This is a genomic window from Paenibacillus konkukensis (assembly GCF_023523925.1).
GTDB lineage: Bacteria > Bacillota > Bacilli > Paenibacillales > NBRC-103111 > Paenibacillus_S > Paenibacillus_S doosanensis.
Window position 1 is genome coordinate 3,545,686 of record NZ_CP027059.1, and the last position, 57,671, is coordinate 3,603,356.

At 54.1% G+C, this 57,671-nt stretch carries 48 protein-coding genes and 1 pseudogene (1 of these 49 running past the window's edge); 15 read left to right on the forward strand and 34 right to left on the reverse strand.

Annotation, left to right across the window (positions count from 1 at the left end; all coding sequences use genetic code 11):
* Positions 1 to 137 precede the first annotated feature (137 nt).
* Together SK3146_RS15125 and SK3146_RS15130 are read left to right on the forward strand one after the other, a co-directional pair.
* Positions 138 to 500: a hypothetical protein gene (locus SK3146_RS15125; RefSeq protein ID WP_249865808.1), complete on the forward strand. Its 363-nt coding sequence runs from the start codon at positions 138 to 140 to the stop codon at positions 498 to 500.
* A gap of 57 nt (positions 501 to 557) precedes the next feature.
* The gene (locus tag SK3146_RS15130) at positions 558 to 1,283 is read left to right on the forward strand and encodes an MOSC domain-containing protein (RefSeq protein WP_249865809.1); all 726 of its coding nucleotides are present in this window, start codon (positions 558 to 560) and stop codon (positions 1,281 to 1,283) included.
* Here the strand turns inward: SK3146_RS15130 and SK3146_RS15135 are convergent.
* Positions 1,273 to 2,961, reverse strand: a complete 1,689-nt coding sequence (locus SK3146_RS15135; protein ID WP_249865810.1) for a methyl-accepting chemotaxis protein — start codon at positions 2,959 to 2,961, stop codon at positions 1,273 to 1,275. The genes SK3146_RS15130 and SK3146_RS15135 overlap by 11 nt on opposite strands.
* A gap of 185 nt (positions 2,962 to 3,146) precedes the next feature.
* Positions 3,147 to 3,950 (reverse strand): (2Fe-2S)-binding protein, encoded by an 804-nt coding sequence (locus SK3146_RS15140; RefSeq protein ID WP_249865811.1) that lies wholly within the window; start codon positions 3,948 to 3,950, stop codon positions 3,147 to 3,149.
* 521 nt (positions 3,951 to 4,471) lie between these two features.
* Here SK3146_RS15140 and SK3146_RS15145 point away from each other — a divergent pair.
* Positions 4,472 to 5,899 carry a transposase gene (locus SK3146_RS15145; protein WP_434006817.1) on the forward strand — a complete coding sequence of 476 codons (1,428 nt, stop codon included), beginning with the start codon at positions 4,472 to 4,474 and terminating at the stop codon, positions 5,897 to 5,899.
* 81 nt (positions 5,900 to 5,980) lie between these two features.
* Here the strand turns inward: SK3146_RS15145 and SK3146_RS15150 are convergent, their stop codons facing one another.
* The 5 genes from SK3146_RS15150 to SK3146_RS15170 all read right to left on the reverse strand — a co-directional run bounded on the left by SK3146_RS15150 (position 5,981) and on the right by SK3146_RS15170 (position 9,216).
* Positions 5,981 to 6,550 carry a peroxiredoxin gene (locus tag SK3146_RS15150; RefSeq protein ID WP_249865812.1) on the reverse strand — a complete coding sequence of 190 codons (570 nt, stop codon included), beginning with the start codon at positions 6,548 to 6,550 and terminating at the stop codon, positions 5,981 to 5,983.
* A 96-nt stretch (positions 6,551 to 6,646) separates the two neighbouring features.
* On the reverse strand, positions 6,647 to 6,889 hold the full coding sequence (locus SK3146_RS15155; protein ID WP_249865813.1) for a glutaredoxin family protein: 243 nt from the start codon (positions 6,887 to 6,889) through the stop codon (positions 6,647 to 6,649).
* Between the two features lie 60 nt (positions 6,890 to 6,949).
* Positions 6,950 to 7,882: an NAD(P)/FAD-dependent oxidoreductase gene (locus tag SK3146_RS15160; RefSeq protein ID WP_249865814.1), complete on the reverse strand. Its 933-nt coding sequence runs from the start codon at positions 7,880 to 7,882 to the stop codon at positions 6,950 to 6,952.
* 213 nt (positions 7,883 to 8,095) lie between these two features.
* A complete protein-coding gene (locus SK3146_RS15165; protein WP_249865815.1) occupies positions 8,096 to 8,842 on the reverse strand; it encodes a winged helix-turn-helix transcriptional regulator in 747 nt (248 codons plus the stop codon).
* Positions 8,821 to 9,216, reverse strand: a complete 396-nt coding sequence (locus tag SK3146_RS15170; protein ID WP_249865816.1) for a Fur family transcriptional regulator — start codon at positions 9,214 to 9,216, stop codon at positions 8,821 to 8,823. The genes SK3146_RS15165 and SK3146_RS15170 overlap by 22 nt, the downstream gene beginning before the upstream one ends.
* 428 nt (positions 9,217 to 9,644) lie before the next feature.
* On the opposite strand from SK3146_RS15170, the gene SK3146_RS15175 reads away from it, so the two are divergent.
* Positions 9,645 to 10,847: an MFS transporter gene (locus tag SK3146_RS15175; RefSeq protein WP_249865817.1), complete on the forward strand. Its 1,203-nt coding sequence runs from the start codon at positions 9,645 to 9,647 to the stop codon at positions 10,845 to 10,847.
* Positions 10,848 to 11,102: 255 nt separating this feature from the next.
* On the opposite strand, the gene SK3146_RS15180 is transcribed toward SK3146_RS15175, so the two are convergent.
* Positions 11,103 to 11,987 (reverse strand): LysR family transcriptional regulator, encoded by an 885-nt coding sequence (locus SK3146_RS15180; RefSeq protein WP_249865818.1) that lies wholly within the window; start codon positions 11,985 to 11,987, stop codon positions 11,103 to 11,105.
* A 130-nt stretch (positions 11,988 to 12,117) separates the two neighbouring features.
* Here SK3146_RS15180 and SK3146_RS15185 point away from each other — a divergent pair, with 130 nt between their 5' ends.
* Complete coding sequence (locus tag SK3146_RS15185) at positions 12,118 to 13,335, forward strand: MFS transporter (protein ID WP_249865819.1); 1,218 nt, start codon at positions 12,118 to 12,120, stop codon at positions 13,333 to 13,335.
* A gap of 142 nt (positions 13,336 to 13,477) precedes the next feature.
* On the opposite strand, the gene SK3146_RS15190 is transcribed toward SK3146_RS15185, so the two are convergent.
* Positions 13,478 to 13,831, reverse strand: a complete 354-nt coding sequence (locus SK3146_RS15190) for a winged helix-turn-helix transcriptional regulator (RefSeq protein ID WP_249865820.1) — start codon at positions 13,829 to 13,831, stop codon at positions 13,478 to 13,480.
* Between the two features lie 866 nt (positions 13,832 to 14,697).
* Here SK3146_RS15190 and hxlA point away from each other — a divergent pair.
* A complete protein-coding gene (hxlA, locus tag SK3146_RS15195) occupies positions 14,698 to 15,330 on the forward strand; it encodes a 3-hexulose-6-phosphate synthase (RefSeq protein WP_249865821.1) in 633 nt (210 codons plus the stop codon).
* A 5-nt stretch (positions 15,331 to 15,335) separates the two neighbouring features.
* On the forward strand, positions 15,336 to 15,893 hold the full coding sequence (hxlB, locus tag SK3146_RS15200; protein WP_249866307.1) for a 6-phospho-3-hexuloisomerase: 558 nt from the start codon (positions 15,336 to 15,338) through the stop codon (positions 15,891 to 15,893).
* Positions 15,894 to 16,119: 226 nt separating this feature from the next.
* Here the strand turns inward: hxlB and SK3146_RS15205 are convergent, their stop codons facing one another.
* The 4 genes from SK3146_RS15205 to SK3146_RS15220 all read right to left on the reverse strand — a co-directional run bounded on the left by SK3146_RS15205 (position 16,120) and on the right by SK3146_RS15220 (position 22,117).
* A complete protein-coding gene (locus SK3146_RS15205; RefSeq protein ID WP_249865822.1) occupies positions 16,120 to 18,174 on the reverse strand; it encodes a molybdopterin-containing oxidoreductase family protein in 2,055 nt (684 codons plus the stop codon).
* A 311-nt stretch (positions 18,175 to 18,485) separates the two neighbouring features.
* Positions 18,486 to 19,802 (reverse strand): MFS transporter, encoded by a 1,317-nt coding sequence (locus SK3146_RS15210; RefSeq protein ID WP_249865823.1) that lies wholly within the window; start codon positions 19,800 to 19,802, stop codon positions 18,486 to 18,488.
* A 146-nt stretch (positions 19,803 to 19,948) separates the two neighbouring features.
* Positions 19,949 to 20,827 (reverse strand): hypothetical protein, encoded by an 879-nt coding sequence (locus tag SK3146_RS15215; RefSeq protein WP_249865824.1) that lies wholly within the window; start codon positions 20,825 to 20,827, stop codon positions 19,949 to 19,951.
* 84 nt (positions 20,828 to 20,911) lie between these two features.
* Positions 20,912 to 22,117, reverse strand: a complete 1,206-nt coding sequence (locus SK3146_RS15220; RefSeq protein WP_249865825.1) for a hypothetical protein — start codon at positions 22,115 to 22,117, stop codon at positions 20,912 to 20,914.
* Between the two features lie 309 nt (positions 22,118 to 22,426).
* Between SK3146_RS15220 and SK3146_RS15225 the strand changes: the two genes are divergently transcribed.
* On the forward strand, positions 22,427 to 22,888 hold the full coding sequence (locus SK3146_RS15225) for a DUF2269 family protein (RefSeq protein ID WP_249865826.1): 462 nt from the start codon (positions 22,427 to 22,429) through the stop codon (positions 22,886 to 22,888).
* Between the two features lie 108 nt (positions 22,889 to 22,996).
* Here the strand turns inward: SK3146_RS15225 and SK3146_RS15230 are convergent, their stop codons facing one another.
* Positions 22,997 to 25,675 carry a YhgE/Pip domain-containing protein gene (locus SK3146_RS15230; protein ID WP_249865827.1) on the reverse strand — a complete coding sequence of 893 codons (2,679 nt, stop codon included), beginning with the start codon at positions 25,673 to 25,675 and terminating at the stop codon, positions 22,997 to 22,999.
* A 108-nt stretch (positions 25,676 to 25,783) separates the two neighbouring features.
* Positions 25,784 to 26,866: a Gfo/Idh/MocA family protein gene (locus tag SK3146_RS15235; RefSeq protein ID WP_249866308.1), complete on the reverse strand. Its 1,083-nt coding sequence runs from the start codon at positions 26,864 to 26,866 to the stop codon at positions 25,784 to 25,786.
* A gap of 205 nt (positions 26,867 to 27,071) precedes the next feature.
* Here SK3146_RS15235 and SK3146_RS15240 point away from each other — a divergent pair, with 205 nt between their 5' ends.
* Positions 27,072 to 28,289 carry an MFS transporter gene (locus SK3146_RS15240; RefSeq protein WP_249865828.1) on the forward strand — a complete coding sequence of 406 codons (1,218 nt, stop codon included), beginning with the start codon at positions 27,072 to 27,074 and terminating at the stop codon, positions 28,287 to 28,289.
* A 209-nt stretch (positions 28,290 to 28,498) separates the two neighbouring features.
* On the opposite strand, the gene SK3146_RS15245 is transcribed toward SK3146_RS15240, so the two are convergent.
* The 7 genes and pseudogenes from SK3146_RS15245 to SK3146_RS15275 all read right to left on the reverse strand — a co-directional run bounded on the left by SK3146_RS15245 (position 28,499) and on the right by SK3146_RS15275 (position 38,085).
* Complete coding sequence (locus SK3146_RS15245) at positions 28,499 to 29,320, reverse strand: metallophosphoesterase family protein (protein WP_249865829.1); 822 nt, start codon at positions 29,318 to 29,320, stop codon at positions 28,499 to 28,501.
* A gap of 313 nt (positions 29,321 to 29,633) precedes the next feature.
* On the reverse strand, positions 29,634 to 30,830 hold the full coding sequence (locus SK3146_RS15250) for an MFS transporter (protein ID WP_249865830.1): 1,197 nt from the start codon (positions 30,828 to 30,830) through the stop codon (positions 29,634 to 29,636).
* 21 nt (positions 30,831 to 30,851) lie between these two features.
* Complete coding sequence (locus SK3146_RS15255; RefSeq protein WP_249865831.1) at positions 30,852 to 31,286, reverse strand: MerR family transcriptional regulator; 435 nt, start codon at positions 31,284 to 31,286, stop codon at positions 30,852 to 30,854.
* Positions 31,287 to 31,461: 175 nt separating this feature from the next.
* Positions 31,462 to 33,030 (reverse strand): annotated as a pseudogene (locus SK3146_RS15260) (catalase).
* 164 nt (positions 33,031 to 33,194) lie between these two features.
* Positions 33,195 to 33,557, reverse strand: a complete 363-nt coding sequence (locus SK3146_RS15265) for a response regulator (RefSeq protein ID WP_249865832.1) — start codon at positions 33,555 to 33,557, stop codon at positions 33,195 to 33,197.
* A gap of 253 nt (positions 33,558 to 33,810) precedes the next feature.
* Complete coding sequence (locus SK3146_RS15270) at positions 33,811 to 36,900, reverse strand: hybrid sensor histidine kinase/response regulator (protein WP_249865833.1); 3,090 nt, start codon at positions 36,898 to 36,900, stop codon at positions 33,811 to 33,813.
* A 45-nt stretch (positions 36,901 to 36,945) separates the two neighbouring features.
* Entirely contained in the window at positions 36,946 to 38,085 is a 1,140-nt protein-coding gene (locus SK3146_RS15275) for a response regulator (protein ID WP_249865834.1), read from the reverse strand.
* Positions 38,086 to 38,314: 229 nt separating this feature from the next.
* Between SK3146_RS15275 and SK3146_RS15280 the strand changes: the two genes are divergently transcribed.
* Together SK3146_RS15280 and SK3146_RS15285 are read left to right on the forward strand one after the other, a co-directional pair.
* Positions 38,315 to 39,412 (forward strand): DUF4062 domain-containing protein, encoded by a 1,098-nt coding sequence (locus SK3146_RS15280; protein ID WP_249866309.1) that lies wholly within the window; start codon positions 38,315 to 38,317, stop codon positions 39,410 to 39,412.
* Positions 39,409 to 39,594 carry a hypothetical protein gene (locus SK3146_RS15285; protein ID WP_249865835.1) on the forward strand — a complete coding sequence of 62 codons (186 nt, stop codon included), beginning with the start codon at positions 39,409 to 39,411 and terminating at the stop codon, positions 39,592 to 39,594. The genes SK3146_RS15280 and SK3146_RS15285 overlap by 4 nt, the downstream gene beginning before the upstream one ends.
* An 87-nt stretch (positions 39,595 to 39,681) precedes the next feature.
* On the opposite strand, the gene SK3146_RS15290 is transcribed toward SK3146_RS15285, so the two are convergent.
* A complete protein-coding gene (locus SK3146_RS15290; protein WP_249866310.1) occupies positions 39,682 to 41,862 on the reverse strand; it encodes a PAS domain-containing protein in 2,181 nt (726 codons plus the stop codon).
* A gap of 90 nt (positions 41,863 to 41,952) precedes the next feature.
* On the reverse strand, positions 41,953 to 42,900 hold the full coding sequence (locus tag SK3146_RS15295) for a Gfo/Idh/MocA family protein (RefSeq protein ID WP_249865836.1): 948 nt from the start codon (positions 42,898 to 42,900) through the stop codon (positions 41,953 to 41,955).
* A 357-nt stretch (positions 42,901 to 43,257) separates the two neighbouring features.
* Here SK3146_RS15295 and SK3146_RS15300 point away from each other — a divergent pair, with 357 nt between their 5' ends.
* Entirely contained in the window at positions 43,258 to 43,827 is a 570-nt protein-coding gene (locus SK3146_RS15300) for a hypothetical protein (protein WP_249865837.1), read from the forward strand.
* Positions 43,828 to 44,024: 197 nt separating this feature from the next.
* On the opposite strand, the gene SK3146_RS15305 is transcribed toward SK3146_RS15300, so the two are convergent.
* From SK3146_RS15305 to SK3146_RS15320, 4 genes are all read right to left on the reverse strand, one after another.
* Positions 44,025 to 45,041, reverse strand: coding sequence for an aldo/keto reductase (locus SK3146_RS15305; protein ID WP_249865838.1), 1,017 nt, complete (start codon positions 45,039 to 45,041; stop codon positions 44,025 to 44,027).
* 248 nt (positions 45,042 to 45,289) lie between these two features.
* Positions 45,290 to 46,924, reverse strand: coding sequence for an anti-sigma factor domain-containing protein (locus tag SK3146_RS15310; protein ID WP_249865839.1), 1,635 nt, complete (start codon positions 46,922 to 46,924; stop codon positions 45,290 to 45,292).
* Positions 46,917 to 47,726, reverse strand: a complete 810-nt coding sequence (gene sigI / locus SK3146_RS15315; protein WP_249866311.1) for an RNA polymerase sigma factor SigI — start codon at positions 47,724 to 47,726, stop codon at positions 46,917 to 46,919. The genes SK3146_RS15310 and sigI overlap by 8 nt, the downstream gene beginning before the upstream one ends.
* Before the next feature lie 325 nt (positions 47,727 to 48,051).
* Positions 48,052 to 48,480: a hypothetical protein gene (locus SK3146_RS15320; protein WP_249865840.1), complete on the reverse strand. Its 429-nt coding sequence runs from the start codon at positions 48,478 to 48,480 to the stop codon at positions 48,052 to 48,054.
* A 500-nt stretch (positions 48,481 to 48,980) separates the two neighbouring features.
* Between SK3146_RS15320 and SK3146_RS15325 the strand changes: the two genes are divergently transcribed.
* Positions 48,981 to 49,193 carry a KTSC domain-containing protein gene (locus tag SK3146_RS15325; RefSeq protein WP_249865841.1) on the forward strand — a complete coding sequence of 71 codons (213 nt, stop codon included), beginning with the start codon at positions 48,981 to 48,983 and terminating at the stop codon, positions 49,191 to 49,193.
* Positions 49,194 to 49,582: 389 nt separating this feature from the next.
* Positions 49,583 to 51,544: a glycoside hydrolase family 15 protein gene (locus tag SK3146_RS15330; RefSeq protein WP_249865842.1), complete on the forward strand. Its 1,962-nt coding sequence runs from the start codon at positions 49,583 to 49,585 to the stop codon at positions 51,542 to 51,544.
* Positions 51,545 to 51,739: 195 nt separating this feature from the next.
* On the opposite strand, the gene SK3146_RS15335 is transcribed toward SK3146_RS15330, so the two are convergent.
* The 6 genes from SK3146_RS15335 to SK3146_RS15360 form a co-directional block, all read right to left on the reverse strand.
* The gene (locus tag SK3146_RS15335) at positions 51,740 to 53,296 is read right to left on the reverse strand and encodes an MDR family MFS transporter (protein ID WP_249865843.1); all 1,557 of its coding nucleotides are present in this window, start codon (positions 53,294 to 53,296) and stop codon (positions 51,740 to 51,742) included.
* Positions 53,277 to 54,005: a bactofilin gene (locus tag SK3146_RS15340; RefSeq protein WP_249865844.1), complete on the reverse strand. Its 729-nt coding sequence runs from the start codon at positions 54,003 to 54,005 to the stop codon at positions 53,277 to 53,279. Before SK3146_RS15340 ends, SK3146_RS15335 begins: the two co-directional genes overlap by 20 nt.
* Before the next feature lie 550 nt (positions 54,006 to 54,555).
* Positions 54,556 to 54,939, reverse strand: a complete 384-nt coding sequence (gcvH, locus tag SK3146_RS15345) for a glycine cleavage system protein GcvH (RefSeq protein ID WP_249865845.1) — start codon at positions 54,937 to 54,939, stop codon at positions 54,556 to 54,558.
* 97 nt (positions 54,940 to 55,036) lie between these two features.
* Positions 55,037 to 55,585, reverse strand: coding sequence for a peroxiredoxin (locus SK3146_RS15350; protein WP_249865846.1), 549 nt, complete (start codon positions 55,583 to 55,585; stop codon positions 55,037 to 55,039).
* 194 nt (positions 55,586 to 55,779) lie between these two features.
* Positions 55,780 to 56,859: a 3-isopropylmalate dehydrogenase gene (gene leuB / locus SK3146_RS15355; protein ID WP_249865847.1), complete on the reverse strand. Its 1,080-nt coding sequence runs from the start codon at positions 56,857 to 56,859 to the stop codon at positions 55,780 to 55,782.
* 264 nt (positions 56,860 to 57,123) lie between these two features.
* Entirely contained in the window at positions 57,124 to 57,351 is a 228-nt protein-coding gene (locus tag SK3146_RS15360; RefSeq protein ID WP_249865848.1) for a spore germination protein, read from the reverse strand.
* Positions 57,352 to 57,538: 187 nt separating this feature from the next.
* On the opposite strand from SK3146_RS15360, the gene SK3146_RS15365 reads away from it, so the two are divergent.
* On the forward strand, positions 57,539 to 57,671 hold the beginning of the coding sequence (locus SK3146_RS15365; protein WP_249865849.1) for an aminotransferase-like domain-containing protein. The gene runs 1,052 nt beyond the window's last position; only the first 133 of its 1,185 coding nucleotides appear in the window; the start codon lies at positions 57,539 to 57,541; its stop codon lies off the right edge, out of view.

Consider the following 57,671-nt stretch of genomic DNA (forward strand, 5'->3'; position numbering starts at 1 on the left):
ATCCAGCTTCAGCTGGATCGGCGTCTAACCTTTCCTCTGGGATCGTTCTATGGGTAGACATTACTTTCGGGGGAGCCCCCGGATATCCACAGGAAATTGCTGCGCATCATTTCCTAAACAACGATGAAACCGCGGCGTTGCAGCTGCTGGACGCCACAGCCCAGGATAACTTCATGTTTCTAAGTACCGCCTTCCTGGCGATGTACGATCTCTTGTCCCGCGCGGTGCGTCTCTATATTCATGAGCAGCCTGCCTCCCGGTCGGCGATTCAGCTGATGACGGACCAGGAGCTGCTTGCCTTGCTGCAATCCGGCGCCCGAACCTCGCCGCCTCTTGCCCGTCTGCTGCAGCTGCTCTTGTCCGAGCCTCATCGCATCGAGCCTTGCGGCGAGCATAGTCCGGGGGCCTTCCCACTCAGCGTGCGCAAAGTTACTGCAAGCAGCCGCTGCTGCGCGGCATACCGCTCAGCGAGTCGAATGCCGCGGCCAAGGAAACGATGAATGCGGTCCGCTCCTTGGCCGGCACATACTCATACTATTACAAAGAGGTGACGCATCTTGATCGTCGGAGAAATTAAATCGATTCACCGTTACCCTGTCAAATCGCTGGCCGGAGAGCAGCTGGATCAGGTCCGGGTCGAACGATACGGCCTGTACGGGGACCGCAGCCATGCTCTGATCCATCCGGATCGGACCGGTTGGGAGCGGTTCATTACCGCACGCGAAATTCCCGGACTCTTAGGCTACCGGGCCCGGTTCGAGGGCAGCGGATCGGAGCGTTCCTTCCCCGAAGTGGTCATTACCGGCAATGACGGTCAAGTATTCGGCTGGAACGAACAGTTCGTCCGGGCCGTCCACACCGAAAAGTATCGCAGCATCGCGCTGGAAACCCATTCTCCCGATGAAACCGGGCTGCTCGCCGTCGACACCTCGAGCATTCTGCTTGTTACGGAATCTTCGGTTAACGCCTTGGCCGAGCAATGGAAACAGCCGCTGGACGAACGCAGATTCCGCCCGAATCTCGTCATTTCGTTATACGAAGATATTCCCTACGCCGAATCGGCGTGGGTCGGGCGGAATCTCTCGATCGGGCCGGCAACCGTCCGGGTCGATATGCCCTGCGAGCGCTGCACGATGATTACGATTCATCCCGAAACGCTGGAGAAGGACAAATCGCTGCTCCGGCTTATCCATCAAGAGCGGCAGCTTATGTTCGGGGTTTATGCTTCGGTGCAAGGCACAGGAACGATTGCCGTCGGAGATCAAGTGAAGCTTACACCTTAAACCGGGCGATCGACTGCTGAAGCTGGGAGGCGAGCTCGGTCAGATGGCGTATCGAGCCCGTTACATGCCCCATCGAAGCCAGCTGTTCCTTCGTGGAAGCAAGAATATGCTGCGTACCGCCCGCATTCGCGGCGGCTACTTCGGCGATCGCATGAGCCGCCTCCGAGACATGGGCCGCTGCCCTTTCCATTCTGCCGGAAGCTTCGGTGACTTCCGACATCTCCCGGTCGATTTCCCCGATCGACTCGACAATAAAGCCGAACGCCGCGCCCGCATGATTCACATCCTGCAGCCCTGCATCGGTGACGCTGCGGCTCTCGGCCATAAGCAGCGCCGCGCTATGGGTCTTCTCGCGGATATCGGCGATCATCTCTACGATCGTTGCAGCCGAATGAGCGGATTGGGACGCAAGGCTGCGCACTTCCCCGGCTACGACGGCGAAGCCCCTTCCGTGCTCTCCCGCGCGGGCGGACTCGATGCCCGCATTCAATGCCAGCAGATTGGTTCTGCGCGCAATATCGGTTATAAGCTGAATCGCCCTCTCAATAGCCATCGACCTCTCCTGTAAGCCTGCGATGACTTCGTTCATCAAATTCATCGTATCGTGCACCGATGCCATCTGCTTCATCGCCGTCCTGATCGTATCGTCCCCCTGCAGAGCCGCTTCCTTCGCATGACCGACGATCACGGACACATGACGGGATTTATCCGAAATCTGCCCCGCCTGATGCGACATGACATCGATGACGCGCATGCTTTCTTCCACGCTGGCGTGCTGCTTCACAGACCCGGAGGCTACCTCTTGCACGGTAGCGGCGATTTTCTCCGAGGCTTCTCCGGTCTCAGCGGCGCTGGAATGGAGCCCGGCGGCATGGGAGGCGAATTGCTCGGCATGGCTTCCGACCTGCCGAATCAGCTCCCGCAGTTTATTCACCATCCCGTTGAACGAGGCGGCTAGCTCTCCGAATTCGCCTCCGGAGCGGATGACGATCTGTCCGGTCAAATCTCCTTCCCCTTCGGCGATGTCTTTCAGTTGACGGCTGACCAAAGCTAGCGGACGCGATATGCGGGCAGCCAAAATGATCCCGAACGTCAGAGCGATGAGAATCGCCGCGGCGCTGGCGGCGACGATCATCCGGCGCGTCGATTCCACAAGCCCGGCATTTGTCCGATAATCCTCGTTCATCAGCTGCTCTTGACGGTCGACGACCGTTTTCGACACATTCTTGATCTCGGAGCCGGTCGGCAGCACCTCGGCCCCGATCAGTCTCCTGGCTTCTTGCGGATCTGTCTTCAGCAGCTTCACCACTTGCTCCGCTTGCGCCTGCAATTTCTTGTTCAGCTCGGCGATTTCATTCGCCGATGCCCGTCCGTCCTCCGACAAGTTCCCCGACACTCGGCCGACCAGATCGTTCAAATCGGCGTTCGTCGATTGAAATCCCAGCAAATATTGGCTGTCGTTCACAACGAAATACGCGTTAAGAAAGTTCATCTGCTGGGCGGCGTCGAATTGGATCACATGAGCGTCAAAAGCGGCGCGGGCCTGCACCTCGACGAGGGCGGAATACGAATCGTTAACCGTCTGCAAATAGCGGTATGACATTCCTCCGATCACGGCAAGCAGCAAAGGCGCGATCAAAAAACCGATAATAATTTGTTTGCCAATGGACAATTTCATTGAAGCCCTCCAGTTACAAAAATGCATATGTTGACACGATTCGTCGCTTTCTCCCCTCATCTTACAATACGCCCTGTTAAAATGGTGTTAAGAATGAAAACAGCCCTTCCGAGCTTTTCGCTCGAAAGGGCTGCAACGGCTTGTCTCCGCTCGCCTTTAAATCCGTATTTTTCCAAAAATGAACCTTACCGCACCGCTTCCGCTTTGATCTTGTCGATCTTCTCCTGACGTTCCCGCTCCGACAAGCGAGGACAGGTGAAGCAATAACCGTGGCCGGTATCCGTTTTGTAAGCAAGGCAGCATACCGCCTTGATTCTCATCTGCTCGCCGGGCTTGCGCGGATTCTCCATCATCCGGAAGCGGATGTCGAACGGATTCTTGGGCCGGCCGAATACGGCCGGATCGAGTCCGCGCAGCAGCTGATCCAGATCATGGTTCAATCTCTCGCGCTGCTCCTCCGTCTCCGCCTCCTCCAGCCAGCGGTCCTTGACATAATGCAGCCGGGTGCCGATCACGCCCCACAGCTGTCCGGCGTTCAGACCGACGACGCCTGCTATACTCTCCAGCAGCGGCCGAATCTGCCGACCGTAGAAGGCTTCCATCGCCTCGACCGCCTGAGAACTGCGGTGAGCGGCAGCGTCGGGCAGCGACTCGCTCTCCCATTGTCTGACGCGAAACTCCATGCCTGCCCGCTGCTCCTTCACATAAAGCTGCAGCTCCACGTTGTCGAGCGACAAATCCGGCTTCGCATTATCATGCCATAGCGAATATTGAAACGCCGCGCAGACCGCTCCGAACCAGCTGGCAAAATACGTGCCCGCGACATCCGGCTCCAGCGCTTTGATCAGCGGCGCATAAGCCCGTATGAACGATTCGGCGCCCTCTGCGCCTGCAAGAGAAGACAACGACGCCCCGAACACCGTATCCGTCCTATCCTCCAAAGTTACCCCGAACTGCCCGGCATAATATGCTGCGTCAAATTGCGGCAACGCAATCCCTCCTTGCACCTTTTTATTTTTCGTATTCATTGTTGTATGAAGTATGATCAGGCTCCGCCAAGCAGGCCGGCCTAATCCAATCTTATGCTCAAAGGATTCTGTGTTTGATAACGAAAATCATTATCATTATAGAGACTGCCTTACCGCTTGTCAAACATTGCGGCTCCCGTTTATAAGCGCGATGCTTTCGTCGCGCCCTGCGGTCGATAGAGGTTTCCACTCGCTCTTGTTCACCGGGCTTTTAAAAGGGTGGTGAAAAAGTCCGCTGCGGCGTCCATTTGATCCTAAAATCGCTGTTAAAAACGGATTCTTTGGATTGTTTTTTCGTTTTTCTGTGGAGAGAATCCGTGTTCAAAGGCGAACGCTTACGCTTTTCCAGATTCAAATGGCCCCTCCGCTCTTTTTTCACCAAGCTTTTAAAAGCGTGGTGAAAAAGTGGCATTGTACAGTCATGACACAATAGAAATGGTAAAATAAATGGAACTGATCGATGAGAAATGAGGCCAAAACTTATGCTAGTTTCCAAACGCCAAGGCACCCAACCTCGACTATTTCAAATGGTCGAGATGGAGGCGCTTGTTCCCCAAAACCATCTTCTTCGTCAACTGGATCGTGTTATTGATTGGAGCATGATTCACGAACGTACACGTGCTCTGTATTCCGAAAATATGGGTCGTCCCGTGAGCGATCCTGAACTTCAGCTACGCTTGATGGTTCTTTGTTATCTGTTCAACCACAGTGAGCGTGCTCTGTACAATTTGCTGCCTATGCATGCGGGCTACTTGTGGTTTTGCGGCCTCGACTTTGAAGCCGTTCTGCATCCCGAAGAAGCCGAGCTGGCCTTGCCGGATCGGACCACTCTGGTGAAAACCCGAAAGTTTTGGCGGGACCATCAGGTGTTTGACGACCTGATGCGCGACATTGTTGACCAGTGCATCATCGCAGGACTCGTTAAGCCGCAAATGGATGCGGCCGTGGACGGAACACAAGTACGCGCGAATGCGTCCATTCACAGTTTGGCAGAAATCCAACTGGCCCCTGTCGAATCTATCGAGGCGTATTTAGTACGCCAAGCCAAGGAGGATACCGAAGACACGAAAACCGACAAGGAGGATGCCCCTAAACCTCCCTCTACGAGGAACGATCATTCGGAGGTAGAGGAACAGGCTGTTCACGAAGATTTTCATGGCAAAACCTTTTCCAACCGTACGCACCGTAGTACCAGCGACCCCGATGCCCGTTTGTATAAGAAAAGCAAAGGGCAGGAAGCTCATCTGCGTTATTTGGTGCATGATCTGATCGATGTTCACTCCGGCGTGATCCTGGACACCCGGGCTTCTTTAGCATCCGGTACAGCAGAAAGAGAAGTCAGCCTGAAGCAAGTGCAAGCGATTCGATTTCGTCATCCTCATCTCCAAATCCGAACGCTTTCGGCAGATAAAGGGTATGAGTCAGCAGACTATCTGGTTCAGCTCCATGAACTTGGCATCATCCCACTCATCCGGTTGCGTAGTCTCAAGCTGCAAGAATTCCCGGTTTACAAGACCCGAGCATTGCATCCCGTTCGAAAAGCCAAACGCCGTCTCAAACAGAAGGAGATCCAGGCTTACAATTTTGCAAAAAGTATTCAGCGTCATGGTGCATACCGGCACATCCAAGCCCTGCGTGCGCGTATTGAACATGCCTTTGCGGAGGCCAAAGGAAGACATGGACTCGATCGAGCCCGCAGCCGCGGTCTTGATCGCATGCAAGAGCAAGCTACACTTACGGCCATGGTCCAGAATTTAAAGCGACTGTGCCGATTCAAAGCCAGAAGGCCACGGGCCGGTGCACTTTCCTGCACCGTCCTCGCCAAGATAACAGGCTGTCCCCAGTATCTTTGCTCCACTACATGCTCAGGGTTCCGTTTTTTTGGTAACTTTGACGGCTTCATTTTGTAATAACAGGGACTTTTTCACCACACTTTTAAATAAACTACAAAAAAGACCCGTTTTCACAGGCCTTCCTGACAATCGCTATGATTAACCCAGCGTCTTTTCGCCTGGTTTCCAATTCGCCGGGCACATGCCTCCGGACTGCAGCGCCTCCAATATGCGGAGCGTCTCCTCTACGCTGCGGCCGACATTCATATCGGTTACGACCTGGTAACGCAGAACGCCTTCGGGATCGATGATGAACAGACCGCGGTGCGCCGCGCCGGTAGCCTCGTCCAGCACGCCGTAAGCGCGGGCCGTTTCCTTCTTGAAGTCCGATGCCATCGGATAGCGGATCGGTCCGATTCCCTGCCGGTCGCGGGGCGTGTTAATCCAAGCCCGGTGCGTATAGATGCTGTCGACGGAAATCCCGATCACATCGCAATCGAGCTCCTGGAACTTATCGTAATGGTCGCTAAAGGCGATAATTTCGGTCGGGCATACGTAAGTGAAGTCGAACGGCCAGAAGAACACCATGAGCCAGCGCCCCCGGTAGTTCTCCAGCGCTACATGCTCTTCCAGCGTCTCCAGATTGATCGTGGAAAGCAAGTTAAAGGAAGGGGCCTGCAATCCGATTTTTATCGTTTCCGCCGCTGCTCCTGCTGTTGTTGTCGTCATAGTCAATTCCTCCTGTAAGATGGGTTTATGTTTTCAATCGATTTGACAAATAGTGTGTCTGTGGCGCCCGATCCATGGATGCGCGGACGCCGCGTCTTACTGCGCCAATGCTTTTTTGATACGGGTCGGGTTTAAGCCCAATATTCTCGTGTCGCCGATCACGGTCACCGGAATCGAGCTCATGCCCATAGCTTGAAGCTCCTCGCGGTAAGCGTCGTTATGATCGATGTTGCGTTCTTCGAAAGCAATATTCTGATCGGTCAAATAGGTTTTCAACTGTTTGCAATAGGTGCAAGTCGTGCTGGAATAGACGATAACCGGCGTTGTAGCTGTTGACATCAAATAGCCTCCTCGAAAAAATTCGTTTTATTTTCGGCGCAAGCCGTTCGGCCTGACGCGTCATTTGTACTGCGGAATAACCTGCTCCCGGCGATGAATGAACTTGTCCGCCGCCATCGCGGCGATCGCACCGTCCGCTGCGGCGACGATAGCTTGCTTCACAGGAGAGCGGCGCACTTCACCGGCTCCGAATACCCCCGGTACCGGCGATTGCATGTACTCGTCGAGTATCATATAGCCGCTCTCGTCGAGCGGTACTTGGCCTTCCAGGAAGTCCGTCCCCGGCTTGCTGCCGGACAAAAATACGAACACGCCTTCCACCGGAAGCGTCTGCTCCGCGCCGGAAGCCATTTTTACCCGCAGCCCTTCGACGCGTTCTTCTCCGGCCACTTCCTGCGGCCTTGCCTTGAAATAGTACTGCGTACGGCTCAGCTCCGGCAGCGCTTCGACTCCCTGCAGCTCGCCGCGCGGGATGATGAAATGGACTTTGGCGGCAAGCTTGTCCAGCGCCATCACTTCGTCCAGCGCTTCCTCCGAGTCGCCGACGACGGCGATCTCTTTGCCTTCGAAGAAGGCTCCGTCGCATGTGGCGCAAGTGCTCACCCCTCGTCCGAGCAGCTTCTCCTCGCCCGGCAGCATCCGGTTGCGCCCTTTGGAGCCGGTGGCGATAATGACCGCCTTGGCCTCGTAGATCCCTTCGGCGGTAAATACGTATTTCGTCGGCCCGTCCAAATCGACCGCCGTAATCGTCGTCTGCTTGAACTTCGCTCCGAAGCCTGCCGCTTGATCGCGGATGCGGTCGAGCAGCTCCTTACCGCTCAAAGCTTCGGCAATCCCGGGGTAGTTGGCGATTTTGTGAGTGAGGGCGAGCGCCCCGGTGTTCGGAGCTTTGTCCAGCACCAGCGTATTCAAGCGGCTTCGGGCCGTATATACGGCTGCCGTCGCTCCTGCAGGGCCTCCGCCTATAATGATGACATCATACATATCGTACATTGGATACCTCCCTCGATATGAATCCGTATTTAAACTTGAACTTAAACTAAATCTAAATTGTTGATATATGAATAGTATCATGATTGTCATGACGGAGCATGAAGATTTGATGAAGGGTGCGTGAAGGTTTGATGAAGCTATCATGAAGATTTCATGAGGAAAAGAAAAACCGCCCTTCCGGACGGTCCTCATTGCTTTCATGATTCACAACTATTAATCGGCAAGCCGGTAGCCTACTCCGCGAACCGTTTCAATATAGGTCGGCGACTTCGGATTGTCCTTCAGCTTTTGACGCAAGCTCTTGACATGAACATCCACCGTATTGCTGCCCCCGAAATATTGATCCCCCCATACCCGGTCCATCAGCTCCTGCCGTGACAATACCGCTCCGCCGGTATCGAGCAGCGCCTTAAGCAGATCGAACTCCGTCTTCGTCAGATCGATCCGGGCTTGGCCCAGGTAGACGGCCATTTTTTTGAAATCGACGACAAGCTCCTTGCGCTGCACCTGATCCGAACGCTCCTCGGGCGTGCGGCCCGGCTGCAGCAGCAGCTCTTCAATTCGGGACAGCACGGAGCCAGCGGCTTCGGCCGACCACTGCATCGTGTCGTCAAAGGAGGATACGACGGCCGGATCTTGATCCTGCCGTTCCCCCCGAACCAGCAGCACGGCCGGCGCCTTAATCGCGGAAGGCCGCGGCTTCGACTGTATCGTTTCATGGGTTCCGTCCATAATCAACAGATCGACGGCCAGCGCCGAGAGCGCCTGCTCATCCAAATGGTGAAATACAAGCACATCGTAGCATTTAGCCGTCAGTTCGCGAACCAGCTCATGGAGCCCACGGGGAAAGGCGCTTATAATGACAATCGTGTTCGTCGTCGAACAATAAGCTCCGAGAGCCGGGTCCATAGCCGGAGCCGTAACGGGCTCCAGTTCGTTTATTTGCCGCTGCTGCTGCATTCAGGGCACACTCCCTTCAACAAAATATGTTCCTCCTCCACCACATATCCCGTTTCTTCGGCTACGGCACGCGCCCATTCCGCAGGAACGTGCGTGAACACTTCGTCCACTTTTCCGCAAACGCGGCAAACGATGTGCTGATGTTCTTCCGTTCTCGCGTCATACCGGCTTGCGTCTCCGTCCAGCTTCAATTCCCTGATCAGTCCTTCCTCCGTCAAATAACGTAAGGAATTATACGTCGTTGCATAGGCGAACTGCTGGCCGCGTTTGGAGAGCCGTTCAATAATTTCCGCAGCCGTAGGATGATCGTGAGACTCCATAATCACCTCGTAGATCGCTTTGCGCTGGGGCGTCAGCTGTCCTTTTCTGCTCATGATCAAACCTCCGTTCCTCAGCTTTATATTTAGATTAATTCTAATATTATACTTAGTCTAAGTCAATACATTCCTTGCGATTTCATCAAAAAAAAGGCCAGTACAGGGAAAAACTTCCCGTTTCCTGGCCTCTGATCCGGATTACCTATATGTAGCGAGTGAAAAATAAACCGCCGGACATCGGGAGCGTCGTTCCGGCCGCTGAACGATGCCGAATTCGCTTCGCATCTTCTGCCCGATATAGCTTGACAACGGCGGGCTCGCCGCTAACCTCGTCTTTATCATCCCCATAACTGCCGCGTTCATACAAAAGCACATAAAGCATGTCCCTATTCCAACTAAACTCATAGGGAATGAATTGACACTTTTAGTTATCATGCGTATAATTGTCTAGACAACTAATTAACAGAAAGAAGCGATGTTTCAAGATGCAGCAGCAAGAACAGGCTCTTTGGAGCCGCAACTTCATAACGATTTGCGTTTGCAGTTTTTTTATTTTCATGACGTTTTATATACTGGCCGTCACGCTTCCCGCCTTTGTGCTGGATGATTTGCACGGGTCCAAGCAGCAGATCGGTCTTGTTACGACCGTTTTTATTATTGCCGCCGTTATTTTCCGCCCGCTCACCGGAAAATGGCTCGATGAAGTGAACCGGAAGAAACTAATCCTCGTCTCTCTCGCTATTTTTGCCATATGCACCGTTTTGCATTTGTTCGTGAGCTCTTTTTATCTCCTGCTTGTACTTAGATTCGTTCACGGCATCGGCTTCGGCATCGCCGCGACCGCCACGTCGGCCGTCGTGATCCATATTATCCCGAACCACCGCAAAGGGGAAGGCATCGGGTATTTCAGTCTGTTCATGAGTCTGGCGATGGTCATCGGCCCGTTCCTGGGGCTCATGATAACGTCCCATTTTACATTCAACGTTCTGTTCGGCGTGTGCTTTATCCTCTCGGCGCTGGCTTTGCTGTGCGCCCTGATCACCCGTATTCCGGAGAAGGAAGGCGGTCTGACCGCGCCCGCATCCTCCGCTTCCTCGTGGGACTGGAGAAAATTGATCGAGCCCAAAGCGATCCCGATTTCGCTGGCCGGCAGCGTGCTGGCGTTTTCGTACGGGGCGATATCGACCTTCATCTCCGTCTATGCCAAATCGCTCGGGCTGGAGCAGGTGGCCAGCTACTTCTTTATGGTGTTCGCCGCGGTCATCCTGCTGTCCCGGCCGTTCACCGGACGGCTGTTCGACCGGATGGGAGAGCATGTGCTCGTCTATCCGGGAATCGTCCTGTTCGTCATCGGCATGATCTGGCTCAGCCAGGCGCATACGGCGGGGGTATTCCTCCTGACCGGCGGCATTATCGGGCTCGGCTACGGCGCGCTGCTGCCGAGCTTCCAAGCGATCGCCGTCAAATCGTCGCCCAGCCACCGCAGCGGACTCGCGACCGGTACGTACTTCGTGTTCTTCGACTCCGGCTACGGACTCGGCTCTTACCTTCTTGGGCTTATCGCCGCGAAAACGAGCTATCATACGATGTATTTGATCGGCGGCATCGTCGTCGCCTTTACCGTTATTTTGTACTACGGTCTGCATCATAAAAAGAAGCCCCGGGCCGCGGAAGCTCAGAGCGCATAAGCGATAAGTCGCCTAAAACGTCAAGGCTGCCGCTGTATATTCCTTGCAGGAATTGCAGCGCAGCCTTGTTTGCCGTTGAACTGCCAGAGGGTGGTAAAAACGCCGGCTGCACAGGCGAAAGCACTATCCGGTCGCTGTTGTTCCCGGATTTCTTGAATGGTCAAGCCCGTAGAACGGGGGAAATCCGGGAACAAAGGCGATCGCTTCGCTTCTCCAGATTGCTCTGGCTGCTTTGTCCGCTTTTTCACCGTTATTTTAATGGGAGGAGGCGAATTCCTCCATGATAAACGAGCGAAACAGCTCGGCTGCCGACGACAAGGTCCGATCCTTCATCCAGGCCAGGCCGATTTCTCTGCGGCACTGCGGCTGTGAGACACGAAGACGCCTGATTTTGCCCGGATCGATCCCGGAAAAGGAAGGAATTAGCGTGACGCCGAGGCCCGACGAGACCAGGCCGGCCACCGTAGCGACATCGTCTCCTTCGAAACGGATGCTGGGCTCAAACCCGGATTGCGCGCAAAACCGGTCGGTCAACGTGCGCATCCCGTAGCCTCTTTTGAAGCCAATGAACGGTTCGTCCGCCAGCTCGGACAAAGCGACGGCTTCGGCTGCCGCAAGCCGGTGAGCGGCCGGAACGTAGACGAACAGCTCCTCTTCGATTAGCTTATGCCATGCGATGCCCTTCATCGAATCGAGCGGCCCCACGATGCACAGATCGACCTCGCTCTGCACCAGCTGCTCGATGATGCTGGTCGTCGGGTTCTGATACAGCGCAAACTCCACCTGGGGATAGCGGCGGTTGAAGCTGCTGATCACTTCGGGCAGCACGCTCAAGCCGAACGTCATCAAAAAAGCGAGCGATATCGTTCCCGTGTAAGGGTCTTTCATCTGCCTAAGCTCGTCGGCTCCGTCCTGAATCTCCTGCAAAGCCCGGTCGACCCGGCGCAAAAACAGCTTGCCGTACCGATTTAGCTGCACCGAGCGGCCGATGCGGTCGAACAAAGCGACGCCGAGCTCTTCTTCGAGCTTCGTAATCGAACGGCTGAGCGCAGGCTGCGAAATAGCGAGCTGCTCCGCCGCTTTCGTGAAATGCTCGGTCTTGGCGACGGCCCGGAAATATTCCAACTGCTGCCACTCCATCCCTCGTTGCCTCCATTCGATTAATAACTGTAATGCACCATTTATATGACAATAATAAATTGGACGTTATGAGTTGGCAAGGAGTAGACTAAATTACAGCATTCATACTTCACTGCAAGGGGCGTTACTTATGCCATACATTGAAATCGGAACCTCCGATTACCGGAGGACACTCGTGAGCATGCTGCTCGGCAGCCTGGTCACCTTTGCTATTTTATACAGTCCGCAGACGCTGATCGGCGCTTTTGCGGAGCAATTCCAAGTTTCGCCGTCGACGGCAAGCTTCGTGATCTCCTTCTCCACGATGACGCTGGCCGTCAGCATGCTGTTCATCTCGGTCTTCTCGAACGCCTGGGGCCGCAAAGGCATCATGAGCGCATCGCTGTTCATTACGTCGGTGTTGGCCGTCGCTTCGTCGTTCAGCACCGACTTTCATCTGCTCTTAACCTTCCGTCTGCTCGAAGGAGTCAGCCTCGCCGGTTTTCCCGCGATCGCCATGACCTATCTTAACGAAGAAATCGCCCCGGGCAGCATCGGCCGCGTTATGGGCGTCTATGTGGGAGGCACCGCGGTCGGCGGTTTTGCCGGACGGGTCATCGTCAGCGCCTTGACGGACTTGTTCTCATGGCATACGGCGCTGCTCGCTCTAGGTATATTCAGTTTCCTGTGCAGCATTTGTTTTTGGCTGTATTTGCCGAAGTCGCGCCATTTTGAACCGGTCGGCATCTCCTTCGGCCACTGGCTCGGCGGCTTTAAGAGCGGCTTCTCGAACGTCAAGCTGCTCAGCTTGTACGGGATCGGTTTCCTGCTGCTCGGAGCCTACGTAACGCTGTTTAACTATATCGGCTACCCGCTGTCCAAGCCGCCGTTCAATTTGAGCCAAACCGTGATCGGCTTTCTGTTTGTTTTTCAGCTGGTCGGCTCCTGGAGCTCGTTTCTGTTCGGCAAGCTGGCCGACCGGCATTCCCGCGCGCGTCTGATCGGCCTCGGCATCGCGATGTCAATGGCCGGTGCACTGCTGACGGTGTACGGCCATGCGGCGCTGATGATCGTCGGAATCATCCTGTTCGCCTTCGGCTTCTTCGCCGGACATACGGTCGCCAGCGGATGGATCGGCAAGTTCGCTCCGGCCCGTCACAAAGCCTACGCTTCTTCGTTGTATTTGCTGTTCTACTATACGGGCTCCAGCCTCGTCGGCTGGTCCGGCGGCCTGTTCCTCTCCTCCTTCGGATGGCCCGGCGTCATCGGCCTGATCTGCTTCCTGCTCCTGCTGACAGCGCTGTTGATCGTGCCCCTAACCCGGGAGGCGCCGGCTCCCTCTCTTCATCAAGCCGGGGCGCCGAAATAACCGTTCCGCCGCAGCGCCAGCGGCACCTCGCAAACAAAAGCGCAGCCCGACAGCCGCTGATAGGCCCGTGGACTGCGCTTGTTTTTTCATACTCACACGTTTATTCCACGCTGGAGAGGAGCGGTTGCCGCTTCCCGACAGCTTATTTCCATACGACTTTTTCCCCGTAATCTTTGCCCCAGTCGTACATCATGCGCAGAATAGGCATCAGGCTCTGGCCGTACTCGGTCAGGGAATATTCTACCCGCGGCGGGACTTCGGCATACACCTTGCGGTTTACCAGCAAATCCTCCTCCAGCTCGCGCAGCTGGTTCGTCAGCATCTTTTGCGTAATCGAGGGAATCAGCTTCTTCAGCTCGCTGAACCGTTTCGTCCCTTCCAGCCCGAGATGCCATAATATAATCAGCTTCCATTTGCCGCCGATCACGGCGAGCGTCAATTCCTTCTCGCAGTTGATTTCCTTCAGATTGATCCGTTCCTTCAGTTCGCTTGCCATCGATTCATCCCGCCTTTTAAGAAATATAGTTAAAAACGCCGACTGCGCATGCGAAAGCATCTTCCGATCGCTGTTGTCTTGAAATCCGGGGACAAAGGCGAACGCTGACGCTTTCAAGATTCAAGCGGCCCTCCGCTCTTTTCTCCATGCTTTTAAGAGTGTGTCACAGCATTTTTAATCATTCAAGGAACACGAATGACTTTAACGGCGTTCGGAATCCGATATCCTATTCCCTCTTCATGCTCCAACGTACCCGTTTAGACAATGGCTTGGCGTTTTCAAGCACTTCCCCAACCATCTTTCTCCGAAACGGGTAGGCGCCCGAACGGTCAGAAAGGAAGAAAGCTGCAGGAGGTGCAGCCTCCGAATAGTTACTAACTTTAACGGACACCAGGGAGCTAAAGTCGTCGCAAACAGACGTTTTTGAAACGTAACGGTCATCATCGCGCTTACATTACTCCGAATTGCTTTTTGAGGAAAATTTGTCAACAAATAACTGCATCTGCGTCCGTTAGAAATCCGAAATGGCCGATAGGGTTTATATAACGGCCGCTGTGTCCGTTACTTCCGATCGCTCTTGTTCCCGGATTTCTTGAATATTTAAGCCCGTGAAACGAGTGAAATCCGAGAACAAAGGCGAACGCTTACGCTTTTCCAGAATTGCCTTCGCTTAGCGAAGTCTGCTTTTTCACCGGGCATTTGTGCTATCCGATGTATCCTATTGTCCCATAAAGCCCGCCGCCGCACAATAGTATCCTGCAAGTGACTACACCACTTTGAAGTGCGTACTTCCTAAAATGAAACTTTGCTTTTACAATAAGTCTTGTTCATAAGACATCCTAACTTACCTAAAAGGAGTGACCCAGATGCAATTACAATTAGCATTGGATCTCGTTGATATTCCGGAAGCGAAAAAAGTCGTAAAAGAAGTAGAAGCTTATATCGACATCGTAGAAATCGGCACGCCGGTTGTCATAAATGAAGGACTTCGCGCAGTAAAAGAAATCAAGGAAGCCTTCCCTCATCTGCAGGTTTTGGCCGATTTGAAAATTATGGATGCCGGCGGCTACGAAGTGATGAAAGCTTCCGAAGCCGGCGCAGATATTATTACCGTGCTCGGCGCCTCCGACAACTCCACCATTCAAGGCGCGGTAGTAGAAGCGCGTAAGCAAAACCGCAAAATTATGGTCGACATGATCAACGTCAAAAACCTCGAAGAACGGGCGCAAGAAATCGACGAGCTGGGCGTAGACTATATTTGCGTACACTCCGGCTACGATCATCAAGCCGCGGGCAAAAATTCCTTCGAAGAGCTCAACTCTATCAAACGCGTCGTGAAAAAGGCCAAAACGGCCATTGCCGGCGGCATCAAATTGAGCACGCTGCCGGAAGTCATTCAAGCTAGCCCGGATCTGGTCATCGTCGGCGGCGGCATTACGGGACTGGACGACAAAGCGGCGGGCGCGGCCGAAATGCGTAAGCTGATCCGCCAAGGGTAACGATGATGCAGATCACGGAATATACCCGGATCATGCTGACGGAGCTGCATGGCACCGCTAACCTGCTCTCCGATGAAGCCGCCGATGAGTTCGCGGACCGAATCGTCAGCGCGAAGCGCATCTTCACGGCCGGCGCAGGGCGGTCGGGTCTGATGATGCGGGCGTTCGCCATGCGGCTGATGCATCTCGGATTGAACGCCTATGTCGTCGGGGAATCGGTCACTCCCGGGATCGGCCGGGACGATCTTCTTATTATCGGCTCCGGCTCGGGCGAGACGAAAAGCCTCTTGTCGATGGCGCAAAAGGCCAAAAGCATCGGAGCCGACATAGCTCTGGTCACCGTCAACCCTGAATCAACCATAGGTCAATTATCCGATGCGACCGTCCGCATAGCCGCCTCTCCCAAAGAGCAGCAAGGCGGCGGCTCCGCTACCGTCCAGCCTATGGGTTCCCTGTTCGAGCAAAGCCTGCTCCTGCTGACGGACGCCCTCGTCCTCAAGCTGATGGATCGTCAAGGCATCGAGGCCGCGGCGATGTTCTCGAAGCACGCCAACCTGGAATAAGCGGGCCGGCTCAGAAGCTTCCGCATCGCAGTTGCCCGCCTTCATGCAGCTCACGTATCTCGCTCGCGCTGCGGGCTTGCGCGGTATATAAGCTTCTTCCAGCGGCTTACGAGCGCACAGGCCAAGCCAACGGAGCCGCAGACGGCAAGCCATCCGGCCCCTTCATAGACAAAGACGCCTCCGGCACCGCTTTAACATAAGCGGGAACGGAAGCGTCTTTTTTGGGTTACAGCCCGGGTTCGCGCCCTGCCTTCTCCACCTGCACGCGGCCGGAGAAGAATACGGCCCCGCCGCCCATATCGGCCTCGCGGTCCGGCGTCAACGCGTTGACGAGCCGCTTGCTGCCCGGCGCGTCGGCCCACAGCCCTTGGCTGACGACGACCCCGCTCAGCACGTCTTCGCCGACCGAAGCGGTCAGCTCGCATTCGCCGCGGCGATTCCAGACGCGCACGGCGTCGCCCGTCTGTATGCCGAGCGCCTCCGCATCGGCGGCGTTCATGAACAGCTTCGGCGTTTTCTCCATTCGCACATGCTTCTCGTTGTTCGAAAACGTCGAGTTGAGGAAGTTATGATTCGGCGCCGGTATGAACAGAAACGGCAAGTCCCCATCCTCGCATAGCGGCGTATACGTCGGCAGCGGCGGGAAGCCTTTCTTCTCCATCGCTTTGGAATACAGCTCGATCTTCCCGCTCGGCGTGCGCAGCCGGCCCGGGAACAGAGGCTTCGCCTTCGCTTTCATAAACTGGCGCTCCGTCAATGCCTCGAACGTCATCCCTTCCAGATGCGGGTTAGCCGGATGATCGAGCGCCTGGCGGATCAGTTCCTCGTCCGTATCCTTCAGCGCCTGCTCCTCAAAGCCCATCGCCTGCGCGAGCAGCCGAAATACCTCGGTGTTCGACTTGCTCTCCCCGTAAGGCTCGATGACCGGCTGTTGAAGCTGAATGTAATGATGCCAATACGAACGGTAAAAATCGGTATTCTCAAACGAAGACGTCGCCGGCAGCACAATATCCGCGTATTTGGCGGTTTCCGTCAGGAACAGCTCGTGAACGACCGTGAACAAATCCTCCCGCTCCAGCCCCTGCCTGACGCGGTTCGCGTCCGGAGCGACGACGGCCGGATTGGAGTTGTACACGTACAGCGAGCGGATCTTCGGCTCCAGCTCCAGCAGAGCGCTGCCGAGCCGGTTCATATTAATCCGGCGCGTGCTGCGCTTCAGCAGATCGGGCCGCTGCAGCGCGGCCGCGTTATGCTCCAGCACCGCCCCGTTGCCTTTGATCGCGCCTCCGCCCTTCACGAGCCATTGGCCCGTCAGCGCGGGCAGACAGGCAATCGTCCGGATGCACATGCCGCCGTTGTCGTGATGCTGCGGCCCGTTGCCGATCCGAATCAGCGACGGCGAGGTATCCGCGTACAAGCGCGCCAGCTTGACGATGTCCTCCGCAGGCACGCCGGTAATCGCTGACACCGTATGCGGGTCGTACTGCTTCACATGCTGTCTCAGTTCCTCGTGTCCGACGGTATACTGCCTGAGAAACGCCTCGTCCGTCTTGTTCTCGGCGAACAAAATATGCATGATGCCGAGAGCGAGCGCCGCATCGGTGCCCGGCATAATCGGGATAAACCAGTCGGCCCAGCGCCCCGTCTGATTTTTATGAACGTCGATGACGACGATTTTGGCGCCGTTCTTGCGCGCCTTCTCGGCGAGCACCACCTGATGCATATTCGTGCTGACCGTATTGATGCCCCACATGATGAACAGCTTGGCATCGACGGTATCCTCCGGGTCGGTGCCGACCGCGCCGCCCATCGTATAATTGTAACCCTCGGTGCCGGCGGCCTGGCAGATCGAATACAGCAATCGGCTGGCTCCGAGCCGGTGGAAAAACCTCCGGTCCATCCCTTCGGTCCCGATCCGCCCCATATTGCCGTAGAAGCTGTAAGGAAGAATCGCCTCGGCCCCATACGCATCGATCGTTTGCTTCCAGCGAGAGGTGATCGTATCGATCGCTTCCGCCCAAGATATGCGCTCGAAACGGCCTTCTCCCTTGCCGCCGACCCTCTTCAGCGGATACTGCAGACGCTTCGGATCGTAAATCCTTTCCCCCATATTGCGCACTTTATTGCAAATCGCGCCTTGGGTTACGGGATGCGAAGGATCACCTTCGATTTTGACGATTTTACCGTTCTCCTTATGAATGATCAATCCGCATTGATCCGGGCAATCCAGCGAACATACGGAGGGAAATACCCCATTAGCGGCATGCTTGGCAGAGTTCATTATGACATCTCCTTCCGGGTTAGACTGCCGGCGGCAAAGCTTTCGAATCACAAGCGCGCGGCCGCTTCGACAGACCGTTCCCGCTTGCTTCGTCTTCCTATTCAACAGAATTAATATATAACGTAGTTTAAAGTTTACGGCGGCAATAGTAAAGCAGGTTCATCGTCAACGCCCTGAATAATATGCTGCGCCCCAAAAACACGGAAAAGACGTTTCCAGGTCTTAAACCGCCTTAAGAAACGCCCTTGCCGTTATCGTGTTTTTCGTATGCCCAGCGTTCCGACTTGAGTTCCAACTCTCCCAAGCCGCGCCTATGCCCCCAACGTTCTGAAAGCCGCTTCCGGCACAGGGTCCGGATCTTTGTTCATATTCGCATGAATGTAGAACATGACGAGCGCGGCAAGCGAAGACAGCGTCCCGAGGAAAAATACCGCTCCAATGCCCCACAAATCGAAAGCGTGGCCGAACAGGAGCGGTCCGATCATCCGTCCCACATTGGCGAATCCGCCGGCCAGCCCCATATAGAACGGCGCGTTGACTCCCGTGCGCTCGGAGAAAAACGTCGGAATCGCCGGCAGCAGCATCATTTCGCCCAACGTCGCCAGCACCATGCCTATAATCAAATACACATACAGCTCATGGAAAAATAAAATAAAGGAAAACGCCGCGACCGAAAACAGCGCGCTGACGAGCATTTGACGGACGATGTTTTGCGCGAAATTTTGTTTGATCCAGTTTGTAAACGGCTGGAAGGCAAGAATGACAATACCGTTCACCGTCCAGAGCAGACTGTAATACTTCAAATCCATTCCTTGCTCTTCAATATAAGGAGCGACGCCGGTCGTCCACTGCGTAAAAGACAGCCAGAAAAACATCGAGCCGACGGATATAAATAAATACAGCCGGATGTTGCGCAGCAGACTGGAAAGGTTCATCCGGACAGCCTCCGCCTGGACAGCGGCTCTAGCATCGTCATGCCCGTGACGGCCATCCTCCTTGACTGCCGCCGCCGGCTCAGCGGACTCCAAAGAGTGAAGAGCGCGCTCTTTCATAAAAAAGAACAAAAACACCGCGAACAGCAGCGTCGTCGTTCCCGTCAGCACATACGTCAGCTGAAAGGAAACGGCGGCAACCAAGCCGCCGACCATGGCTCCGATGGACAAGCCGGCATTGTTGCAAACATACATCACATTGTACAAACGCCGGCGGTGCTCCTTCCACCGGAACCCTGCATAAGCGTTCATCGAGGGCATCGAGATCCCGTTCGTAAATCCCAGCAAGCAGACAAGCGTTATATACAAAGGCCAACTATCCGTGAAGGCGATCGCATACAGCGTGAGCGCCGAGATGATAAACGACCCCGAAATCATCGTTTTCGGTCCGATCCGGTAATACAGGTTGCCGCCGGTAAATTCCCCCAGCACGCTGCACAGCGCCTGGTACAGCACGACAAGCCCAGCTTCGCCGTACGATTTGCCCATCACATTATGCACATACAGCGTCGTCAGCGGCCACATCACCGCTTTGCCCGTCGCATTGACGCAGCTGGCGGCAATAAAAAATAAGGCGTCCCTCGGAAACTGCTTCCAAGAAGACGTTAACGATTGAAGTACCCGATTCGCATTCATCTTTTTTCCCACCATATCCATTCAGTCAGCTCTCGCGCCGTTACATTTCCGTATCTCCATCATATCAGGAGAGCCTCCCCGAAACCAGACTTTATCCTGTCGTCCGGGATAATTTTCATTATGCTGTAATCCGGGCTTGCAACCATTCAATGGCTCCGCTTCATTTGCATTTCCAGGACGCGGTCACGCGTGTCGGCCGGCCGGTACTTTTTCAACATTCCGCGGTCATAGGTAAAAAAGGCATAGGCATCGTCGTCGCCGATTTCAATAAAAGCCTTGCCCTCCTCTTCAAAAAGCGAAGAATAGGAAGGCGTATCGCCGGCCATATCCGGAAACAAGCCGGGGTCCAGCTGGACAACGGTTGATTCGAAGCGGCCCCGCTCCTGATTCCAGCGGTGAATTTCCACGGCAGGGGGCACCCAATCCGTTTGGTTTCCAACCCATTCAGTAACGCCGTCGCCGTCGAGATCCGCTGCCATGGCGCCGTGCCCTTGGAAATCGATGACCTTCCACGAATCCGTAGGTTGATGATAAACTGCAAGCCGTTTCTTCGCCGCCGCGGAATCGGACGTGCTTGCAATCTCGGCTCCGGTCCATTCCCCGGCGATCCAGTTCAACGGGGTAATCCGCACCTGCCCGGGAGCGGCAGCGGACAAGGAGCCCAGCTTCCACTCCGTCTGCAAGCCCTTAAGATATCCGGTCAAGTTCGAGGACGCATCCGTATCCGAATAAATGCGAATTTCTGCTTTTGTATCCGCAAGAGGAAAGCTTTGAATCAGCTTAGCTCCGCTCGGGGAGGAAGCTGGTTCCAACGGATGCATGATGCTTTCGCCGAACGGAATCGCAGCCTGCTCCGGAAACAAGTCCGGGCGGTACGCCGCTTGCGCCGGCTGCTGACGGCGCTGCTCAGTTAAGAAGTTTTCGGGGATGACGCTTGAATCGGGCATTTGCCCCGCGTCGCATCCGGCGGCGGCAACGGTTAGCACGGACAGCGTAGTGAACGCGATACGATGGAATGTATTCATCAATTGGGGGCTTCCTTTCTGTTAAGTACATCTCATACGGGTCGTGAAGATAAATAACTTGAATGCACACGACCTGTAAATGTGTTAGTTGTGGTCAGGATCTTTCTTTATCCAATACTTCGCGTTCTGATTATCCACCAAATACCACACCGTACCGTTAGGATCTTCCCAATATGCGCTCGGGTAAACGGTAACGTTAGTTAGCTGAAAACCGCCCAATTCCAACCCTTCGAACGGAAACTGGTATAACGGGTGAGAGCCTTTGAGCTCCAAGGGAGCGCTCGTCTTCACCGTGTTCGACGGCTCCGTAAGCCCGAGATCCAACCAGCCGTCCCCGAAGCTCGTATGCACATGGTATACGTTGGAATCGCGAAGCTGCTCAAAGGAGCTTACCGTCTGCGGGTGCAGCACAACGGAGAGCCCGCTTCGGTAAGTAGCGAACGCAAATAAAGGCGTGTCGTTAAGCAAAGTCAAGGGTTCATTCTTCCGAAGGACCGGTATCCCTTGCTCGTGGATATATTTCGGTCCTTGCTCCGTCTCCACCTGATAGCTGGTATCGTACACATTGACATATTCGCCGGTAACGTGAAGCGTTTCGTTGACTGTCTGCTGGAACATCGGTCCGGCCATCGAGCCGTAAGGGCCGTAGTAATTGGGATCGTCCAGCAAAAATTGACCGCTCCCATAGTACGAATAATAATCCGCCGGCTTTACATATCCGATGCTTCCGACGGATAGATGCACCCACTGCTCTCCCAGGTTGGGAGTCTGTATGCGTACCCATCGTTTCTCATCGCTGCTGTTTGCGTAAAACCACATTTTCTCCGCTCCGGTTACCCGCACCTCTTGTGGAGTTAAAAGCGCAGTAGGAGGGACAGTGTCATCCATAGAGGCATAAGCAGGGGTCTCCGATACCAGATGGATTTTTTCGGGAGGAGGGACAGTGATATTCCATGGCTCAGGAGAAATCCATTTCGAACCGAGATAAGTGGAGATCAGCCACCAACTGCGTCCTCTCGCCCATTTATACTCTCCGCCGAGAACTTGAATGCCTTTCTGTGCGGCGAACGTGCCTACAGGGTCCGCGGCAGGATTTCCGGGCTCCGAATAAAAAGGGGTTTCGCTTAACAAATCGATCGTAGAGGGAATTCGAAACAGCTCTGGCGGGTTTACGATGACAGAACCGGAAGGAACCACGGCTTGTTCAACCGCAGAGGCCGTAACGGCATGAACACCGCTGCAGATCCAGATCATTGCGGCAATCGTACAAACGGTCCAATTTTTGCCCATAATATAGCTCCTTATTTTCCGAATGATACCATTTATTAACTCGATTGTTTTAGACGCTAAAAAACGAAATTAGTTGTGCAAGCGCCTTTTACAAGTCAAGTCCAAATCCTGCAGGCAAACCGCTGCACAGCGATTGTCGCATCAATCCATCCGCTTCAACACATTTCCAGCAGCTTGGTATGTTATTAAAAGTAATGATCATCTTTTCATTTACAAACCGATGGTCGGTTTGTATAATAATCGTATAAAGCGGCTCTGATCAGCCTCGCGCCAAGAAATCAAATTCCCCTACGAGAGGATGAATGCATAATGAACTTATGGCTTGTTCTGCATCTGATAGGAGCGGTCTTATTTGTAGGCAATATTATAACGGCGGCGTTTTGGAAAGTTCGCGCGGATTTGCAGAAAGACCCCGTTATTATCCACAGCGCGGCCAAGAACGTCATGCTCGCCGATATGGTCTTTACTTTGCCCGGGCTACTTCTCATCGTGCTCTCCGGCGTTGTTATGGCCGTTCGCGCCGATATGCCGATGATGGGGCTGAATTGGCTTACGCTATCGCTGATTTTATTCGCGATAACGGGCATCATCTGGCTGGCCGTGCTCATTCCGCTGCAGCGAGCTATGATCCGCCACAGCGCCGCGGACGTCCGGAATGGGCGCATGTCCGACGCTTATTCCCGCGCTTCCCGCTATTGGGCTATCTTCGGCGTAGCCGCTACACTGCTGCCTGTCGTTATCCTCTATCTAATGGTGAGCCGAAGCTTCTGAAAGGTGATGAAAAAATCCGCTGCGGCGCCTACAGGCAAAAAGCCGCTCTCCTTCTCAGCGTAAGGAGGGCGGCTCTGTAAGCCTAATCCGCGCAATCCGGCGCGGCGATTATGAAATCAGCTTCGTCTGTCTCGCCTTCTCGGCTACGCGCTTCGTATAACCGCTGAGCGGCTTCTTCAGCGCCAGAGCGACGACATAGCAAACCGCTATAAAGACGATCAGGAAAAGCACATCCTTCAGTACGGCGCTCAGGAGTATGCCCCCTACTGCCTCGCGCATCGCTCCGACCGCGTAAGTAAACGGTACGAACGGATTCAGCTTCTGAAAGAACGTAGCCGCCGTGCTGACCGGGAACGTGCCCCCGGAGCTGGAAAACTGCAGCACGAGAAAAATAATCGCTATCCCTTTGCCGATATTGCCGAACACGGATACTAGCGTGTACGTGATGGTTACGAACACCGCGCTAATCAAAATCGCAAAGACGACGAACCAAAACTTATGGACGACATAGGTGCCGAGAATGAAGAAATCGCCGAGCGAGACGATGAGCGCCTGGAAGAAGCCGATCGTCAGGAAGATGCACATCCGGCCGAAGTAAATTTCGTAGCTTTTGTACACGATGCCTTCCGGCTCCTCGACTTCCACCCGCATGAGCGACACGAGCAGCATCGCCCCGACCCACAGCGACAAGGTCGTATAGAACGGCGACATCGCCGAACCGTAATTCGGAATCGGGTACTTCTTCACCTCTTGGATGAGAACGGGATTGGCGAGAAAATCGCTCTCCTTCGTCATATCGTTCTGCAGCCAGTTCAGCAGCTCGGCGATGCTGCCTTCCCCCTCCACCTTGCGGATCTCGTCCGCCGCCTTATGTACGGCATCCTCCAGCTGCGGCAAATCGTCTCGGACCATATCCGCCACCTGATGCACCGCGCTCTCCACCTCGGGAAACTTGGTTTGGTACAAGTCGGCTACTTTGCGCAGCTCCTCCTCGGCCTCCGGCAGATCGTTGCGCACGAAATCGGCCGCCTGATGCACCTTTTGCCCGACCTTCGGCAGGTCGTTGCGAATGAAGGGAGCCGCCGCATTCAGCGCTTCGGTGAATTGCCCCATCTTCGTCTGCACCGCCTCCGCCGCTTCGTGAATCTTCGCGCGGATTTGCGGCAAATCCTGCTGCAGCGCCTCAAGCCCGCTCGCGGCGAATTGAATGCCCGCCTGCGCATCCTGCAAGATGCCCTTGATGTCCGGCAGCTTGTCTTTTAGCGTCCGCAGCACCTCGGCGCTGTTCTTGGCGACCGACAAAATCTGGTCTAACGCCTTCGTCACGTTCGGCACGATCTCCGAATCATACTTCGACAATATCGATCCGAGCGCCATGCTCGCTTCCTTGGACAGCTTGTTCAAGCTGGACACGATGTCCTTGGCCGGCTTCTCTCCGTTCTGAACCGCCGTCACGATAGAGCGGATTTGCTCAATCTGCTGGGTGAAGTTCGACCGTACGGCGCTCAGCCGCTCAATGTTGTCCGTCAGCGGAGCTTTGGGCAAATATTTGTTCAGCCGGGTGAACAAATCGATCTGGCGGTCGAGCACGTTCACCGCCGTCGCCAGCCGGTCCGCGGCAAAGCCGAGCACGGCGAGAAACGGCTTGGGATCGAGATTGGCATCCTGCAGCTGCTCTGTAATTTCGGTAACGTCGTCGGCCGTCTGCTGCATCAGGATCAAATTTTGCTTGACCACGGGAATGAGCGCCTGAAAAGCGGCGTCGTTGGTTTGCAAAAAGCTCTGCAGCTCGTCCGCGAACGCGCCTCCGTCAACGGCGATCGCCTCCAGCTTCGGCAGCGCGTCCAGCGCGGCGCTCGTAATTTCTCCCGCTTTGCGGGTATCGTCCACCGCCTTGTTGAGCGCGTCCTCGACCTTGTAAAAGTTTTGGTCCAGCTCGGTCACCCGGTCGGCCGCCCGCTGAATGTCCGGCAGCTTCTCCTGAATGAGCAGCAGCTCGCCGGCGGCGTCCTCAATCTGGGGCCAGCGCTCCTCGATCTTAAGCACCGCGTCCCCGGCCTTGTCGATCTCGGGAATTTGCTGCTCCAGCCGGACGATTTTATCGCCCTTCTCCCTAATTTCCGGAAGCTTCTGTTCGATCTCCAGCGCCCTGTTCCCTACGCCTTCGATCTCGGGAAGCCGTTTCTCCAGCTCGAAGATGCGGCTCTCGATCTTACGGATCGTCGGCAGCTGCGCCTCGAACTCAAGTCCCAGCTCTTTCATGCGCGACAGTACCGTATCGCTGACCGTCCGGATAAAATTTTCGCTAATTTGCGTCGTCACGCTGGAAGCGCCCTTCTCGGTAATTTTCGGTGCGACGGCGTTTACTTTTTCATTAACGGTATAAATAATTTCCGGCTTTTGCGGATTGCCTTCCAGCACGCTGGCAATTTTGCCCGAGAAGTCGGCGGGAATGATCAGACTCGCATAGTAATCGCCGCGCTCCACGCCGTGCAGCGCCTCCTCCTCATCCACGAACGTCCAGCCCAGCTTATGATTATCATGGAGGCTGCTTATGACTTCGCTGCCGATATTGAACGTCTTGCCTTTGGCGGAAGCTCCCTCGTCCTTGCTAGTCACGGCGATCTTGATGCCAGACGTGTTCCCGTAAGGGTCCCACATCGCCTTCAGGTTCACCCAGGCATAGACGGAAGGAAGAATAGCCAAAGCGACCATCAGCAGCAGCCCCGTAGGCACCTTAGCAATATTCAATAAATCCGTTTTATATATTTGAAATATGTTTTTCATCCGCAAATCACCCAGATTGTCTCATTTGTCGTTTAATTTATCCGTGTAAGCCCATTTCCATCCATTGAAGTTTTAGGGCGCTCTCCCCGCTTACATCTGAGCGTACGATTATAGCGCCCAAGGCTGGCGGACGGCCGTTACGGTTTCTCCGGTGGCGATAGCCCGCTCGATCATCATCCCGAGGTAATGGTCCTGCGAAGCTTCGCGAAGACTGTAAAATTCCGGCCCGCCCGCCGCATATTCGGCCATCAGCTGCAAGCAGGAGGCGATGCCGATCTCGTCGTCGTACAACCGCGCCGGGGCGAACGGATTGTCATACAGCCATTGATCCCCCGCCATAATGCCTTTAAGGAAATATCCTTCCTGATTCTCCTCCTCGCCGCGGTTAATTCTCTTAAGATCAAGATAGAGCGGCGTCGCATGATCGGCCAGTACGCGAATCCGGTTATCGAAAATTTCGCCGCGCTGCCCTCGCACCGACAAATGATTGGAGCGCGTCCAGGAGCGATGCTGGTCCTTCGTAAAATCGTAAATGCCCAGCTTATCGCCAAAATCGAGCCAGGCTAAGTCGCGCTGCAGCGCAACGATTCTCTCCTCGGCCGGCGGCCCGCTGCGGTCGGGCCCCGCAACCCAGTCGGACGTAAACCGCATTCCCCGGATACGGACTTCTTCGAAGCCGGCTCCGAGCATTTTGCGAATCAGGCTGACGCCATGATACAAATGCGAAATCGATACCGACGCCTCGGATATACGGCCGAGCCGACCGGAGCGAATGAACGCAAGCCGTGCCGCCTGAATCGGCTGCAGATGGTACTGCTCGGCCACCTGTACCCGGGCTCCGCGAAGCGTAAGCCGCTCGTGCAGCTCCAGCAGCCCTTCCAGATCGGGAGCCGGAGGAGTTTCGGCCAGGGCAGGGATGGACAGCTCCGCCAACCGGAGCAAGTAATCCGGGGAAGCGCTGCGACTAACCGATACGACGACAAAATCCGGACGCTCCCGCTCCAGCAGCTTCTCCAGCGACGGATACACGTTCGTTCCCCACTGCCGCTGCATCGCTTGTCCTTTGGCCTCGTCCCTGACTACCATGCCGCTCACGCGGAACCGGTCCGGAAGCGCTTGGGCGATGCGAAGATAATATTGCGCGCGAAACCCCGCGCCGCCGATAATACTGAATTGAACGGGTTTGCTCATCATCGTTTACCTCCAACAGGCTTCCTCCCTACCGGCAGGAAACCAGCATATTTTTCCAAACCATCATACCACCATACCATAAAAAAAGCGCGTCTCAAGCGCTATTCATCGCAACATTTTATCGTCCGACAAAAACGTTCTATCGGGAAACCCAGTCTTCGCGTGATATGATAGATACCAAATGCAGTAAAGGAAGTGCTTTCTCGTGGATTCGTTCTGGAAACGCAATCTTATCGTCTTATGGATCGGCGCGTTCCTCGTCAGTATGGCTTACTCGGTGTCCATTCCGTTTATGTCGATTTTTTTGCAGGATGAACTCGGGGTGACGGATCATCTGGAAGCTTGGACGGGCGTTATCTTTGCCGTTACTTTTCTGGCCAGCTCGCTGATCGCTCCGTTCTGGGGCTCGCTCGCCGACAAGTACGGCCGTAAGCCGATGATGCTAAGGGCGGGGCTATGCCTGTCGATCGCTTACTTTTTATATTTTCTCGTGCAAAATCCGTACGAATTAATTTTGGTGAGGGTTATGGAAGGGCTGCTGGCGGGCTATATTCCGTCGGCGATAGCGCTCGTAGCCACCAATACGCCGGAGAAGCATGTCGGCTATGCGCTCGGGATCATGTCGACGGCCAGCGCGACCGCATCGATCATGGGTCCGCTGCTCGGAGGCATCGTAAGCCACTGGGTCGGACCGCGGCAGACGTTTTTTCTCGCGGGGATCATGGTGCTGATAGCCTTCCTCATTGCGCTCTTGTGGATTAAAGAGCCGTCGTTCAACCGCTCGGAAGGGAAACGCTCCTCCGTGACGAAGGATCTTAAAGAAGCGGCGTCGAACCGGATGCTGATGTCGGCGCTGTTCATCGTCTTTATTACCTCCACCTCGATCATTATTCTTGAACCGCTGCTTACCATCTATGTGCTGAAGCTCGGTTCCTCGCAAAATTCGGCTTCGCTGCACGCAGGCATCATCTTCTCGGCCGTAGGCGTCGCCACGCTGATCGCCGCGCCTCGTTGGGGAAGAATCGGAACGAAGGTCGGCTACGAGAAGGTGCTCTTTATCGGGCTCATCGGCGGCGGAATCGGCAATCTGCTGCAAATTTTGTTTCACAATCTGGTCGGCTTCGGATCGCTGCGCTTCGTATACGGATTGTTTTTCGCCGCCGTCTTCCCGGCGCTTAACGCCTTTATCGCCAAGCATACGGACCCGGGCTTCCGCAGCCGCGCCTTCAGCCTGAACCAATCCGCCAACCAGATGGGGCTGCTGCTGGGCCCGCTGATCGGCGGCTTCCTGGCGACGCAGCTGTCGATTCCCATCGTGTTCGCCATCAACGGCTGTATGCTGCTGCTTGTCGCTCTGCTGTTGAAAATGCCCAAGTTCTCCTTCAATGCGGCTTCGTCTCCCTTGAAAGAGACCTCGAAATAACCGGTTCCCGCCCGGCCCGGCTCAGCAAAAAGCCAACCTGACTCAGGTTGGCTTTTCCGTTTCTGCCCGCCGCAGAACGGCGGCCGCAGCGCAGCATGTGAATAACTAAATCTGTGGATATGTTGACAGAACGTCTAAACATATGCACAGCAAGTCTGAATGATCTGTTTATTATGTGGATAACACTGTGGATAATTTGTGCATTACCTTTATAAGCCCACTTGCAAGTAACGGTCTTGCTCCAATCCCTGTGCATCGGCTGTCGGTTTGAAACCTTTCACCTGAGTATTAAACCGTTCGATATGGCTTGAAAGCGTCTCATCTTCCATCGTCACAAAGCCGATCGTCAGCTTCTTCCCGCTTAGCTCGATCAGGCGAAAGGCCGGATGATCCAGACAAGCCGCCGTTTGTATGTAATGCCAGCCGTCGCGGGACACGATCGAATTGATGTGGTTATGCCCGCAGAAGTAGAAAGCCGGGCCTTGCTTCGCCCGCAGCGCCGATTGGATATCGATATCGGGATGAATCGATAATTTGTCCTTAGTCGAATGCGCCGTCGTATCGTATACCGGATGATGAGCGAACACCAGCACCGGCTTGCCGCCGGATTGCTCCAATTGCTCCTTAAGCCATGCGAGCTGCCGTTCGTCCAGCTCTCCGCCCCAATCCGAACGATTCATTTCCTTCGTAGAATCGAGGAATAAGAGCTTGGCTTCGTCCAATTCAATCGCGCCGTAACGCTGCTGGCCAGTAATGGCGAGAATCTCGGTCTTGGGAATCGAATAAGTGTCGTGATTGCCCAGCACGTGAATAAAGCTGCGCCCGCTGCCGTTAATTTGCTCAAAAACGTAGCGGAATTCCTCCGGGTATCCGCCGTGCGTAAGATCCCCTAGCGAAATATGCAAATCCGCCTCGGTCTGCAAGAACGCATCCAGCATCGTCTTGTAAGCCGCATCCCTCGCTTCAAGCATCTCGGCCGTACCGCCGTCCATCCGTGAATAATGAAAATCTCCCAACAATGCAATACGCATACCTGGTACCCTCCCATTTTTGACGAACTGCTTGCCTTTTCCTACTATATGCCGCACTTTGCTTGCGCTATGACGGGGGTTGTCCTGCGCGCCGGTCCGGCCGGCTATTGACCGATACGCCATGAAACCGGGCCCTGTGCGGGCAGGTTTGTCCCAAAAACACGGAATACCTAGCAATCCTCTCCGTCAATAGCATCGTACCTCACCGGCCTTGGAAAAGAAACGGTTCTTGATAAAAAAACTCGCCGAGAGAGCAAAAAAAAGCAAAAACAGCCCTCCCAGCGGGGAAGACTGATGCGTTTCGTATTAACTATTAATGTGCCGGGTCGGCATGATCGATATGCTTCAGATGGTTCCGATTCATCAGCACGAACAGCACCGAGACGAGCACGAAGCATCCGCCTACGATGAACGGAACATGAGGGTTGAACCATTCCGCCAATTTGCCCGCCAGCCACGGAGCGATAGCTCCTCCGAGAAAGCGCAGGAAGCTGTACGCGGCTGAAGCGGTCGGACGTTCCACCGGCGCTGCCTGCATAACTGCCGTAGTAATCAATGTATTATTATTGCCCAGGAAAGCTCCGGCAATGATAACGGAAATAATAACGACCGCCTTGCTCGAAGTCCATATGCCCATCGCAAGCAGCGTCGCCGCGAACAGCGTAAGCATAGCGCACATGGAAGAGATCGTGCCGAACCGTCTTTGCAGCTGCGGAGCAACAAATACCGATGTGACGGCAAGCAGCAGGCCCCAGCCGAGAAAGACATAGCCCAGACCGCGTTCCTTCAACTGCATGACGAAAGGAGCGTAGGCGAGCAAAGTAAAGAACCCGAAGTTATACAGCAGAGCGGTGATCCCGAGCGTGGATAAACCGCGGTATTTCAAAGCCCGAAACGGATCGAGAATGGAGCTTTTGGCCTTCGTCATTTGTTTCGTCTTGGGCATCATGACCAAGAGGAATATAAATGCCACCACCATTAATACGCCGACGCCGTAGAACGGACCGCGCCATGATATGGAGCCCAGTTCCCCGCCGAGCAGCGGTCCGACCGAAATCCCGAGTCCGATAGCGGCTTCGTACAAAATGATAGCTTGAGCCGTTCCCGCTCTGGACAGGGACACGATAGCGGACAATGCCGTAGCTACGAACAGCGCATTGCCAAGCCCCCAACCGCCGCGCAGCCCGACAAGCGCCCAGATGCTGTTCGAGGCGCCGCCCAGCGAGGCGAATACGGCAATGATGATGATCCCGCAGAGAAGCGTCCATTTGGTCCCCAGCCGTGACGACACGACTCCGGTAATCAGCATGGCCACGGCCATGACGATATTATAGCTGGTGAACAGCAAGGTCACCTGGCTTTGCGATGCGTTCATTTTCTCGGCAATGGCGGGCAAGATCGGGTCTACCAGACCGATCCCCATAAAAGCGATAATGCAGGCGAAGCCGACGGCCCATACCGCCTTCGGCTGACTTAACAAGCTTCCTTTCTGCGATGATGAGGAATCCATAATTTCTTCCATCTCCTTGTTTTATTGGTTTTGATCCATTTTATTGATCGCGTTCAGCACGCGGTTATGGAATTGCTTGATCTCGTCGCGCATCTCAATCATCTTCACCAGCTTCTCTTCGATCAAATCCAGCTGATGCTTCACGACGGGCTCCAGTTCCTCAAGCTTGCGCTTCTTTTCGGAATCGTCCGATATGAGGCGGTAGCCTTGGCGGTGGCTCTCCAACTCCTCCGTAATGCTGACGTAATGCTGCAGCTCCTGCAAGGAAAATCCAAGCACATCGCGGGCGTTAATGAGCTTCTTAAGCCGGTCGATATGATCGCGGGTATACAACCGGATGCCCCCCTCGCTTCGTTCCGGGGGAGGCAGCAGCCCGATCTCCTCATAATACCGGAGCGTCCGCTTGGTTAATCCGCACTCTTTGGCCACATCGTCGATTTTATATTTTTCGGTCATTATGCAGCTCCTCCGTGTCAATCTAACAGTATCCATCATATCTAACCTTAACGTTAACGTCAAGTATTTCTTTTTATTTTTACCCCCTGTCTTTTAGTACATAAGAAAAAAACGCTCCATCCGGCCCGTTCGAACCGATTTGGAGCAGTTCCTTTTCCATGATCGTATGTGTCCCCTAGTAACCGTCGGTGTTCCCGCCCATCTGTCGTGCGGCGCCGGCTCCTTCCGCCATAGACGAACTGACATTCGGGTCCGCCTTGCGCGTATCCCGCAGCTGCAGACCTTCCGCCACTCTTCTGCCATATTCGGGATCGGCCTTGGTAAAGTATCCGATCATTTTCTCCCGAATATGCGGCCTACAGACGCTCAGATTCGCAACCAGATTGGCGATCAGCTCATCGCGCTCCCAATCCTGGAATTTCCGGTACGTGTCGCCGGCCTGTCCGAAATCGTTCGTTCTGTCGATCTTCTGACGGACCAAGCTCGCGTCGTAGCGCGGCTCATGCTCTCTTCCACGGCGTTCCGCCTCCTTCAGACCGTCCAGCGAAGAAGGCTCGTAGTTGACATGAGGACTTTGTCCGGGAGCTTGATCGACGAAATAGGTCATCTGCCCGTCCCGTTGATTGGTCGCGACCCGCTTCTTCGGCGCGTTGATCGGCAGCTGCAAGTAATTCGTCCCTACGCGGTAACGCTGCGTATCCGAATAAGAGAACGTTCTTCCTTGAAGCAGCTTATCGTCGGAGAAGTCGAGCCCGTCCACCAGCACGCCGGTACCGAAGGCCACCTGCTCCACCTCGGCGAAATAATTTTCCGGATTGCGGTTCAGCACCATTTTCCCTACCTTCCGAAACGGGAATTGTTCATGATCCCACAGCTTCGTCGGGTCCAGCGGGTCAAAATCAAGCTCCGGATGCTCGTCGTCGCTCATAATTTGCACGCACAGCTCCCACTCCGGGTAGTCTCCGCGTTCTATCGCTTCGTACAAATCCTGCGTGGCATGGCTGTAATTGACGCTTTGTATTTCGTCGGCTTCCCGCTGCGTTAAATTGCGAATCTTCCGCTTGACCGGCTCCCAATGATATTTGACCAGAACCGCCTCTCACGCGGCGTTGACCCACTTATATGTATTGACGCCCGAGCCCTGCATTTCGCGATAACCGGCAGGAATGCCCCATGGCGAGAACAAAAAGGTGACCATATGCGTCGCTTCCGGGCTGTTGGAAAGAAAATCGAACATCCGCTCCGGATTTTGCAGATTATTAACCGGGTCCGGCCTGAACGAATGAACCATATCAGGGAATTTCAACGGATCGCGTATAAAAAATATTTTCAGATTGTTGCCCACAAGATCCCAATTTCCGTCCTCCGTATAAAACTTGACGGCAAATCCTCTCGGATCGCGAAGCGTTTCCGGGGAATGCCCCCCATGGACGACCGTAGAGAAACGAACGAATACCGGAGTTCGCTTGCCCTCCTCTTGAAACAGCTTGGCCCGCGTATACTTGGACACCGGCTCGTCCCCGACCTTGCCGTAGGCTTCGAAATAACCGTGAGCCCCGGCTCCCCGCGCATGAACGACCCGCTCCGGTATCCGTTCGCGGTCGAAGTGGGATATCTTCTCAAGCAAATGGTAATTTTCCAGCGTCGTCGGCCCGCGGCTTCCTACTGTCCTGACGTTCTGATTGTCTTTGATGGGATGACCTTGGCGGTCGGTGAGCGTCATTTCATTCTCTCCCGCTCCCATCCTATTGTCGGCGGGTCCGCCGGGCCCTTCATCAACAGCGTAGACTATTATATGCTTTGGCTGCATCATTATCCTCCTATTCGTCTAATGCACTCAAGTATTTTCTGACTGATTCGCCATTTTTATGCTTGACCGCATCAGGAGGACAACGGAAACAAACCGCCTTAGGGTTCCAGCACTTTGGCAACGGCGGCCTGCACCCGGTCGGTGGAAAACGGCTTGACGATAAAATCTTTGGCGCCCGCATAAATCGCGTCAATGACCATATTCTGCTGTCCCATGGCCGAGCATATCACCACCTTCGCGCAAAGATCGTAACTCCGGATTCGTTTCAACGCTTCGATCCCGTCCATTTCGGGCATCGTAATATCCATCGTCACCAAATCCGGAGAAAGCTTCTTATACAACTGAACGGCCGTTTCTCCGTCCGAGGCTTCGCCGACAATGCGATGCCCCATCGCAATCAGTATATCGCCCAGCATTTTACGCAAAAAAGCCGCATCGTCTACGACCAAAATGTCAGCCATCGTTTGCCCCAACCTCCCGAATGCTCTCACGTTTGTAGAGAGAGCCGCCGCTATTTTCGAAGCGGACTGCGCCTTGCTTCCCTTCCGCTCCCGCAGCTCTATGCCGCTCCATTATAGCAGCCCGCTCTGAATCGATTCTGAACATATGCGAAGCAGAGCCGCTTCAATCTCAGCGGCTCTGCTTCGCATATTTATGCATATTAGGCGAATCCATGTCTTTGCCAAACCCCTCCGCCCGTTCGTAGTCGCAGCCTCACTCGGCAGCAGCGGGCGTCTTGGGAATATCGAAGCTCACGGTCGTACCTGCATACGGTTCGCTCGTAATTTGCAAACCGCAGCCGTAAAGCGACATCAGACGGCTGTGAATGTTCACGATCCCTACTCCGCGCCTCGCGCCGCGGCCGGACAGCACTTCGGCGATCCGCTCGCGCGACATGCCGACCCCGTCATCGGATACCGCTACCGTCAGCCGCTGCCTGTGCTCCTCAATGCGCAGCCGGATCGTCCCTCCCTCTTCCCGGACCATAATACCGTGCCGAACCGCATTTTCCACGATGGGCTGAATGGTAAGCGGAGGCAGCAGCACGTTCAGATCCCCCTCCACCTCGCAGCGTATTTGCAGCCGCTCGTCGAATCGGGCCTGCTCCAGGAATAAATAAGCGTCAACCAGCTCCATCTCCCGGCGCAGCGTCGTCAGCTGATCACGGTTCGTAAAATCAAAGCTGCTGCGCAAATATTGGCTCAGCTTGTTCAGCAGCTCCGTCGTCTTCTCCGGATCGGTCGGCAGCAGCGCGATCATCGTGTTCAGCGCATTGTACAAAAAATGCGGCTTGATCTGCGCCTGCAGAAAGGCCATTTCCGAACGGATCGCCTCCTGTACCGACCGCCGCAGCTTGATCAGCGTCCTCGCGCGGGCCCGCAGCTCCTTGGCGTCGACCGGCTTGGCGAGAAAGTCGTTCACTCCGGCCTCGAAGCCGGTACGGATATCCTCCGGCCGGCTCCGCGCCGTAAGCATCAGCACCGGCAGCTCATAGAGCGAATGGCGCTCGCGGATCATTCTGCACAGCTCAAGGCCGGACATGCCCGGCATCATCCAGTCCGTCACGACCAAATCGAACGGCTCGCCCGACTCCAGCAGATCGATCGCCTCATTCCCGTGCTGCACGGCGGTGACGGCATAATGATCTACGGACAGCAGGTTGATCATAACCTGCAAATTGACCGGATCATCGTCTACGACCAGCACGGCTCCCTTCCCGCGGTCGCCGCCGTGCAGCGGCGGATTCTCCGCCTCCCGGCCTGCGGCGGCCTCTTCCGCCGCAGGCGCAGCGATTCGCCGCGCCGCCGCGGCCGGGCTCCCCGATTCCGCGGCTTTGCCGGCAACCGGCAGCGTGAAATGGAATCGCGAGCCCGCTCCGAGCTCGGATTCCGCCCAGATCCTCCCGCCGCTCAGCTCCACCAGCTTCTTCGTGATGGTCAAGCCCAGCCCGGTTCCGCCGAAGCCGGACTCTCCGCTCGGCTCTCCCTGCTCGAACGATTGGAAGATCGACTGCAGCCGCTCCTGTGCGATGCCGATTCCCGTATCGGCGACAGTAATCGTCACCAGCTCCCCATCCGCCCGCGCGGTCAGCTTCACCTCGCCCTGGTGCGTGAACTTCAAAGCATTGCCGAGCAGATTGTACAAAATCTGATTCAGCCGGTCTTCATCCGCGTTCAGCGGCGGCAAATCGTCCGGCAGCTCCTGAATCAAACTCACGCGATCCTTGCGGCTGACATGACGGACGACCTCCATCACCGAGTCCGCTACCGTCTGCACATCGACCGCCTGGCGGCGCAATACGATTTCGCCGTTCTTCAGCTTGGCGAAGTCTAATATATCGTTAATGAGCGCAGACAGACGCCTGCCGGTCGAGACGATCGTCGCCAAATGTCTGGATTGGGCTTCCGTCATCGCCCCGGCCACTCCCTCAAGCATCGACTCCGCTATGTTGACGATGCCGTGCAGCGGCGTCCGCAGCTCATGGGACGTATTGGCCATAAACTCGTCCTTGAGCTCATCCAAAGTGATCAGCTTCCGGGACAACTGTTCCACCTCATGAAACGATGTTGCAAACCGTTTGGCAAGCAGCAGCGCTTGCGTCACGATAAAGACGATCATCCCTACCGAAAACAAGATCTGGTTCATCAGCAGCCCGGCGACATTCAAAATGCTGTTGATGATCGGCAGCAAAATGCCTATGACGCTGGTCATCACGAACACATAGTCTCCCGGCCGCTGCAACGCCACCCTAAGCAGAGCGTACAGCACATAGCCCACCGTCAGCAGCGCAAGCGACAACAGCGGAACCTCCAGGTCGGACACGATGCTCGGAGACAACAATATCCCTACGGCAAGTTCGAAACCCGTCACCCATGTGCACGCCTTAAGAGCCCAGCTATGAATCGCTCCCGGCATGACCGCGGCAATGTACAGCAGCAAATAATAATAGGCGAGAGCGGACGCAATGATCTGCAGCTTCATGAACAGATCGTAATTGAGCCCGCTGAAGACAAGCCCCAACAGCTTCTCCCCGTGCGTCAACACGTAGACGACCCCCGAGAGGCAAAATCCGCCCAAATAAAGCAGCGATCGGTCGCGGGCCCGCAGCAGGTAGAGCGCCAGAAAGAAAAATCCGGGAATGAAATAGCCTACGGCCGACGCCAGATCGAGCATAAATTCCCAATCTCTGCTCTTCATGACCGACTGCTGATCGCCGAATACGATAGGGTATATAATCCCGCCGGAGGAATAGTCGAAATTGGCGACCTGCACGATCATCTCGACCTCGTCCCCGGATACGGGAAAAAAAGCGGTATACGGAATATTGTTCATAACGCTCGTCTCGGCCGATGTGCCCGGAGTGCCGCTCGCCCCCACAGCCTCGCCGTTCACATACACCTTATTGGCCAGCCGGATATTGTCCGTGCGGATGCCGAACAAGAGCGGATGGTCCGGCTTCAGATGAATATGCAGCCGGTACGTCCCGTAGCCGTACGCCCCGATTTCTCCGTCCGACTCCATATAATCGTTCCATCTGCCGGGCACCGCAGCCATCTTCCCGGGCACCGGCGCTTCGTCCGTTCGGAACTGCTCCGGAGTCAGCAGCCTGCCGCCGTAAAACTCCCATTCTCCAATTAAGCGCACGGTCCCCTCTTCGGCAAAGCTCCAGCCGGATAAATCCATCTGCGCCTGCACCGCTCTAGGGCTATGACTGGAAGCATTCTTCGTATCCACGTACGCGAAGAGCGGCAGTAAAACAATCAATACGACCGCCGCAATTAAAACTCCCCGGTTATGTCTCATGTATCCGTTTCTCCTGTAGGTCTTGACGAAGACCGGTTATAACGCTTACTCTCCCGCAGGCAGCGATGAAAGCCCCCGCTGCAGCTTCGTATACAGCTCCGCCGTCTGCTCCTCCGGCTCCGTACCCAGCTCGCTCATCAGAAACTGCGCGAACGCCTCGTAATACCGGCGCAGGCCGTCGGCATCCTTCAGCTGCCCGTATGCGGCCAGGATCAGCCTGCAAATGTCCTCTGAGTAAGGCTCCTTCTCCTGCGCCGCGCACAGCCTTTCTATCGCCTGAAGTTCCCGGCCGTTCCCCATATCATGCTCGGCCATCCGGTACACAAGGCGAATGTAGCGTTGAAGCAGCTCTCTTCTTCTAGGCTTGGCCCACGCATAGTCATGCTCTTCCAAATAATCTCCGCGGTATAAAGCGAACGCCTGCTCGTTTAGCCGCATCTGCCGCTCCTCGTCCGCCGCTTTCTCCGTCAAGCAGCGCTCGAACAGCTCCACATCGGTCGTCAGTCGGGCCTTGACAAGGCAATAGCTGTCATGGGCGTATTTGATCGATGCCTCCGCGTCCCACTCCTTCAGCTGCTTGCGAATCTGGTAAACCGCCGTATGCAGATGAGTAAGCGCCTTGTCCTGCGTATATTGCGGCCAAACCGTATCGAGAATCAGTTCTTTGGAAACCCATTGGCCATGCTGATGAAGGAGAAAGGCGAACAGCTCCTGCGCCCTTAACGTTCTGAACTGCAGCTTGCTCTGAAAATGCGTGCTGTCCAGCCGCTTGAAGCAGAGTATCGCCGGTTCTTCCTTCGCCTCCTCCTTCTTGCCGGAGCGCAGACTAAGATAAGCTTCTATCCGTTCGACAGTCTTGTGCAGCCGTTCGGGCGTCACCGGTTTCAGCAGGTAGTCCAGCGCATGCAGCTCGAACGCGTTAAGCGCATATTCCGAATAAGCGGTTATATATACGATGCGGATGCGCTCGTCGATTTGTTGAATCAGCTCCGCCGCCTTCAGTCCGTTGATTCCGGGCATTCCGATATCGAGAAATACGATGTCCGGCGGCTCCTTGGCGAGCTGTTCGAGTCCGGCTCTTGCGGACGTGTACTTGCCGTCTACCTGCACCCGTCCGTCCATTTGAAGCATTCTCTCCAAATGAAGCAGCGCCAGCTTCTCATCATCTATCAATATCGCTCTCATTCTTAAACTCTCCTCCTGCAAACACTGCAGCTGTTATTCCCAACATACCTTATCCCCGGCGGAAAGAAAAGCAAAACTATTGCATTTATTTTGGGAATCTATGACAATGAAACCAAGCATGCGCATCTCTATGAAAAATGCAACCCGTCGAATTTGAGGGAAGGAGGCGAAGGCTCTGGCTAAAACCAATATATTTATCAGTTCGGTCGGGCAGGATGAGCTTAAGTCCATCCGCAATGCCGTATTCGATGAGCTGACCGCGATGGGACACGCCCCTCTCATGTACGAGCGCAATTTCGGTCCTTGGGACTCTCACCAAAATCCCTTGCAGAAATGTCTCGACAAAGTAGAGGAATCCGATATATTTCTATTATTCATCAAAGATAAGGGCGGCACCTTCTATCCGGCCTACGACCGAACGATTACGCATTTGGAATATATTCAGGCGGCCCGCTTGAACAAAACAATTCTCGTATTCGTCGAATCCGGCGTCAAGCACAGTTATTTCTCTCAGGTCAAACCCGTCATGGAACGAATCGCCGACAACCATATGGAAAAAACCGGAGGCTACCCCAAAGCCGCGGAGTTCGTAACCGCTCTGCAGGCCGCTTCCGGCATTCCGCCGCATATCGATCCTTACGTCTGGTTTTTTATCGACGATCTGGTCAAGAAGGGCATCTATTTCGAAGAGCTGTCGCTCGGGGTTTCGATCCATTGGAAAGAGTATTTCAGCGATTTGCTGCGCCGGGGCGTCCTGCTGCTGCCTTTGGAGCGGACATTCGACGCATACATGAAACAAATTCAGGCTTACGAGGAATTTCATCAATTTATCGATCATTGCGCAGGCGCGTTTCAAACGGCTTCCCAAGAAGGAACGATACAATTTCTTGCCGCCTTGATGGACAAGCTAAAGGGCGGCATCGTGCGGCATCATTACGGCAATCTGTTCGCAGAGGACATCGGCACCTTCCAAAACTGCTCGGCCCTCACCATTTATGAGCGAAGCGGTAACCGTTTGAATCTTGCGTTCGTGACGGGAGCCATTACCAGCGAGCCTTATTACGAAATCGACAACGAGCAGTCCTATGTGTCCATTACCGCCCAACGCGCCAATACCGAGCAGCTTTTTTTCCGCGAAGAGAAGCAAATGCTGTATTTAACCGTGAAATGCCGAGACCGGATCTTAACCTGCCACTTCCTTGCCGATTCCAGCTGGAATACGGGCAAGTTTGTCTCTTTCCGCGACGATATCTTGTATGCTATAATGGATCAAAATCCGATGATATTGGAGTTTGCGCGAAAAATGATTGGAGGGATGCGGCTATGACTACCGTATATGTATCCAAGAATGGAGAAATCTCCGTCGCCGTAGGGGAGCAGCCCAAAGACGCCCTTCTGTTCGTTTCCCCAAAGAAGAGCTTCCAAGACCTGCTTCGGGAACAAAAGGAAGAGAGCGCCAAGGCGCTTGAACTGATCAAAAGCCGTTTTGCCGCGGCAAAACGGGGCTAATCGTCCATATTTCACCGCAGCCAAGCAGGCCCGGACCGGTTTAGAAGTCTTTCTAAATCAATCGGGCCTTTTCTGTTTCCGGATCGCTCAAGCTTGCGCGCGCTGTACCGGCTGCATATCGGGGACGGGAAAACGCACTTCGATGACGGTCCCCTCATTGACTTTGCTATGTACGGCCATCGTGCCCCCGTGATGCTCGATAATTTTGCGGCTGATCATAATCCCAAGTCCCGTACCGCCTTCTTTGGTCGTGAAGAACGGCTCTCCTACTCTATTAATTTTGTCCTCCGGTATCCCGCAGCCTTGATCGATAATCCGCAGCAGCGTGCCCCCGCCTTCATCGTTCTTTAGATGGAGGCAAACCGCACCGTCCGGGCCCGTCGCTTCGATAGCATTTTTCAGAAAATTAATAATCACCTGCTTGATCTGATTCGGATCGCAATATAAGGGAACATGCTCCAGATCGGATTCCAGATCGATTTCGATGCCCCTCATAATCGCCTGGGTGCCGATAAGCGCCCTGACTTCCTCTGTCAACTCCTTCAGATTAACGCAGCGCAGATGAACGGATTGCGGCTTCGACAGCATCAGCAGCTCGCTGACAATCAGCTCGATCCGCTCCAGCTCCTCCTTCATAATGCCGAGGTATTTGGGGAATTGCTGACCGGAATGCATCATCAGCTTAATGAAGCCTTTGAGCGCGGTTAGCGGGTTGCGGATTTCGTGGGCGACCCCTGCGGCTAGCTGGCCGACGACGGACAGCTTCTCGGATTGGCGCAGCAGCTCGTCCTTACGCTTCTGCATCGTAATATCCTTCATCATAATGTAGCAGCCTACCATTTCCCGGCGAACGAAGATCGGGGCGGGGGTTACCAGCAGATCGAGAACGGAGCCGTCCTTATGCAGCACGCGAACCTCCTCGCTTTCGGACATTTCGCCCCGCATAAATCTTTGGTACCACGCTTCGGCACGCATTTTATCGTCGTTTAGCCCGTATACCAAATCGGTAAAATGCAGCTGTCCGAGTTCCGTCGCGCTGTACCCGGACATATTCTGGGCGGCGGGATTCACCGAAACGATATACCCCAGCTTATCCAATGATATGACGGCATCCGGATTGTACTTTTTCAGCGAAGTGTAACGGTCAATCGTTTCTTCCAGCAGCAGCTCCATTTTTTTCCGTTCGGTAATATCTTGGGCGGTCCCGAGCATTTTGCACGGGTTTCCCCTTTCATCGGTTAAGACGATGCCTTGGATATGTACATATTTATCATTGCCTCTGGCCGTCACAATGCGGCATTCCAGACTGTACGGCTCTCCGTTGATCGCTCTTTGCACAAGCTTCCGTACCGTGCCCAGATCGTCAGGATGAATGAATTGCTTCAGACTATCGTAGGTATGGGCAAAATCTTCACGGCGAAGCTCGCAAATACGCAGCAGTTCATCGGACCAGATTACCTGAGACGTCGGAATATCCCATTCCCAGCTGCCGATCGATGCAATTTTTTGCGCTTCCGCAAGCGCCCTTTCGCTTTTAAGCAGCGCCTGCTCCGCTTCTATCCGCTCCGTTACGTCGCGCCCTACGCCCATAATCTTCCAGGGTTCGCCTTGCTCGTCGCGGATGAGCTTGATCGACGTCTCGAACCAGACATAATGACCTCGGGCGTGCCGGTATCGGGCGCAAATCTTATCCGTATCGGCGTATGCGCGCTCCAGCACTCCCTGCTTGTCGTCCGGATGAAGCAGCCCGTGCTGCTGCCGGCCAACCATCTCTTCGGGCTCATATCCAAGAAGACTTTTCACGGCCGGCGATACGTACAGGCATGTTCCGTCCAAAGAATTGAATGTGATGATGTCCTGCGAATGCTCAAAAACAGTCGAATAGACCTGATCGCTATGCTTGCGGTCCGAAATATCGGTCAAGTGAATATAGAAGCAGTAAGGCTGGTCGTCTTCGTTGCGGATTAACGAAACGTGTCTGGATGTCCATATCACGCTTCCGTTCCTACGGTAATGCCGCATCTCGATGCAGTAGGAGGTGAAGCGGCCCTCCAGCAGCTGCTGAATTTGCCATTCAGCCAAAGCCAGATCATCCGGGTAGGTAATCTCGCGATAATCTATAGAACAAAGCTCCTGCTCCCCATAGCCGAGCATGTCGCACAGCGCCCGATTCACTTTTTGCCATTCTCCGCCAATAGAAGCTATGGCAATACCGATGGGAGCCAGCGAGAATGCGTGCTCGAAAAAAGAAGGATGATCCGGGTGCATGGATATCAACTATGTACGACCTCCTTAATCAAACCGGTTCGAACGGCCGGAATTATTGGCTCAGGTTGTTGGCGAATAAACAAGCATGCGTCATCCCCTTACGGACGATAATCGTTCAATCAGCCGATGAACCGGAAGAACCCGATCGGCCCGGATCGAGCATGAGCCGCCGTCTTGCAAGCTTGCCAGGAAATGGCGTACCGCTCCAGCAAAGCCGCGGCGTTCGATTATCGTATCCCAGCTGCCGAAGCCCGCCGCTTGCGGCAGTTCATCCTTCTGATGCAGCTCCGCCGCTTCCATGTTGGTCACGATGACGGAACGGCCCCCGCCGTGCAGTTCCAGCCTCTCCAGATCGGTACCTGCGCGCCTTACCATACTGAACTGTCCGCTGCGGGTTCCCGCGGCGGAATGCCCGGGGAAAGCCAGGCTGCCCGCTCCGCACAAAAGCCGGCCATCGTCGTTCGTGCGCTCGATATAATGCAGCGGATCGGCATCGTCGCCTCCGAGCCATAGCAGCAAGTCGAGCATATGAATCAGATCGTCGTACAGCGTATGTTTGGCGCTGTGGTGCTGCAGCTTCAATCGATGCTTGGCCGCCGCGCACCACTCGAAGCCGCCCGCTTCCTCCATCCACTCCCGCGCCCGAACGTATAACGGCGCGAAACGTCGGTTGAAACCGACGGCAAGGAGCGTTTGTCGCTCCAGAGCGAAACGGGCCATCGTCTCCGACTCGCGGTAATCGTAAGAGAGGGGCTTGTCTACATACACGGGCACCCCCCGCTTCAGGCAAGCCATCACTACTTCATAATGAGCTTCCGTCGAGGTATGAACGAATACCGCGTCGGGTCCCGCTTCGAGCAGCCCTTCTACGCAATCGTATTTCCCCGGGATTCGGTAGCGGCCGGCGATGGTTTCTACGGCAGCCGGCGTTCGGCTGCTCACGCCGATAATCTCTACATTCTCATCGGCCGACAGCAGCGGCAAATATACCTTCCGTGCGATGTCTCCCAGCCCAATGATTCCAATTCTATATTTCACGCGGCGGTTTCCCCCTAAGAACGTTCTGCAGGAATTGCAAGACGTCCTGCTGTCCCGCAATCTTTCCACATCTATAGTAGCGCAGCCGTCTGTTCACTGTCATTATATTTTGTATGGTTTCATAGCATTTTTCATAAATCGACAGTAAAACACCCGGGTTATTCAGAATTTCGACTAATAACGACAGCGGGAATCTCCGCTGCGACGCTTTCATCCGCGCCTGCTTCCGCTTCCATAAAATTGACATGCTACAAAACGTCGTCTCTCTTTAATTTGCCTTAACCGTTATGGTAGAATAGGAATATTGCGAATATTGTCTGATTCATCATCATGTATTCCATCTGGAGGATGGCTCAATTGTCGAAAAAAACCACATGGTTGTTTTTTGTATCCATTATCGCTTTTGCCGGATTATTAGGACTGGCGTACTTATTCCAATCGGACATGTGCATTTTCGCCGCCAGCGCGATGCCGATCTTTATCGTTTTGTTTTTGCCTGATAAAAAACGGTATCAATATATCCGTATCCGCAGGGATCGCAAGAACATTTCTATCTTCAAACAAGCCGGCGGAGAGGAATCGCTGGTCGTCATCTCGTTCAAGCCCGGTTTTTTGCGCTGGAACTGCAGCAAGCTCTATTTTCATTTGAACGATATCGCCCCCGAAGCCAAACCGGGAGAAGCGGCAGCCCAAGCAAGCGGAGCGGCAGCCTCCGTACTGGCCTACGATTTGTCCGGCCATCGCCGCAAGCAAGGATGGATCGGTATTAATCTGAGGCAGCTCGCTCAGCGAACAGCGAATTTGTCCTACACGACGGACGAAATCAGCCGGCTGGTCATCCGCATGCAGGATTTGGAGGAAACGGCGCTTTCTATGGTCGCGCCCGCAGCCGCTTCCCCAAGCAAGAAGAAGAGCATCTCCGCTTAACCGAACCAGCGAGCATGGCAATGCCGCCCGCGCCCGAGGCGCGAAGCGGCATTTTTGTGTGCTTGCCGCTAACGGACGCTTCTTCATCGCCCAACCGCTTCGATGAATTGCAGCATTACAGCTCGCTAATATACGGCGTCAAGCCCGGCTTGCTCAAGCGACGTTTTCTAGTTTTCCTTTTGCCCGGATGAAAGGCCTTATCCGTAATAAGCCGCGGATTCCTGCACCACTTTTTGCATAGGAAGATGATACGGGCATTTTTCCTCGCAAAGCGGCTTCTCCTTACAGGGCTCGTAGTCCGCACAGGATAAAATTTTATCCTTCTGCTTATCGTAAAAACCGCTGCCTTTGGGCAATAAACCGAACGTCTGCCGCACTTGGCTCGAAATCATAATATCGGGGATCGTCACCCCGATCGGACAGGAGCAGTAATTGCAGCGGCGGCAATTATGACTGCCAAGCTCCAGAGCCAGCGATTCCAGCTCCTCGCGTTCTTCCCGCTCCACTTCGCGTTCCATAGCGGCAAGGTTTTGCCGAACCTCATCCACGCTGACCATACCGGATATGATCACATGAACATCCTGGCTGTACGGGTAGCGGATGGCCTTCTCGACCGGCTGGATGAATCCTCCCGACAACGGCTTCATCGCTACTTTGCCCATTCCCATCTTCGTCGCCATCGGAATTAGCTCGTCCAGGGCGAACGGCTGCGCCAAATTCAGGTGAAACAACACTTGATCGAAGTCTCCCTTGCTGATCCACTTAGCCAGCAGTTCGGGACGATGCCCGGTAATGCCGATAAAGCGAACCTTTCCGGCCTCCTTCATCTCCAACGCCGCCTTGTAGGCTCCGTTCTCTTCCATGGCAAGCTTGTATTCGCTGACATAGTTAACATAGTGAATTTGCAGCAGATCGATGACATCGGTTTTCATTCTGGTCAGGCTGCGTTCGATTTCTTCCTTGGCCGAGGCATAGTCCCGCTTGTTCGTCTTGGTCGCCAAAAAATAGTCCGAACGCCGGTGAGAGATCGTTTCCCCGATAATTTCCTCGCTATTGCGGTATCCCGCCGCCGTATCGATGTAGTTGATTCCGTGATCCAGCGCGTAATTCAAAGCGTCTCCCGCCTGATTCAGAGGCACCCCCGGCAAATTCATCGCTCCGAAGCCTAGCGCGGACACCCGGTGTCCGGTTTTTCCAAATTCACTGTATCTCATCGTCTTCTCCTCCTCATCCCAGCAAGCATCCTGTCGTTCAAGTACTCATTTTATCACAACCGCCCCCATCCGTCATGAGAGCGTTTCATTCTAAAGAGCAAACACAGCCGCCATCACGGCAGCTGTGTCGAATTTGGCCTATTCCGTTATCGTTACCGGAAGCATGGTGAAAACGGCGACTGCACATGCGGAGGCGTCTTCCGATCGCTGTTGACCGCTCTTGCTTCGTCTCCTTTTCCACCGGGCTTCTAGCGCCACCGGTTGCTGCCGCTGTCGCTCTTTTTATCGTCATCCTTTTTATCGTCTGTTTTGGAAGCGTCATTTGTCCGGCTTGGGCTTTGTTTCCGGTCGTCTTCTTTTTGCTTGTCGTTTTGCTGCCCTTGCTGAAGGTTGGAATCATCCCGCAAACGCCCTTGCTCATCGCGCTTGCGGTCATCATCCTTTTTTGGGTCGGTTACCTTCTTGGGATCGTCCTTCTTCTGAGAGTCGTCGTTTTTCTTAGGATCATCGTTTTTCTTGGAATCGCTCTGTTTTTTCGAGTCATCCTGCTTTTTGGAATCATCCGCCTTTTTGGAATCGTCGTTCTTTTTCGAGTCGTCATCCTTTTTCGAATCGTCCTTGCCGTCTGCTTTTTTGCCGCTATCCTGCTTATTGTCCGATCCGGGACGTAACGTGCCGGGATTCAAAGATCCCGGCTTTACGACAGGCGTTGTAATGGGACTTTTGGAATTTCCGGACGGTTTGTTGTCGCCCTTGCGGTCGTCGGATTTGCCGTTATCGTTACGGTCGTCCTTCGAGTCTTCTTTTTTGCCGCTTTGGCCGACGCCGGTTCCGTTGGGCTTTTTGGGATCGTTTTTATTGCTCAGGCTGCTCGCGGCCGGCTTTCCGCTGTTTTTGGCGTTGTCATTGTTCCGGGAATTATCCTTAAGACCGGAATTGCTCTTGGAGTCGCCTTTGGAGCTGTCCTTATCGTTGTCTTTGGCATTATCCTTGGAGCTATCCTTGGAGCTTGCCGTGATCGACCGCTTTCGCTCCTGCAGCTTCTTGTCCAGCTCGCCCGATTTTTCCTCTTCGACCAGCTTCTTGAAATCGGCCTTCGAAGGCGTTTTATCCGGCTGAACGACGGCGTTTTTGATGTCCGGGTTTTTCTTGATGATCTGGTGAATCGACTCTTTCTTCAGATCGTCCAGCGTCACCTCGACGCCATTGCTTTTGGCATTGAGATAGACGGAATATTTCCCCATGGACACGCCGGTTTTGTTCGCTTCCTCACGGACCTCCTGCGGAGCGGCGAATGCCTCTACCTGATAAGCCTGCGCCTGCTCGGGATGCGTCTGCTTAATATGGTCGGATACCTGCTGGCGAAGCTTCTCCGCAATCTGCGAGTCGTTCACCGGGCTTTGATCCTGCACGACGGAGCTGGCAATGACGATATCCCCTTCGCCTTGCGCCAATGACTTCTGCTCCGCCTTATCCAATAAAGCGGCGGTTACATTTTCGAGCGTTTTCCCCTTATAATCTACCGTTTGAATTAATTCTGACCCGTCATCATTCAGGCCTCGAAGCTCGAGCACTCGTTCCTTTTCATCGATTCCCATCTCTACGGATGGATTGATGTCCAGCGATACATAGGCAACGACTTCGGAGCTGCCCAATTTGCCGGCAAAGCTGGCAAATATAACCAGGCAGAACACGACCGCCGCTACGAATGCGGAACGGCCGGCTACGGACGGGCTGCGCCAATTGACGCCGGAATCGGCATACATAATTTCCTCGCCCACTTCGCAAGAGCGGTTTTTGCGGGGAATCTTATCGAATTTGCCGTCCGGACGCATGACGATAATGCTTTTGCCCGTCATCTCCATGACGATGCCTTTATTCATTTGCTACCCCCCCTTCAGCTGCATCATCCTTAATATGTAAGTAATCACGGAGATATGGATATGGACCGTTATAGATAAGTGCGACAGCGATGATGAATTTCCGGTTACGTTCCAATGTCTTCCGGGACACTTGCACCATGTCCAACAACTCTTTGATCGGGAGCATGCGCTTGGCCAGCATGGTCCGCATCAGCTCGGAATTCCGGGACAGCTTTCTGCCTATGGCAAACAACGCCTGCCTGGAATCGTCATGCTTGGGAGACACATCCACCAGATCCGAGAATTGAATACCGAAATCCGCCAAACAACGGTTTAAATCTACAATTTCACTGCGCCGCTCCTCCATTCCTTTCTGCTTCTCGTACTGTTCGATCGCCTGGTGAATTTCCACCGGGTTGACGACGTTATCCTCTTCGTCTTCCACCTCGAACATGCTATAAGGAATTTGCTGCGAAAACCGCTGCTCCTTACGCACATAATCGATCAAACGGCGTCGGATGACCTGCTCGGCAAAACCGAGAAACGACCGTCCCGCCTGTGGGGAAAACTGGTTAACGGCTTCGTTAAAAGCGCCTAAAGCGATGCTGAACTCATCGTCTCTAGCCGGATCAACGTATCTTTTACAAAACCGGCTCGTTACCTTGGCAACATACGGCTGATAATCCGTAATAAACTGGTTGCGCAGGCGTAAATCACCCTCTTGAATCCGAATCACGAGTTGCTCTGGTGTTTGCGAATCCGATGCTTCAGGGTGGTGAGACTGGCGTTTTCCAAGAAATCTCTTAAATAAAACGAGCAGCAATCGTTCCACCTCACACTATAGTTTTTCGCTGTCCTCACAGCCGTTTGGGGGGGTCGATTGGTCCCTGCAAAAACATTATATCACAGGTAATTAGACCCAAACCTCTTTGGCCCCGAAACGGGAGTTTCCCATCCGCTTTTTCACCTTTTTACACAAAGGTAGTTCTACGGAATTAGTTATTTTTTCAAAAAGACCTGCCGCGGTCCATCGAGTTACATTTCATACCTAAAAATGAATAATTTTACATACAATGGCCTATTAAGAAGCGTCAGCCGCTTAAAATAAAAAAACGTCTCCCGTAAATAAGAGACGTTGTCTTGGTCGATTATGACAAGCCGCGCATCGACCTTTTGTTCTTCAGCTTGCTCTTGCGCTGGCTTAGGATATTCAGCCTTCGTTTCAGCTGTTCCTCCCACTCGACATCGCCCCATGCCTTAGCCACCATCAAAAGGTCCAAAGACATATCGATTTGACTGCGTACGACCTCAAGAGGATCTTCGTTTTCATGATTCACGCAGTTCTCATATAATTCCGCTTGGCTGCGGTTCTCCACATATTCCTGAAAGTCAACCTCAGGGGCTCCGTCGCCATGCGCGTACTCGGCCAAAATATCGTACTCGCTTTCTACCAAATAATGAACCTCCACCCGATGACAAACGGGACAAAATAAAAGAGGAACATTGTGAATTTGTGTTCGTATATGTTTAAGTGTACCCTTCGTTCCAATCATACTGGCGCCGCAGCAAAAGCTCATGATTCATGCCTCCTGTAAGTTCTCCCTCAGGAAAACCGCATCTAAGAATAAGCCTACCTACTCTATTTCCGCCATTGACCCATATTGCTTACAGTATCCGGAACACGTGGAAGGGCCGTGTGCCCTCCATGCTCATTAGACGGCCTACAGAACAAAAAGTTGCGCTGCTTCCTCGCCCCGGAGCAAATAACTTATCGTCTATTATAACAGCAGGCGGCTTCTATGAACAAGGCACTTCGATATATTACCAATTATAAGCAGGACGTCTTAAGCGGATGTATAGTTACAGCGCCCTTGGCGCAACATGTAACGGTACCTTAATGAATATGAGCTTAGGACCGGGTTAATGAATGCCGCGGCAGCGAATGTTGTTAGCCTTCGAATTCTAAATCGCATAGCGCAGGCATACACTGTGACTATATCGGCAAAAGTCCGTTGTCGTGCCGCTCTTTGTACCTGCTACGGATTTTGCTATTCATACGTCGAAGGGAGAGGATCTTGTGCAATACATCCCGATCAGTTCCAAACAAATCGCCTTCGTGCATTACGATAATCAATCTTCGCAAATGCACATCCAATATCATACTGGACAAACGAAGATTTGCAGCGGCGTCGGGCAGGAGCAGGTCCAAAGACTGCTGCAATCGGATAATCCCTACGATATCATAGTCAGATTGACCCGCCAGCTTCAGCCGGCCGGACAGCAGGTGTAGAGCTCGCCTAACGGGGCTTCCCCGCGTGCGGAGCAAGCAGCATAAACGGCTTTGTCACGGTACGATTCGCATACCTGCTCTCGGGGTTCTCCCATCTCCGCTTTCGGGTGGAGATTTATTTATTTTCCAGCAAATCCTCGGTACGGGAAGTATAGTTCTCCTGCCGCGCGGAGATAGTAGAATAATAGAAAGCAGACCTTATTGCTTCATTTTTTCGAAAAAAAGAATCCAGGTATCCGTTTTCATTAGCGGCTGCGGGATTGACCGGCTTGGTATAAAAAGGTACTCTAAAAAAAACATCAAGCGAAGACTGGCGAAAATATGCCGCCCGCGATTTATGCGGCCGGCCGAAGAAGTATACTTTCGGATACGCAAAGGATGTGGATCGATTGCCAAGACATTTAGTCATCGGAAACGGAAAGTTTCTAATCAACCTAGACCGTCACACTTATATGAGAGATTTGTATTATCCCTATGTCGGACAATTGAACCATGTAGGCGGCTATCAGTGCAGAGTGGGCATATGGGTCGACGGCACGTTTTCATGGCTGAATGATCCGGAATGGAACTTCCAGCTCTCTTATACGGAAGATTCCCTGATCACCGAAGTGACCGCTTCTCACCCTCACCTGGGCATTACTTTGTTGATCAACGACGGGGTGCATCAGCGGGAAGACATTTATCTTAAGCGGGTGCAGATTCACAATCAATGGGAAACGGTCCGCGAGGTGCGCGTCTTCTTCAATCAAGATTTGGTTATCAACGAAACCGAAGTCGGCGACACAGCCGCTTATTACCCGGTGAATCATACCGTGTTTCATTATAAAAAAGACCGCTATTTCATGTTCAGCGGCAGCACGGGACCCGAAGGCATCTACCAGTATACGACCGGAGTCAAACGGTTCTACAATGCCGAAGGTACCTGGCGCGACGCGGAGGACGGCCATCTGATGGGCAACGCGATCGCCCAAGGATCGGTAGACAGCACGATCAGCTTCCGCCTTCACGTTCCGCCTCATTCGGACGAGACGATGTATTATTGGATGACGGTCGGCAAAAATCTCGAAGAAGTCAAAAAGCTCGACGCCTACGTGAAGGAAAGCCAGCCCGGCAAGCTGCTAGACCGGATCAAGGTATACTGGCAGCGCTGGGTGAACAAATCGGAGCGCGATTACGGCGATTTGAGCCCGGAGGTCATCTCTCTCTACAAGCAGAGCCTGCTGATCGTCCGCACGCAAACTGATGTCGGAGGAGCCATTATCGCGGCCAACGATTCGGATATCATGCAAAGCAACCGCGACCATTACAGCTATATGTGGCCGCGGGACGGCGCGCTGATCGCCTACGCGATGTCGATGGCCGGCTACCAAGGCATGATTACCCCGTTCTTCCATTTCTGCGCCAATGCGCTGTCCCCGGAAGGATACCTGCATCATAAATACAATCCGGACGGTACTGTAGGCTCCAGCTGGCATCCTTATATTCACGGGGGTAAAATGCAGCTGCCGATCCAGGAGGACGAAACGGCCCTCGTCTTGTTCGCGCTATGGCAGGATTTCCTGAAGCACGGCGACATTGAGCTTCCGCAATCGCTGTACAGCACGCTGATCCGCCGGGCCGCCCGCTTCATGTCGAGCTATATCGACCAGGACTTGAACCTGCCGAAGCCGAGCTACGACCTGTGGGAGGAACGCTACGGCATTTATACGTTCACCGCATCCGCCGTCTACGGCGGTCTTATCTCCGCCGCCAACTTCTGCAACCTGTTCGGCGACGAGGAGCGCAGCAGCCGGTACCGCCATACCGCCGAGCGAATCAAAGCCGGGATCATGAAGCATCTGTGGGATGAGGACGAACAGCGCTTCGTTCGCGGCCTCTATCTCGAAAACGGCGAATGGGTCAAAGACCGCACCTTCGAAAGCAGCGTCTACGGCATCTTCGAATTCGGCGTGCTTCCCGCCGACGACGAGCGCGTCGTACGAACGATGCAGGCCAACCGGGATCGGCTTACGATCCAGACCGAGGTCGGCGGCGTAGCCCGTTATTATCACGATTATTATTTCCAGCGTTCCTCGGATATCGAGAAAATCCCCGGCAACCCGTGGATCATCTGTACGCTCTGGATCGCCGAGTGGGAAATCGAGTGCGCCAAGACGTTAACCGATCTGGAATCGCCGCGGCGGACGCTCGAATGGGTCGTCAAGCACGCCATGGAGAGCGGCATATTGCCAGAGCAGCTGGACCCGTTCGACGGCAGCCCCGTTTCCGTAGCGCCGCTGACCTGGTCGCATGCGACCTACGTGCTTGCCGTCGTCAAATATATGGAGAAGTTTAAAAAGCTGGCCGGTTAGCGCATCACCCGGAACAAACCTGGCGTAACGGAATCCGTTATGGCCGGGTTTGCCGTGCTGCGCCGTCACTGGAACTCAAAATCCTCCCGCCAATCGAGGCCTTGGCTTCGAAGCCGCTTCGGGTATGCAAAAACAAAGCTTGCATGGGCTAATCGCCTTGCCATGCCAAGCTTTGTCGTGAGTGCGGCGCTGCAGTTAGCGGGCGGACGGCTGCCTTGCCCCAAGCTTCGCTTGCTCTCCGCCGGGAGCGAGCACCATCCTTTCCCGGCTCATGCAGCAGATGAAAACAAGCGTCAGCACCGCCGGAAGCAGCGCCCATAGAAACGTTTGCGCAATGGAAGAGGACAAGCCTTGAGCGATGGGCTGCAGCAGCTGCGGCGCAATCGCGCTTCTCGTCTCCGGCGATAACAGCGCGCGGGGGTCCTCCAGGCTGATGCCGGTTTGCCCGGCCTGCGCCCCGAGCGTCCCGGCCAGGTAGGAGGCGAACTCATTGCGCTGGATGATGCCGAATACCGTAATGCCGACAGTCATGCCGAGCGAGCGCAGGAAAGCCATCGTCGAGTTGGCCGAGCCGCGCTGAGCCGCTTCGAACTTGTGCATGACGGCCATGCCGAGCACGGAGAACGATGCGCCCGTCCCCAGTCCGACAAGCACCATATACAGCGTCAGCAAATACCGCGGCGTCTCGGGAGTCAGGGTAGCGAGCAAGGCGACTCCGGCGATAAAAACAACGGAGAAGATCAGCATGACGTCGCGGTAGCTGAGCTTGCCCGAACCGGCCAGGAAACCGCCGAGCTGCGCCGTGACGACGCTCCCCAGCATCATAGGCAGCAGAATGAGACCGGAACCGGTCGCGCTGCCTCCCATAACCCCCTGAACGTAGATAGGAATATATACGGTCGCCACGATAAAGGCCGCTCCGTAGAATAATCCGACGACATTGCTCATGGCGAACAGCCGGCTGCGGAACATCGCAAACGAAATGATCGGCTCCTTGGCCTTCGTTTCTATATATAGAAACAATGCGAACAGCGCGATAAATCCTCCGAGCAACCCGAGCATTTCCGCCGAGTCCCAAGCATACTGCTTGCCGCCGAGCTCCAGTCCGAACATCAGGCAGACAATGGCGCCGACCAGCGTTGCCGCGCCCCACCAATCGATTTTTTGCCGGACATGCTGCAGCGATTCCTTATAAAAAAGCGTAACGAGCAGAAGCGCCAGCAGCCCTAACGGAATGTTCACATAGAATACCCAATGCCAGTTAATATAATCGGTAATATAGGCTCCGAGCAGCGGCCCGAAAATGCTGGATAGACCGAAGACGGCCCCGAACATGCCCGACATCTTCCCCCGCTTCTCCGGCGGAAACACGTCGAAGACAATCGTGAACGCGATCGGCACGAGCGCCCCGCCCCCGATGCCCTGAATTGCGCGGTAAATGCTGAGCTGGACGATCGTCTGGGCCGTTCCGCACAAGATCGAGCCAAGTAAAAAGAGGATGAGACCGAAGATGAAAAAGCGCTTGCGGCCATACATATCGGAGAGCTTCCCGAATATCGGCATCCCCGCCATTTCGGCGACCATGTAAGCAGAAGTAACCCAGACGAATTTATCGAGTCCTCCCAGATCGGCCACAATCGTTCCCATCGCCGTAGCGACGATCGTATTGTCCATGGCGGCCATCAGAATGCCGAGCAGCAGTCCGGCGACGACGTAACCGAGCCGCTTCGTATTAGAGCTGCTTGATTTCATTGATTTGGGCCCCCTTGTCGCGGTCCATCGAATGCTTGTATTCGACCCTTTGAATCACGCAGCCCGGTCCTATCGTAATTCGGTTGCCGCGAACGGTTTGCGCTACCGTATGCTCCAAATAAATTTCATCGCCCTCGATCGTATCGGCTTTTAGCTGCTTGGAGGCGAATTTGGGTAGAAAAGGATTCAAAAATGACTTGAGTCCGCTTCTGCGCACCATAATCTTCTCTCCGCCGATTTCTTCAGCCTGGCAAGGCCAGTACATCGTCACGTCGATAATACCGCCGCTCAGCAAACCTCCGATCCGGAACCCGCCCTGCACTATCACCGTCTCGGCTTCACAGTCTCCTTCTACGTTAATCCCCCCCTCGACGTCAACGATCTCCCCGTTCAGGCTTCCGCCGACCGTTGTCGAGCCTTTGCCCTTCAATTGCCGGAAACCGGCATCGCCGTCGATCTTCGTTTCGCCGTTCACTTCCAGCGTATCTGAAATCCGGACCGCGCCGTGAATGCGGATAGAGCCGTTAATCGAGGCCTTCTCGGCTTGAAGGCTCCCGCGTACTTCGCTCTTGCCGTTCGTCCCAAACTCCACGCAATCAATATCGCTCAATAACTTTCCGTAGCCGTCGATGCGCACTTGGCGAAAGCGGCCTCCGCCGGACGAACCGCTGCCTGCGATAACCAAATCCTGTTCATTTCCATTTTCCATTGTTAATCCCTCCATTATCCGATTCTAAAGCTTCTGGTCATATTGTTTCTAAAAATGGGGTGAACTACGACGACTTTCTTCTGCGGTGACGTCGTTCGATCTCCTATAGGACTTTCACTCGCCATTCCAATAACAAAACAATGTTTCGTTATTCATTCATACGAAGCCGGGGCGCTCCTTGTTCCTCGATAATTCATTTTTCAGATCCAATGCGGTTGTCTTCATCTTATTTGGCGATTCGTCTTCGTTAACTCTCTCTCTTCACACTCCCGATTGCGGCAACTTATACTTCCGCCCCCTTCCTTCATCCTCATTCCGGCGCTGCCGCGACATTTTCTTTATAAACGGATTATAAACGATCCCTACTGACAGCTTTATGGCAGCATTCCCATCGCTTGTTTGCAAATATATAATCAGTGATCATCTTTCGATGGAATTTAGTGTAACATAACACTGTTACGTTGTAAATAAAAAAATAAAAAGCTCCATTTCAGAGCTTTTTCCATGCTGCATCCCTTGGGCGATACGCCCATTATTATGCCGCCGACCTTTATTCGTGCCCGTAGGTTGCTTCATACTTGGCCGCATCCCACAACCGGTCCAGCTCCGACGAATCGGATATTTCGAGCACAATCATCCATCCGCCGTCATACGGCGACATATTGATCGCCCCCGGGTTATTCTGCAGCGAACGGTTAATATCGATCACCTTTCCCGACAGCGGGGCATACATTTCCGAGACGGTTTTCACCGATTCCATGCTGCCGAACGGCTCTCCCGCCTTCAACTCGTCCCCTACTTCCGGAAGCTCCGCGAAGACGATCATCCCGAGCTCTTCCTGGGCAAAATCGGTCATCCCGACGATTGCCCGGTTTCCCTCCACGCGAACCCATTCGTGATTTTCGCTGTATTTCAAATGCTCCCTTATATCCACTAGCCCTTCCTCCTGCCTCATAAATAAAATCCCTCTAGCTGCAAGTATAGCAGACTAAAGGGAGTTTTAAAAATTCCTGTTCGATAAGAACCCGGTATTATTTCGCAACCAGATGGCTGTCGCCTTTCTTCCAGTTCATCGGGCACAGACCGCCGGATTGCAATGCTTCCAGTACGCGGAACGTTTCTTCTACGCTGCGGCCTACGTCGTTATGATTTACTACTTGATATTTCAATTCGCCTTCCGGATTGATGATGAACAAACCGCGAAGAGCGACGCCTTCTTCTTCGATCAGCACGCCGTAATCGCGCGCTACTTTCTTAGTCAAGTCGGAAGCCAGCGGGAAGCTTAATTTACCCAAGCCGTTATGCTCGATCGGAGTATTGATCCATGCGCGGTGGGAATGAATGCTGTCGGTGGATACGCCGAGCACTTCCGTGTTCAATTTTTTGAAATCTTCATACGCTCCGCTCAAAGCGGTAATTTCCGTCGGGCATACAAAGGTGAAATCAAGCGGATAGAAGAACAATACCAACCATTTGCCTTTATAATCGGACAAGGAAACTTTGCCGAAATCTTGGCCGTTGCCGCTTGCCGTTTCCATTGTAAAATCCGGTGCTTGTTTGCCTACCAAACGTTCTGCCATCTGCTTATATCCTCCCTTAATACTTGTCATTTACATGTAAAATCGTATCATTCGACAAATCGAAAGTCAAGATTATAACAATTCTTATTTTATAATAATTATAATTAACTGAACACAGGCCGCCAATGGAGAAAGACTCTTGACCACCCTCGACGGATGGAAGAGTCTTCTCATGACGGCTGCCAGTCAGCCGATTATTTTCTAATTGCGTTCACAATCAAATCGCCCATAGCCGTTGTGCCGATAGCTTTGCTCTTATCGACGGCGATGTCGCCCGTGCGGTGGCCTGCGTCGAGCACTTCCTTCACCGCGCGCTCGATAGCTTCAGCCGCATCGTGGTAGCCGAACGTGAGGCGGAACATCAAAGCGACGGAAAGAATCGTCGCGATCGGATTCGCTACGCCTTGACCCGCGATGTCCGGAGCGGAACCGTGCACCGGCTCGTACAATCCGAAGGCGCCTTCGCCGAGCGATGCGGACGACAGCATACCGATCGATCCTGTCAGCATAGCCGCTTCGTCGCTCAGAATGTCTCCGAACATGTTCTCGGTTACGATAACGTCGAAGCTGGACGGACGGCGCAGCAATTGCATCGCGCAGTTGTCGACCAGTACATGCTCCAGCTCTACATCCGGATAATCCGGAGCGATGCGGTTCACCGTTTCTCTCCATAAGCGGGAAGTCTCAAGCACGTTGGCTTTATCGACGGAAGCCAGCTTCTTGCGGCGGGTGCGGGCAATTTCGAACGCTTGACGGACGATGCGCTCTACTTCCTGCACGTTGTATACGCAAGTATCGACGGCTTCTTCTCCGTGTGCGCCTTCGCGGCGGAGCTTCTCGCCGAAATAGATGCCGCCGGTCAATTCGCGAACAACGATCAGATCCGTGCCTTCCAGCACTTCCGGCTTCAGCGTGGAAGCGTCTTTCAGACAGTCGAAGATAACAGCCGGACGAATGTTCGAGAACAAGCCCAGCGCCTTGCGGATGCCGAGAAGACCGGTTTCCGGACGAAGCTCTTTCGAGTTATTGTCCCATTTCGGTCCGCCTACAGCGCCCAGCAGGACGGCATCCGCTTTTTTACACAGATCCAGCGTTTCCTGCGGAAGCGGCGTTCCTTTCTCGTCGATGGCGATACCGCCGAACAAGCCGTGCTCGGTTTCAAAACCGTATCCGAATACCTCTTCGGTTTTTTTCAATACTTTTTCCGCTTCAGCGATAACCTCGGGTCCGATTCCGTCCCCGGCGATTACGGCGATTTTTTTTACGTCTGCCATTAGGTTCACTCCTACAATTTAGGTATTATATCTTTTGTACCACATTTAACCCTGTATGACAAAGATATAAAAGCTATCATTGTCATAGGGAACGCCTATAACCATACGAAACGTTCGTTCCCGGCCCTTCGAATAGGCTGGACAATGCAAAATAGTCCTCCTTAATAGCCCTCTCCTGGAAGATGAGCTATTAAGAGAACCTATATGCCTGCCTGCTTCCATTCGCGGCTTGCCTGATCTTGTTCCGGCGCCCTTCCGTTTCCTTTACACCACCGTTGCGCTGGAACCGTCCACCACATCCGGGTCCAATGTGTTCGTGCTGCTTGCTTGGTTATTCGCTACGGCTCCGAAGGAGTCGCCCGGCGAAAATGCGGCTGCCCCGCCATAGTTTTTGGAGGAACTGGACAATGCGACAAAGGCGGTATCTCCGATTTGCACATTAGAGCCTTGGCTTACGCTGTTGATTTTCAGATTCCCGACAATTGAAGGCATCGCTGCATACCTCTCCCGTCATAATTTTGCTCCCTAGTACATTGTATGGGGTTTTCGCCCAAACGCTACTGCCGTTCTTCTACCCATGCCTTATATTGTTTTCTAATGAGCAAAGGATTACAATGATTCGTATGTACCCACCCTCTATTCCATTGTGTTTAGTCAAAAGTCAAAAGGAGCTTATGTTATGAACTATCGATTCTCCGATACGATCGAAAGCTTCAAGTCATCCGCCGTTCGTGAAATCTTGAAGCTGACTCAGGGCAAATCCATCATTTCGCTCGCCGGAGGTTTGCCAAACGAGCAATACTTCCCCATCG

Excerpts from the sequence above, each read along its gene's own strand:
- SK3146_RS15135 (WP_249865810.1), bottom strand. The coding sequence starts at position 2,961 with ATGAAATTGTCCATTGGCAAACAAATTATTATCGGTTTTTTGATCGCG.
- SK3146_RS15145 (WP_434006817.1), top strand. The coding sequence starts at position 4,472 with ATGCTAGTTTCCAAACGCCAAGGCACCCAACCTCGACTATTTCAAATG.
- SK3146_RS15150 (WP_249865812.1), bottom strand. The coding sequence starts at position 6,550 with ATGACGACAACAACAGCAGGAGCAGCGGCGGAAACGATAAAAATCGGA.
- SK3146_RS15155 (WP_249865813.1), bottom strand. The coding sequence starts at position 6,889 with ATGTCAACAGCTACAACGCCGGTTATCGTCTATTCCAGCACGACTTGC.
- SK3146_RS15160 (WP_249865814.1), bottom strand. The coding sequence starts at position 7,882 with ATGTACGATATGTATGATGTCATCATTATAGGCGGAGGCCCTGCAGGA.
- SK3146_RS15165 (WP_249865815.1), bottom strand. The coding sequence starts at position 8,842 with ATGCAGCAGCAGCGGCAAATAAACGAACTGGAGCCCGTTACGGCTCCG.
- SK3146_RS15170 (WP_249865816.1), bottom strand. The coding sequence starts at position 9,216 with ATGAGCAGAAAAGGACAGCTGACGCCCCAGCGCAAAGCGATCTACGAG.
- SK3146_RS15175 (WP_249865817.1), top strand. The coding sequence starts at position 9,645 with ATGCAGCAGCAAGAACAGGCTCTTTGGAGCCGCAACTTCATAACGATT.
- SK3146_RS15180 (WP_249865818.1), bottom strand. The coding sequence starts at position 11,987 with ATGGAGTGGCAGCAGTTGGAATATTTCCGGGCCGTCGCCAAGACCGAG.
- SK3146_RS15185 (WP_249865819.1), top strand. The coding sequence starts at position 12,118 with ATGCCATACATTGAAATCGGAACCTCCGATTACCGGAGGACACTCGTG.
- SK3146_RS15190 (WP_249865820.1), bottom strand. The coding sequence starts at position 13,831 with ATGGCAAGCGAACTGAAGGAACGGATCAATCTGAAGGAAATCAACTGC.
- hxlA (WP_249865821.1), top strand. The coding sequence starts at position 14,698 with ATGCAATTACAATTAGCATTGGATCTCGTTGATATTCCGGAAGCGAAA.
- hxlB (WP_249866307.1), top strand. The coding sequence starts at position 15,336 with ATGCAGATCACGGAATATACCCGGATCATGCTGACGGAGCTGCATGGC.
- SK3146_RS15205 (WP_249865822.1), bottom strand. The coding sequence starts at position 18,174 with ATGAACTCTGCCAAGCATGCCGCTAATGGGGTATTTCCCTCCGTATGT.
- SK3146_RS15210 (WP_249865823.1), bottom strand. The coding sequence starts at position 19,802 with ATGAATGCGAATCGGGTACTTCAATCGTTAACGTCTTCTTGGAAGCAG.
- SK3146_RS15215 (WP_249865824.1), bottom strand. The coding sequence starts at position 20,827 with ATGAATACATTCCATCGTATCGCGTTCACTACGCTGTCCGTGCTAACC.
- SK3146_RS15220 (WP_249865825.1), bottom strand. The coding sequence starts at position 22,117 with ATGGGCAAAAATTGGACCGTTTGTACGATTGCCGCAATGATCTGGATC.
- SK3146_RS15225 (WP_249865826.1), top strand. The coding sequence starts at position 22,427 with ATGAACTTATGGCTTGTTCTGCATCTGATAGGAGCGGTCTTATTTGTA.
- SK3146_RS15230 (WP_249865827.1), bottom strand. The coding sequence starts at position 25,675 with ATGAAAAACATATTTCAAATATATAAAACGGATTTATTGAATATTGCT.
- SK3146_RS15235 (WP_249866308.1), bottom strand. The coding sequence starts at position 26,866 with ATGAGCAAACCCGTTCAATTCAGTATTATCGGCGGCGCGGGGTTTCGC.
- SK3146_RS15245 (WP_249865829.1), bottom strand. The coding sequence starts at position 29,320 with ATGCGTATTGCATTGTTGGGAGATTTTCATTATTCACGGATGGACGGC.
- SK3146_RS15250 (WP_249865830.1), bottom strand. The coding sequence starts at position 30,830 with ATGGATTCCTCATCATCGCAGAAAGGAAGCTTGTTAAGTCAGCCGAAG.
- SK3146_RS15255 (WP_249865831.1), bottom strand. The coding sequence starts at position 31,286 with ATGACCGAAAAATATAAAATCGACGATGTGGCCAAAGAGTGCGGATTA.
- SK3146_RS15265 (WP_249865832.1), bottom strand. The coding sequence starts at position 33,557 with ATGGCTGACATTTTGGTCGTAGACGATGCGGCTTTTTTGCGTAAAATG.
- SK3146_RS15270 (WP_249865833.1), bottom strand. The coding sequence starts at position 36,900 with ATGAGACATAACCGGGGAGTTTTAATTGCGGCGGTCGTATTGATTGTT.
- SK3146_RS15275 (WP_249865834.1), bottom strand. The coding sequence starts at position 38,085 with ATGAGAGCGATATTGATAGATGATGAGAAGCTGGCGCTGCTTCATTTG.
- SK3146_RS15285 (WP_249865835.1), top strand. The coding sequence starts at position 39,409 with ATGACTACCGTATATGTATCCAAGAATGGAGAAATCTCCGTCGCCGTA.
- SK3146_RS15290 (WP_249866310.1), bottom strand. The coding sequence starts at position 41,862 with ATGCACCCGGATCATCCTTCTTTTTTCGAGCACGCATTCTCGCTGGCT.
- SK3146_RS15305 (WP_249865838.1), bottom strand. The coding sequence starts at position 45,041 with ATGAGATACAGTGAATTTGGAAAAACCGGACACCGGGTGTCCGCGCTA.
- SK3146_RS15310 (WP_249865839.1), bottom strand. The coding sequence starts at position 46,924 with ATGAATAAAGGCATCGTCATGGAGATGACGGGCAAAAGCATTATCGTC.
- SK3146_RS15320 (WP_249865840.1), bottom strand. The coding sequence starts at position 48,480 with ATGAGCTTTTGCTGCGGCGCCAGTATGATTGGAACGAAGGGTACACTT.
- SK3146_RS15335 (WP_249865843.1), bottom strand. The coding sequence starts at position 53,296 with ATGAAATCAAGCAGCTCTAATACGAAGCGGCTCGGTTACGTCGTCGCC.
- SK3146_RS15340 (WP_249865844.1), bottom strand. The coding sequence starts at position 54,005 with ATGGAAAATGGAAATGAACAGGATTTGGTTATCGCAGGCAGCGGTTCG.
- SK3146_RS15350 (WP_249865846.1), bottom strand. The coding sequence starts at position 55,585 with ATGGCAGAACGTTTGGTAGGCAAACAAGCACCGGATTTTACAATGGAA.
- leuB (WP_249865847.1), bottom strand. The coding sequence starts at position 56,859 with ATGGCAGACGTAAAAAAAATCGCCGTAATCGCCGGGGACGGAATCGGA.
- SK3146_RS15360 (WP_249865848.1), bottom strand. The coding sequence starts at position 57,351 with ATGCCTTCAATTGTCGGGAATCTGAAAATCAACAGCGTAAGCCAAGGC.